This window comes from Flavobacterium sp. RHBU_3, assembly GCF_046613565.1.
Classification (GTDB): domain Bacteria; phylum Bacteroidota; class Bacteroidia; order Flavobacteriales; family Flavobacteriaceae; genus Flavobacterium.
This window is the reverse complement of the sequence record NZ_JBKJHC010000004.1, coordinates 230686-286387: the sequence shown is the minus strand read 5'-3', so window position 1 is coordinate 286387 and position 55702 is coordinate 230686. Positions and strand designations below refer to the sequence as shown.

Below are 55702 nucleotides of genomic sequence, written 5' to 3'. Positions count from 1 at the left end.
GCCAGGGTACCGTTTTCAAAGTATACCTTACGCGGACCGTTCAGTAAGCCCTGCTTATAATATTCTACCTGCATTATAGCCTTGCTTTGGTAATGGTAGTATTTCCACTCGCCTTCCTGCTTGTGGTTTACTTCCTTACCCTCGCTTACCTTATTCCCCTTAGGGTCAAAAAAAGTAGTATAGCAAGACCCGTCTGCGTTAAACACACGCGTAGCCATAAGGTTACTGTCGGCAGTGTCGTCATAAAACTTAAACGTACCTTTTTCTTTTCCGTGTTCAAAGGTACCCTCATAGCGCTTGCGTTTGCTTTCTTCGAAGGTGCCGCTCCATGCGCCGTGGCGTTTGCCAGCCGCATCGTTCTTATTCCCCTCCTGGGCAAAAGCAGCTGCCGTAATAAGCGTAGCCGAAAGTAGTAATGCAAATTTCTTCATTGGTTTGTCTTTCTCTTTTTTATAAAACCTAAAGTAAATCAATTTATTGTAACAGTAAATCCAAAATATATGCCACACTGTGCACAAAAAGGGTTTACAACACAAAAGCACTCCGTAGAGTGCTTTGTGTATTATTTTTTGATTTGTTTTTTCTGTTGTTCCTGAGCCTGCTCCATCATTTCCTGCATTTTCTTCTGGAAACGCCCTTGTGTTTTCGGCTTGCTCTTATTGGCCTGTACCAGTGCGTGTATCTTTTCCTCGTTTACAATGTGGTTCTTAATCACATACATAATACCTATGGTAATAAGGTTAGATATAAAGTAGTACAAACTTAAACCTGCAGGGTTAGTGTTGAAGAATATAAGCATCATTAGCGGAGAAAGATAAATCATTATCTTCATTACCTTGCTCATATCCGGCATACCTTCCTGTTGCGGGGCGCTCATAGCCTGGTCTCCTGTAGTCATTTTCATGTAGAAGAATATGGCTGCTGAAGCAAGTATAGGGAAAAGGCTGATGTGGTCTCCGTAAACCGGTATGGTAAACGGCAGCTTGTACACCACGTCATACGACGAAAGGTCGGTAGCCCAAAGGAAGCTTTTTTGCCTTAGGTCAAAATACGACGGGAAGAACTGGAACAGCGCGTAGAATACCGGAATCTGCATCAGCGCCGGTAAGCAGCCTGCCATAGGGCTTACACCTGCCGAGTTGTACAGCTTCATGGTTTCCTGCTGCTTTTTCATTGGGTCTTTGCTGTACTTTTCGTTTATTTCGGCAATCTCCGGTTTCAGTACCTTCATTTTAGCCTGAGATACGTATGACTTATACGTAACAGGAGACATTACTACCCTTACCAAAATGGTAAGTACAATAATACACAAACCAAATGATGAAATAAAGCTGCTTAGGAACCCAAATACAGGGATAAACACAAAGCGGTTCATCCATCCGAAAAGGCCCCAGCCCAGCGGCATAATCCTGTCCAGGTGTTTGCCTTCGTACTTATCGCTTGTAAGGATATCGTAGTCAGACGGACCGTAGTACATGTTCATGTTATAATTAAGCTCGCCACCTTTAAAGGCAAGAGGCACCTTAGCATCAAATTTCTTGGTGAACACAGTGTCTTTAGCTTCGTCTTTTATAAGCGACTCCGCTTTAAGTTCCGCTTTTTTAAACGGGGTATCTGTAAGCAGTACCGATGTAAACAGGTGTTGTTTAAACGCTATGTAGCTAACATCATCTACAGTTTCTTCATCGCTCTTGCCCTGCCCCATTTTGTCATCTTTACTTTCTTCATAAAGATACACTATGTCGGTATAACGGTTTTCGTAAGTAGCGCTCTTTTCGTTACGGTAGGTTTGCATAGACCACTCCATGTCAAGCGGCTTAGAGGTATCTACCACACGTGAAAGACCTTGCGAACGTACTGAAAAATCCAGCATATACTCATCTGGCTTCAGTACGTAGCGGTACTCAAGAAACTGTGCATCCGATGCTTTAAGTTTTAAAGTAAGCACCTGGTTTTCGCCTTCTTTGGTTACAACCGGTTCAAAATAAAGATCTTTAGTATTCAGTATCCTGTTATCAGTGGTTTTAAACTGAATGTTCAGGGCTGCATTATTATCTTTTATAAGCTCTACAGGCTTACCAGAGTCTTTAGTAAACTTTTCAAAACCTTTCAGTTCCAGCTCTTTTATGTAACCACCTTTGTTAGCTACAGACAGGCTAACCAATTTATTTTCAAGCTTGGTTACTGTATCTTTAGCTGAAGGAAGCCCTGCACTGTATGCAAATGCTCCTAAAGCTCCCTGTAGCTGGGCTACACGGACAGAATCTCCGGGAGTAGCAGCGGCAGTATAAGCGGCATCTGCCTGTTTGGCTTTTTTGTCGGCAACTTTTTGTTGCTGTTCCTGTTTTTCTTTAGCACGAGCTTGTTGTTCTTCCTGTTTTGTGTTGTTGTAAATCATCCACAGCAACAAAACAGTTATAAGGCCGAAACCTACGAGCGTTTTAGTGTCTAACTTTTTTTCTTCCATTATTAAATTTATAATTGATAGCCCAACAGCCGTTACTAAAGCTTACAGGTCTATGCATTCTTTTTTTGAACCGCAGCCTTAACAAAGCTTACAAAAAGCGGATGCGGGTTAGCCACCGTACTCTTATACTCAGGGTGATACTGTACCCCTATAAAGAACGGGTGGTTGTTTAGTTCTATAACTTCTACAAGGCCGGTATCAGGGTTTACCCCCGAAGCCTTAAGGCCTGCACCGGTAAGCTCGTTAAAGTAAGCGCCGTTAAACTCGTAACGGTGACGGTGACGCTCCTTAATTTCCGGTTGTCCGTGGTATATTTCGCTTGCAAGTGTACCCGGTGTAAGAGCACATTTCCATGCACCAAGACGCATAGTACCGCCTTTGTTTATTATGTTTTTCTGCTCTTCCATAATATTAATTACCGGATAAGGCGTATGCTCGTTCATTTCTGTAGAGTTAGCCTCTGTCCAGCCCAGTACATTACGGGCATATTCTATAACCGCCATTTGCATACCCAAACATATACCGAAGAACGGTATACCATTTTCGCGGGCGTAGCGCACGGTTTCTATTTTACCTTCTATACCGCGGCCTCCAAAACCTGGTGCCACAAGTATACCGTCTAACTTACCAAGTTTATCGGCTACATTATCTTTGTCTATATACTCAGAGTGTACACTAATAACGTTTACTTTGGTTTCGTTAGTAGCACCGGCATGTATAAATGCCTCAAGTATTGACTTATATGAATCCTGAAGCTCTACATATTTACCTACAAGGCCAATGTTTACAGTATGCTTAGGATTTTTTAGTTTATAAAGGAACTCATTCCATTGTACCAAATCGGGAGTGTTTAGCTCCGGAAGATCCAGTTTTTTAAGTGCCACTTTATCCAGTCCTTCTTCCAGCATCAGGTTTGGCACATCATAAATAGTAGAAGCATCTATAGACTGTATAACCGCTTCTCTCTTTACGTTACAAAATGCAGCAAGCTTTTGCCTTAAATCAGCCGAAAGCTCGTGCTCTGTACGACACACAAGGATATCTGCCTTAATACCGCTTTCCATAAGGGTTTTTACCGAGTGCTGTGTAGGCTTGGTTTTAAGCTCACCGGCAGCAGCAAGGTAAGGCACCAGGGTAAGGTGTACTACTATACTGTTGTTTTCACCCAGGTCGTATACCAGCTGACGCACAGACTCTATATACGGAAGCGATTCTATATCGCCCACAGTACCGCCTATTTCGGTAATTACAATATCAAATTCGCCGTTGTTGCCCAACAGCTGCATGCGTTCCTTAATCTCGTTAGTGATATGAGGTACTACCTGTACGGTTTTACCTAAAAATTCGCCACGGCGTTCTTTCTCTATTACAGAAAGGTACACCCTGCCTGTAGTAACGTTATTTGCCTGCGATGTAGGTACATTCAGGAAGCGTTCGTAGTGGCCAAGGTCAAGATCGGTTTCGGCGCCGTCGTCTGTTACATAACATTCGCCGTGCTCGTATGGGTTTAGTGTACCCGGGTCTACGTTAATGTAGGGGTCAAACTTCTGGATTGTTGTCCTGTAGCCTCTGGCCTGCAATAGTTTTGCCAGCGAAGCCGCTATGATGCCCTTTCCAAGTGAGCTCGTAACACCTCCGGTAACAAAAATATACTTTGTCTGGTTCATTATAAATTCCTCCTGTTGTGTTGTTGTCGTTGTTGTAAAAAACGTGGCAAAAGTAAGGAAAATTAATTGATTGAGAAAGTAATTAATCAATGTATCAATTAATTAATGTAACTATTTACTACATCGCGCTTTAGTATAAAACAGCAACAATTGTTACATCAGGTAATTGACACATTGCTACACTATCTAAGGTTTAGGGTACTGCTGGCGTATGTTGCGTATCAATGGCTCCAGCCCGTTTAGTTTTAATTCGTATACCTGCTTTAGCTGGTCGCCCAGTTTACCTTTCGGGAAACCCTTACCATGAAACCACACCATGTAATATTCGGGCAGGTCTATAAGATAACGCCCCTCGTATTTACCGAAGGGCATTTTGGCGTGCGCCAGTTCTATGAGTTGTTTCTGCTGGTCTTTACCAAACATTATTACCAGTTAAAAGTAATATCTTTTTCAATATCCGGGTGCAGGCTGTGGTATACCGGGCAGGTCATGGCCGAGCGCTCTAATATGGTACGCGACTTTTCATCGGCATCGCTTTTCAGGGTAAAAACAATTTTTATACCCGAAATACGGCGCGGTTCGGCAGCCATAAACTTGGTTACCTCGGCAGTACTGCCTTCCAGCGCCACACCCATATCGCGGGCCTTTATACCCATAATGGTAAACATGCAGCTTGCAAGGGCATTAGCCACAGTATCTGTAGGTGAAAAAGCCTCGCCTTTGCCATTGTTGTCAAGCGGGGCATCGGATATGATTTCTGAACCCGACTGTAAGTGTATGGATGATGTGCGAAGGTCGCCCAGGTAGGTTACTTTTGATGTCATTTTTGTAGAGTGTATTAAAAAATTTTAGCCACTAATTTCGCAAATTTACACCAATACCGTTAGTGATAATTTGTAAAATTAATGGCTGAAAATAAATTATTGTGCTTCAGTTACGTTAAGCCCTTCGTTGTACTGCATTATGTATACACCATAGTTATAGTTGCCGCCATTTTCGGCAGTGTACACAAACTTGTTTTCCACCTGTTCCGATGCTTTCGCTGTCATTACCACTTTCAGCTCCTCCGGCTGGAAAAGACGGACTATAACATCAAAAGTTATATCAAAACCACGCACGGCATAAGGGGAAGGGTTTACACCATTCTTTTCGCGGTACAGGCGGGCAAAAAGTTGCTCCCGGTCGTTAGGTACATCTCGGGTTATAGACGGGTACAACAGCTTCAGCTTAGCCAGCTTATCCAGGGCTACCTCGTCATTGTCATACTTATCATTTTTATCAGGGACCGCAAGCTGAATGCTGTAATCCTTCTGCATTTCAGTCAGCATTTTTACAACACCTGTTATACTACCTAATGACTCTGTATCCAGTATCACAAAGTTTTGTTTGCCTTTTACTAACAATGCTTTTATACCATCGCCGGTTATGGCACCATCTAATATTTTAAAGTCGGGATAATTAGTTTGTATAAACGTACGCGAGCTCACTTTCTTAGCCGAAACCACAGCCACCACATTCCCACCTTTACTTTTCAGGTAATTATACAATGCAGAGCGCATGGTTTCGTCTGACGGAATTGAATAATACAAATTATCGTGTGCCGTACCGGTTTCCTTAGCCAGCGGCGAAATCACCACAGCATTAGGAAATAATGCAGCAGTACTCTCTACATTCCCCTGGAAAAACGGCCCTATAATAGCATTAGCATCGGCAACACTACCTTTAAGAGACACCACATCCGATGTTTTTGGGGTTTCCTTAGCGTCAAGTATAGCCACATTAAGCGGCAGCCCCAGTGTTTTAGCAGAATCTATAGCCATCATGGCACCTGCATAAAAATCAAGGGTTAGGTTCAGGAACTTATCCGTGCGTAGCAGTTTTGCCTTTACCGTATCGGTTTCCAGCCTGTACATATTAAACGGAAGCAGCAGCGCCAGTTTCTTAGGATCCTGCTGTTTCTTTAGGTTTTTACCCAAATCAGTTATAGACCTGTTTAAAGCGGCAACATTTTGTGCAGGCACTTTTATTACCATCCCCTCCTTAACACCGTCTTTTAGTGCCGGGTTTAATTTTATAAGTTCGTCATCGGTAAGTCCGGTATCTTTAGTTAGGCTATATAACGTTTCTTTAGCCTGCACCGTATAATCTTTATACCTATTATCAGCCACAGGTTTTACAGCATCGGCAACGGCAGGCTTTTTTGCCTCGGCGATAACCGAGTTTTTAGCCAACTTCAGTCTGTAGCCCAGCGGCAGGGTATCTTTTACTTCAGGGTTTAGCTCTTCTATAAGCTGTACCGTCATTCCGTATTTTTTTGCAATACTATACTTGGTATCACCATCGGCAACGGTGTGGTACATATAGGCAGTTTCCTGTTTTTTGGCAATTTGTTTTTCGGCTACCTTAGCCTGGGCTGCTACCCCACTACCCTTTACCGGGACAACAAGTTTTTCGCCCTGCTTAAGCCCTCCCGCTACACGGGTACTGTTAGCCTTTTCAAGCTCAGCCACGCTCACGCCATATTTTTTGGCTACACTGTACATGGTTTCACCCTGCGCTACGGTATGCACAGCATTAGTAACCTTAGTAGGAGATTCTTTTACCTGAGTCCCTGCCGGAAGTGTCTTGGCGGGCGCATTAGGTATCAGCAGATAGGTATCTAACTTAACACCGTTTTTTGCATCGGGGTTAAGACGGAAAATATCGTTAGTGGTAACATTATATTTCTGCGCAATATTTGTAACCGTTTCCCCTTTCGCTACCTTGTGTTTTTTGTAATCCTGCCCAAAGGCTGACGAACAAAATACCGAAAATGAAAAGGCAAACGCTAAAATGTACTTCATTATCTCTTGTTTTTTATGGTTGACATAAGACGAAACAAAGGTACATTATGTAACGGCAGGTTTACGAATTTTATTTTCTAATTTTAAGTTAAAGCAGCATTAGTCTGTAGAAGTAGCCACTGCCTGAGCTGGTTTGGGCTTTTTCTTTTCTTCGGTGTGTACTATTTTATAATTAGGAAGTTTTAGTATTGTATTTTCATGGATACCGTTCACCGCAGCAGGATTTAGCTCATAAATATCATGAGGGGTAATGTGATATTTTTTAGCTATCATTATTATAGTTTCACCCATAGACACCCTGTAAGAAATAATACTGTCTGTAACGGGTTGTTGTTGTTTTTCTGCCTCCTGTGCAAATACTACTGTAGCAAGCGGCAACAGCAATAGTGTTAAAACTGTCCTCTTCATATTCTCCTGCATTCTTGTTTAAAAACAGGAAATTACAAAATAAAACAACTGATAATCAAATATTTAACACTATAATTTTCTTACAGACAATAGTTACAAAACCTTACATATTTTGGGTGTAATAGTTATAATCCTTTAACACAGTATCTACAAAAGCCGTAGAACTGGTACCCACAGCCTTAATACCGGTTACGGCTTCTATTTTATCCTGAAGCTTTTGCATCATGGCAAAATCGGCCTGGCGGTAGCTGGCTTCATAGGTATCTTTTATAATACGCACGTCGTTATCACTAAGCTTTATTACCAGCGGATATACCGGCACATAACTGTCGCTTAATTCCCTTAGAATTGTATGGCTGATATTCACATTATTTTTAAGCGAAATAACCGCAGTGCCCGCAGCAAGGTCGCCCAGGCGGCGGTCTTCTTTATTTATAATCATGGTTATAAGACCTATAATCCCCATAGGCGGCGACACCTCTACCGTACGGAAAATCCAGCGGATAAGATAATCTGAAAAACCGGCCTGGTAGCCGTCTATCTTTATCACTTTAATTTTAAGTATCCTTTTACCCGGACTTTGCCCCTCCATAAAGGTTTCAAACAGCAACGAATATAAAAAAGGCGGCAACCCTATAATAGTGTACACAGCCCACTGCACCCATTGGTCAGTAGAATCCAGTAATCCGCCAAGCGCCGAACTATTTATAATCAGCACTATAATTACAATATAATAAGCCCAAATAATACCTATATCTATAATAGACGCCAGCACCCTTTCGCCAGGACCAGCGGTATTAAAATTTATATTAACATTTTGTGTAGTGGTTATGGAAAGTTGTGCCATATTTTTTCTATTTTTAGCGCTACTATGAGAGAAGTTGCGTTTATAAAACAAAATAAAGAAAAATGGCTCGATTTTGAGCAGGCTATTTCGGGGAAAATTAAAAAAAATCCAGACGACCTTGCCAGCCTGTACATACACCTGGTAAACGACCTGGCGTATGCACAAACCTATTACCCAAAAAGCAAGTCGGTTATTTACCTTAACAACCTTGCGGCACTTACCTACCAAAAGATATACAAAACCAAGCGCGAAGACCGTAACCGGCTGGTGGAGTTCTTTAAAACAGATGTGCCCCTTATAGTATATCAAAACCGCCGCTACGTACTGTATGCCTTTCTATTATTCTTCATATTTGTGTTTATAGGCGTATTTTCTGCCTCGCATGACAGCACTTTTGTACGCCTTATACTGGGCGACCACTATGTAAACATGACACTGGAGAACATAGAAAAAGGTAATCCGGTAGCGGTGTACAAACAAGGAGCCGACTGGGCCGGTGCCGTGGGCATTACCGTAAACAACCTTAAGGTGGGTATTTTAGAGTTTGTAGCCGGTATATTTGCCGGTTTCGGCACAGCATATATATTAATGCAAAACAGTATAATGCTGGGGTCTTTCCAGTATTTCTTCTATGAGCACAACGTGTTTTGGGCCAGCGTACGCGGTATATGGATACACGGAGCCATGGAAATCTTCGGTATGGTTATAGAAGCCGCCGCCGGACTTGTATTTGGGGCTGCCATATTGTTCCCTAAAACTTTTTCGCGCATAGAATCGCTTAAAATAGGTTTTCGCAACGCCTTAAAAATATGGTTCAGCACCATACCGTTTACCATTGCAGCAGGTATACTCGAAGGTTTTGTAACGCGTTATTCGCCCGATATGCCCATTGCCCTTAATATTTTTATAATTTTGTTTACGCTTTCAGTAATTTCATGGTACTATCTTATTTACCCGGCTGTGGTAAACCACAAAATGAAAAAAGCAATACAAGCCATTTAATACACTAACTAACCAAGTGACCCGTTTTTTACTCTACATAGCATTGCTTGGCATACCGGCAGGCAGTTTTGCACAAAATAACAGTGGCGATGTAACCATTACCTCTGAAGATACTGCTGCATCTACCGTAATTGACAACTTTGTGGAAAACGATTACGACGAAGATTACATTCAGGAAGCACCAAAACAAGCCGCAGAACCTTTACCGCCACCGGTATATACCCAACGAAAATTTAAAGATAAGTTTCAGGACAAATACAATGACGATGACGATTTTGACTACAGCGAGAAGCCTGAAGACGAAAGCCTGCTAAAACGTATTTTAAGGGCTATAGCACGCTTTTTTGACAACCTGTTTGGCGGTAGTAAATCAGGCGGAGGCGACGGATTATTTCTGCTATGGTTCTTCAGGATCCTGGCAGTGGGGCTGGTATTAACAGCCGTATACTTTATAGTACGTGCCATACTGAAAAAAGAAGGCGTTTGGATATTTGGGCGTTCTTCTAAAAAAATCAGTCCGCTGAGCGAGGAAGAAGGCCAAAACATCCATGAAATGGATTTTAATGTACTTACCGCTACTGCCGTAGACCAAAACGACTACAGGCTTGCGGTGCGCTATTATTATCTTTGGTTGTTAAAAAGGCTTTCGGCACGTGGTATTATAGACTGGAACTGGGACAAAACCAATACTGATTACTATTACGAAATTAAAGACAATAACCTTAGAGATGACTTTAAGTACCTGTCATACGTATATGACTATTGCTGGTATGGCGAATTTGAAATAGACAGTGAGGCTTTTTCTAAAGCAGAAAAGGCATTTAAGAAAACCCTAAACTCCCTGTAATATGAAGAAGACGCTAATCATCATAATCCCCATATTTGTTGTCATTATACTGTTAATGATTGCAGCAGGTGCTGCAGCTCCTAAAAAACTGGACTGGTCGCCCACGTACAAAACATACGATAAAATACCCCTGGGGCTGTACGTATTTAATGAGGAAAGTAAAAGCCTGTTCAGCAATCACGAGATTACTAAGTTCAGCTCCTCTGCTTACGAATATCTTGATGCCGACTATAACTATGAAAAAAACCAGTACAACAAAACCGGTTCTTACTTAAAAATAGACTACACCAATACCATAGATGCGGAGTCGGCAAACGAGCTGCTTAACTATGCAAATCATGGTAATACGGTAATGCTGTCCATGACTAATTTTCCGGACATCATAACCGATACGCTGCACCTGCAAACCAATTATTTTGAAAAACAGGACACCGTACAGCTATACGTACAAAATAAAAAAATAAGCAAGTATGAATACTCCCTTGCTACCAGCGGAGTGTATTTTGACAGCATACACCCTGTAAAGGACAGCATAACCATACTGGGGTACCAAAAGACCAAAGACACCCTGGTGCCTAATTTTATTGAGGCAAAATTTGGGCAGGGACGCATACTGCTGCATACAGAGCCTGCCGCGTTTTCTAACTACTATATGCTTAAAGACAACAACTATAAGTATGTACAGGACGTAGCCTCTAAAATACCTGTGGGCCAACTGATATGGCAAACCGGCAACGGAGCCGGCGATGATGATCGTGGCGTTTTAAGCTACTTCCTCAGCAAGCCTGCATTCAGGGCATTTTTCTGGTTAGCGCTAATAGCCCTGTTTATATTTATATTCTTTAATGCAAGGCGCAGGCAGCGCGTAGTGCCCATACTGCCACCGGTACCTAATACTACTATTGATTTTACAAAAACCATAGGTAACCTATACTTCCAGGAAAAAAACCACCATACCATTATTGCAAAAAAAATTATTTACTTCCTGGAGCATGTACGTACAGAGTATCTTATAGATACCTATGAGCTGAACGAAGTTTTTATAGAACGCATGCACCAAAAAACCGGGAAACCGGTAGAAGACATAGAGCGCGCGGTATTGCTCATAAAAAAACACCGCAACAACTTTACAAGCACCGAAGCTGACGTAATAGCTATAAATAACGCCATTGAAAAATTAAGGTTATGACAGAATTTGACAACATCAACCACGAAGAAAACCAAACACAACCACAACAACCGCCACAACCGGAAAGTATAACGCCTCCTGCACCGCAGAGCGAATCGATAAGTTTTTATAACAGGATAGACCTAAATGCCCTGCGCAGTGGTATAGACGCCATAAAGCACGAAATAAGTTCGGTTATTGTGGGCCAGCACAAGGTGGTAGACCAGATACTGGTAGCCATACTAAGTAACGGACACGTGCTTATAGAAGGTGTACCGGGTGTAGCCAAAACTATAACAGCTAAGTTGCTTAGTAAAGCACTATCGCTGGACTTTAGCCGTATACAGTTTACGCCCGACCTAATGCCGAGCGACATATTGGGTACATCGGTATTCGATTTATCGAAGTCGGAATTCAACTTTAAGAAAGGCCCTGTATTTTCTAACTTCGTTCTAATAGACGAAATAAACCGTGCTCCTGCCAAAACTCAGGCTGCATTGTTTGAGGTTATGGAAGAACGCCAGATTACCGTAGAGGGCGAAACATATGCCATGCAGCCGCCATTCCTGGTTATAGCCACACAAAACCCTGTGGAGCAGGAAGGTACTTACCGCCTGCCGGAAGCACAGCTGGACAGGTTCCTGTTTAAAGTAAGCATAGGTTACCCTAACCTTAGCGAAGAAATAGTGATACTACAGCGCGAAAACGCACTTAAAGGCAAAGACAAGCTGCAAGACGTGCGTAAGGTGCTTACCCAGCAGGATATACTAAACTATCAGGAAGTGGTAAAACAAATAACTGTAGAGCCACAGCTTTTAGAATACATAGCTAAAATAGTAGCCAATACCCGCGAAAATGCATTCCTGTACCTGGGTGCATCGCCAAGGGCATCTATAGCCATATTAAACGCTTCTAAAGGCTATGCCGCACTTAGGGGTCGTGATTTTGTAACACCTGAAGACGTAAAAGACGCAGCCATACCGGTACTAAGGCACCGTGTAGTAGTAGCTCCTGAACGTGAAATGGAAGGGCTTACCGGCGAACAGATTATTAAACAGATTGTAGACACCGTAGAAATACCGCGCTAATGAAGCAGCTTATAAAGTGGCTTAAGAGCATATACATTAACAACTTTGCCTTTTACCTGTTTATGGGTATACTGGTACTGTTTCTTGTATCCCAATTTTTCCCGTCGCTTTTAAACGTTGCCTGGCTTCTCACCTACATTTTCTTAGGGTTTGTGCTGCTTGATTTCCTGCTTATTTTTGTAAGCAATCACTCTTTTGAGGCCAGCCGCGTTACCCCCGAAAAATTCAGCAACGGCGACGATAACCCCGTAACCGTAAACATACAAAACGGTTACAGTTTCCCGGTAAGGGTAAAGGTGATAGACGAATTGCCGTTCCAGTTTCAGGAACGCAACTTTCAGCTGCACCGTACCGTTCAGGCCGGGCATAGTACGGCGTTTGGGTTTTACCTCCGCCCTACCCAGCGTGGCGAGTACCACTTTGGTAAACTGAACATTTACGTATCAAGCCCGTTACGACTGGTAGCCCGTAGGTTTATTTTTGGCGAAGGCGCTATGGTGCCCACCTACCCCAGCTACCTGCAACTGCGTAAGTACAGCCTTATGGCGTTTAGCAACAACCTGTTTGAATACGGGATAAAAAAAATACGCAGGCTGGGCCATACCATGGAGTTTGAGCAGATAAAGGAATATGTATCGGGAGACGACATACGTACCATAAACTGGAAAGCCACCGCTAAGAAAAACCAGCTGATGGTAAACCAGTACCAGGACGAACGCTCGCAAAGCGTATACATGGCCATAGACAAAGGCAGGGTAATGAAAATGCCTTTTAACGGGCTTAGCCTGCTGGACTATGCCATAAACAGCACACTGGTACTAAGCAACGTTATAACCCGTAAGCAAGACAAAGCCGGTATGCTTACCTTTAGTAAACGGGTAGAAAACTTTGTACCGGCCGGCCGACGTACCGGCCAGATGCAAAAGATACAGGAAAGCCTGTACAACGTAAACACTAACTTTTTTGAAAGTGATTTCGGGAGGTTGTACGCCGAGATAAAAAAGAACATTACCCAGCGCAGCCTTATTGTTTTATACACTAACTTTGAAACACTCGATGGCCTTAAAAGGCAACTACCTTACCTTAAAGGTATAGCGCAGAACCACCTGCTTGTAGTAGTGTTTTTTGAGAACGTGGAACTTGAAAAGCTTATTCATAAAAACGCAGACAACATCAGGGAGATTTATGACAAGGTTATTGCCGAAAAATTTGCCTTTGAAAAACGCCTTATTGTAAACGAGCTGCGTAAGTACGGTATCTATTCTGTGCTTACCAAACCGGAAAACCTTACCATAGACAGCATTAACAAATACCTTGAAATAAAAGCACGGGGTATACTATAAAAACAGGCCATGAAAAAATTAGGAACCGCTGCCATAGACCGTATTAATATACTGCTGATGCTGGTAGCACTGGTTCCAGCTTTTTTATGGCCGTTCCAAACGTTTTTGTTTGTGTATGCCTTTTTAGGACCGCTGCATTACCTTACCGAGATTAACTGGCTGCACAAAAAAGGGTATTTACCACTGCTAAATACGACTATCTGTATATTATAGGCGGCTGTATACTCATAACAGTTTTGCTGTTGTTTCAGCTTCCTTTTAGGGAATATATACCCATTATTACCTGTAGCATCTTTGCCTCAGCACTGGGGTTTGTACTGTTTAAGGATCCTAAACGCAAGGGCGTATTTACATTAGGAGCTACAGCCGTGGGTGTATTGCTATTTATGCTGTTCCCTGATTATTTCCGTGTTGTGTTTTCTATACTTATGCCTACCCTTGTACACGTGTTTATATTTACCGGTTTGTTTATACTGGTAGGTGCACTAAAATCGGGCAGCAAAACCGGAATGGCATCGCTTATAGTATTTACTAGCTGTGCACTTGTGGCGCTTTTGGCAGGCAAACAGTTTAATATAGAAACCGTAACCCGAAAAATACACTACAGCTATTCGGGCTTTCTAAGGATGAATGAAGTATTACTTTCGCTGTACAATGCATTCGACCCAACTATAGTTACCTCTTCACAATCGCCCGAAGGTTACCACCCGGCAGAGTTGCCCATATTTTTTTCGGATGCCGGCATACGCGCTATGCGCTTTATAGCCTTTGCGTATACATACCACTACCTTAACTGGTTTAGCAAAACATCGGTAATACAATGGCACAATACCAAGACTATAAACCTTGTAGCCATAATGATTATTTGGGTAGCATCGGTAGTACTATATATCATTGACTATAATATCGGGCTTAAATGGCTATTTGCCCTTAGCCTTGGCCACGTACTGCTGGAATTCCCACTAAACCACCGCAGTTTTATAGAGGTAAAACAACGGTTGTTTGCTAAATTTTCGGGTTAGAGCACAACTACTTCCAATGTTGCAACACTTATAAAAAGTATTTAAAAATTTCAGGTACCTTTGCGTTTAGTAAAATAAGCACATGAAACAGATTACCAGCGCGCAAAACCCCTATATAAAACAGCTTGTACAACTACAGGAAAAAGCCAAGGCCCGCAGGCAAAGCGGCACTTTTATTATAGAAGGCCAGCGCGAACTGGAACTGGCACGCAAAGGCGGTTACGAACTGGAAACCGTACTATTTGTACCTGAAATGCTTAGCGAAACAGAAGTTAGCGCCATAGCCGGAACTAATCCTGATTATATACAGATAAGCCGTGAGGTTTACCAAAAACTGGCCTACCGCGATACTACCGAAGGGGTAATTGCCGTAGCCAAAACAAAAAGCCTGGTTCTTGCTGACCTTCAGCTGAAGGAAAACCCGCTGGTGCTCGTTTGCGAAGCTACCGAAAAGCCTGGCAACCTGGGTGCTATGCTGCGCACTGCCGATGCAGCCAGGCTTGATGCGGTGATTATAGCCAACCCTAAAACCGACCTGTATAACCCTAATATTGTTCGCAGCAGTGTAGGCTGCCTGTTTACTAACCAGATAGCCACCGGTACTACCGACGAGGTTATAGCATTCCTTAAGCAGAAAAACATTAGTATTTACAGTGCCACATTACAGGATTCGGCATTGTACCACCAGCAGGATTATACTACCGGAAGCGCCCTTGTTGTAGGCACCGAAGCTACAGGGCTTACCCAGGCCTGGCGCGACGAATCTACCCGAAATATAATTATACCCATGCAAGGCGAAATTGACTCCATGAATGTATCAGTTGCCGCCGCAATCCTTATATTTGAAGCCAAACGTCAACGTGATTTTAAACTTTAGGCAATGAAGCTGAAAATACTGCTAATACTATTACTACCTATTTTTGCGGGGGCACAAAACAACGAGCTGTTTTCATGGCAAACCGGAAAGGTGAGCAATAAAATACCCATGCACCTTACATTGGCAGAATTTGAAAAAGTATACAAAAAAGCCGATAGCATTACCACTGCCCTACCCGAACAGTTGTGCAACAATGAAACCGATAAAAACGGACAAATGCTGTACTACAAAGGTGCTCGCTACCTGCTGGTAAACGGTACGCTGAGTTTTAGGGAGCTTGATTTTTCGCCACGGAAAAATATGTACTTTCAGCAGAAAGACGATTGGTTTGATCATACTACAACACTAAAAAGTTTTGGTAAAACCTACCCCGATGCCGCCGCTCTTGTAGATACGGAAGATGACGGCACCGATGAACCCTGGGAAATAATTAGCCTGCTTCCTGAGGAAAAAGACATAAACTGCCTGTGGATGTTTTACTTTAAAAAAGGGAAACTCCGTAAAATAAAATGTGAATTTAGCTGTAAGTAATGCCCGGTGCCAAAACCTACCATAACCCCATAAACGGTGAATATACCACCATACTGCAAAGCGCAACCGATACGGGCGGCGCACTTACCCACTTTGAGGTAAGCTTAACTCCCGGTGGCGGCAACCCGCTGCACTATCACAAGGGTTTTACCGAAGAGTTTATAGCCGTTAAAGGCAAACTGGGCCTGCAACTTGGTAAAAAGAAACAGTACCTCAGTCCGGGAGAAACGGCACTTGTAAAACCAAACGAACACCACCGCTTTTTTAACGATACCGCCGAAACCATAGTCTTCAGGGTAAAGCTTACGCCGGCACAACCTGATTTCGAGAATTTTTTAATGGCCATGTTCGGGCTGGTAAACGACAGGCGCACCGTAACCAAAAACCAGGTGCCTAAAAACATTTGGCACATAGCCGTAATGTACCACTGGGGCGATACCCACTTTAGCCACCCTGCGGCAAAGTTTATAGCACCACTGTTTGGCTTGTTTTATAAACGCGCGGTAAAGAAAGGCGTTGAGCAGCATTTACTTGAAAAATACTGCCGTTAGGTAATCACAAATTAAATTGATAAATTTGCATTTTTCAATAGTATATGAAGGCAAAGGATATAGAACGGATTTCGAAAGCGCTGGGCGACCCACATCGTCTGCGCATTATGCAGGAGGTAAAAAAGAATGGCTGGATGCCGTGTGCACACCTGTGCGACATGATAGAGTTGGCACAGCCGTCGGTATCGCATCATATTAAACAACTTACCGATGCCGGTTTGTTAATCGCTGAAAAAGAAGGACGAAACATTCGCTACACCATTGACACTGATGTTTTTGGAGGCTACATCAACTTCCTAAATTCATTGGTAGAAAAATAATATATAGAAAAATTTAAATGTATTAATTTATTTAGTAATATTGCATCGGTAAAGCCAACATACATGGGCAGTTTTTTCTGCTCTTTTTTTGGTTTAAAAACATTGAAATATTTAAATAAATTAATTTAAAGTCATGAGTTTAAAATTAGAAGGTAAAGTAGCCATAGTAACAGGTGCCAGCAAAGGTATAGGTGCCGGAATAGCCAAAAGCCTGGCAGCAGCCGGTGCAGCAGTAACCGTAAACTATGCCGGAGATAAAGCCGGTGCAGACAAAGCCGTAGCGCAAATAGCAGCCGATGGTGGCCGTGCCATAGCCGTACAAGGCAGTGTAAGCAATGATGCCGATGTACAAAAACTGTTTGATGAAACCGTAAAAGCCTTTGGCCGTGTGGATATACTGGTAAACAACGCCGGTATCTACGCATGGAGCACCCTTGATGAAATTACACGCGAAGACTACGACCGCCAGTTTACAACAAACGTTTATGGCCCTATCCTGGTATCTCAGCATGCGTTAAAGCATTTCCCTGAAACCGGAGGTAGCATTATTAACATCAGTTCGGTTGTAGGAACAAACCCTCCCGCTGGTTCTACGATATATTCGGCTACAAAGGGCGCGCTTGATACCGTTTCAAAAGCGTTAGCAAAAGAACTTGCTCCAAAAAATATCCGTGTAAATGTTATTGCACCCGGACTTACGGAAACAGAGGGCACACAATCTTCAGGTTTTTCGGGCAGTGATTTCGAAAAAAGTATTGTTGCCATAACACCGCTGGGTCGTGTGGGCCAGCCCGACGATATAGCCCGCGCCGTTACTTTTTTGGCAAGTGACGACGCTGCCTGGGTTACCGGCGAGGTAATCAGGGTAGCTGGCGGACTAATATAATTGTTTGTTTTTAGTTTTCTCTCAGTGTCTGCAAGCCCTGCCATTTTTGGCAGGGCTTTTTGTTTAGTGTCGTCACCCCTGCTCCTAAACAAGGAATAACCATATAACCTTTAAATAAACGAATACACAAATCACCTTGCTTTTAATGTAGGAAATCCGTATATTTAAGGCAGATGACGAGAATTATGACTGAGATTGATATAGAACAGGAAAACAAGGCAATAGCAAAAGAATACAAAGAACTTTTGCGCATTAGTTATCAAACGCTTACCGAAGAAGACAAGAAACTTATCCGTAAAGCATTTGACGTAGCTGTAGATGCGCACAAGGATCAACGCCGCAAATCGGGGGAGGCATACATTTTCCACCCTATTGCCGTGGCAAAGATTGTTGCATCTGAAATTGGCCTTGGAGCCACATCCATTGCTGCAGCACTGATGCACGATGTTGTAGAAGATACTGATGTAACGGTAGAGGACATTAAGAACATGTTCAACCCGAAAATTGCAAAAATTGTAGAAGGACTTACCAAAATAGCCCAGGTAAAGACCGACCAGGAAATGTCGCTGCAGGCAGAAAACTTCCGTAAGATGCTGCTTACCCTTAACGACGACGTAAGGGTAATACTGATAAAGCTTGCCGACCGTCTGCACAATATGCAAACCATGGACAGCATGGCCGACTACAAGCAGGCAAAAATAGCCAGTGAAACGCTGTACATATACGCTCCGCTGGCGCACCGCCTGGGATTGTATAATATAAAAACGCAACTGGAAGACCTGGGCCTTAAGTACACCGAACCTGCTGTTTACAATGATATTGTAAGCAAAATGAAGGAGAGCAAGGAAGAACAGGATGCTTACATAAAATCGATAAGCGATGTGCTTAAAAAATCGCTGGATGCAGAAGCCATAGAGTACACCATAAAAGGCAGGCCGAAATCAGTATATTCCATCCGCCGTAAGATGCTTGCCCAGGGGGTAACATTTGACGAGGTGTACGATAAGTTTGCCCTGCGCATCATTTACAAATCTAACCAGCACGACGAGAAATTCCTTGCCTGGAAAATATATTCTATAGTAACCGACCATTACCGCCCAAGCCCCAGCAGGCTGCGCGACTGGATTTCATCGCCTAAAAGTACCGGTTATGAAGCCCTGCATATTACCGTTATGGGGCCAAAAGGCCGCTGGGTAGAAATACAGGTTCGCAGCGAGCGTATGGACGAAGTAGCCGAAAAAGGGTACGCAGCCCACTACAAATACAAGCAAGGCGCCACCACCGAAGAACACGGATTGGAAACCTGGCTGAACCTGCTGAAGGAAGCCCTAGAAAACACATCGGGGAATGCTGTGGATTTTGTAGAGGATTTTAAACTAAACCTTTACGCCAAAGAAATATACGTGTTTACGCCTAAGGGAGAAATTAAGTCGCTGCCTAAGGGTGCCACTTCGCTGGATTTTGCGTTTAGTATACACTCTGAAGTGGGTATACGTACCCGTGGTACACGTGTAAACGGTAAACTGGTGCCGCTAAACCACGTGCTGAACAGCGGCGACCAGGTAGAAGTAATTACCTCCCAAAACCAGAAACCCAACTCGCACTGGCTGGACTACGTAACCACAGCTCGTGCCAAGAACAAAATTAAAAACGTATTAAACGAAGACACCAAAAAAATAGCCGAAGACGGTAAAGAACTCCTTACCCGTAAAATGAGGCACCTGAAAATTACGCTTAATGAAGCTACGGTAAACGAACTGGTAAGCTACTTTAAGCTAAAAACCAGTCTGGATTTGTTTTACCGCGTGGGTATAGGCAGTATAGACAACCAGCAGCTTAAGGACTATGCAGCCCTGAAGAGCAATACGTTTATGAACTTCTTTAAGGGCAAAATACGCAAGTCGCCAACGGTAGCCCCTGAGCAAATACAGCGTGAGGAACTCAGCAAAAACTATGACCTGCTGGTATTTGGTAAAAACGATGATAAACTGGATTATAAGCTGGCCAACTGCTGTAATCCTATCCCCGGCGATGATGTTTTTGGGTTTGTAACCATTAACGAAGGGATTAAGGTACACAAACGCGATTGCCCTAACGCCATAAGGCTACAAAGCAACTATGCGTACCGTATTATCCCGGCTAAGTGGATAGACAGCAGCCAGGAAGAATTTAAGGCTACCCTAAAAATTACGGGAATGGACAGCCTGGGCCTTACCAATGAGCTTACTAAGGTGATTAGTAACAACATGCACGTAAACATACAAAGCATATCACTTAGTGGAAACGCGGGTGTGTTTAACGGGCAGGTTACGGTTGTGGTGCAAAACAATACCATCCTTAAAAAGCTGATAGACAACATTAAGAAGATAGACGGCATAGATAAGGTGACGCGGATTTATAATAATTAGCAATCTTACGAAGCATAAAATCCGGAACTAATATAGTTCCGGATTTTTTTATGATTTATAAGAGATTTATCGTCAGGATATAATTACTTTGTGAACTCTCTAGCTTTCCGAAGGAAAGCCTTTGTGAACTCTCAAACATAATTCATTTTACCTTGTAAACCTTGTGAAAAAACTTTGTGACCGTTGTGGTGAAAAAATTAATTTTTGCATTACACACCCCTACCCCCTCTCAAGAGGGGAATAGCTTCACTCAAACCTAAAACACTGAAAGTAAACAACAAACCAATCTTCAGTCAATTAAACGACTGCCTGAACTCCTGTGGGGAAAGGTTTGTTTTAGCTTTAAACAGCTTACTGAACGACTGCGGATGTTCAAAACCAAGGCGATAGGCTATTTCGCTAACGCTTAGGGTAGTTGCCGAGAGTTCCTGTTTGGCTTTTTCAATCAGTTTTTCATGAATATGCTGCTGGGTACTTAGCCCTGTAACCGATTTTAGTACGCCGCTGAGATAATTGGGCGACACATGAAGTGCATCGGCTATGTATTGCACCGTAGGCAAGCCTTTATCAGCGAGATTATCGGCATTGAAATAATTTTCCAAGACCGATTCAAGCCCATCCAGCAACTGATGGTTGTTTACCTTACGGGTAATGAACTGCCGCTGGTAAAAACGCTCGCCATACGCCAAAAGCAGTTCTATCTGCGCTATGACAATGTTTTGCGTAAAGGTATCTATATTGGCACGGCACTCATTTTTAATGTTGTCAATGATGCCGCTTAGTACCTGCTCCTCGTTTTCAGACAGCCATAGTGCTTCCTTTACCGCATACCCGAAATAATCGTATTGTTTAATGCTTTTGGCAAGCGGCGTATTCCACAAAAAATCAGGGTGAATGAGCAGCATCCAGCCTTTGTGGTGCACGGGGGGTGCATCAGGATTGTACTCCACGCCAAATACCTGGTTTGGCGCCATAAAAAACATTACGCCATCATCAAAATCATACTGTTGCTGCCCGTACTTCATTTTCATACCCGGATTTCGCTTTACCGAAATACTGTAAAAATCGAGTATCCAGCTCTTAAGATTGTTTTCTGGGGCGTGTTTTATTTCGTCATAATTCACCACACTTACCAGCGGGTGGTTTGGCCCCGGCAAGCCCCTGAGCTTATGAAAATCGCTAATAGTTTTTATGCGCAACGGTGTTTCCATACGTACAAGGTAAGGCTATTATTGGTGATATACAAACGCAAAGTCTTTGGCAAAATCGGCCAACTTAACCTTCCCCAAAATGGGCTTATTAGCATTGTAATCGTTGTACAATCCTTCCCTGCGCCCTGCATTCATATCGGCAAACCCTTTAGCTGCCTGTGCGGTAAGACCTGCTTTTATCAAATTTTCTTCAAAAGCTGCATCAGGTATTTCCACCCATTTAATATCCGGCACCCCTATGGCATCACCCAGTATTTTAGCCACTTCTTTACCGGTAAGTTCCTCACTGGCTATATAACGCACAGTACGTCCATCAAACGGTAGTTCCATTTCCTCGGCAATGGTAGCAGCGATATCTAACGGAGAAACCCAAGGCTCTTTTATATCGCCACTGTAATTCTGGTAAATACTGCCGGAAGCCTTAATGGTAGGGATAAACGCAAACGTATTGTAATAAAATCCTACCGGGCGCATAAACTTAATGGCCACACTTTCGGGAAGCTCGTTCAGTAAGTTTTCTATATGATGGTGGGCTGCCAGCATACCGTTGCCCGTATCGGTATGCCCGCCAATACTACTCAGGTGGATGATTTGCCTTACACCTGACTGGGCAACCGCCTTCTTAAAGCTGCGTCCGATATTCACCCAAGCCTCAAGAATGTCGATACCTGGATTGGTAAAATTTAATGGTGGTTCCATAAGATATACTATGTCGGCACCCATAAAAGTTTGAGCTAAAAATTCGGTGTCTTCAACAGCGCCAACAGCAGGCGTAGCACCTACGGCTTCAATCTCCCCTGCCCTTTCGGCCTTGCTACTGATAACGGTTACGGCGTGCCCTTTTTCAATTAACTCCTGTACGAGCGGTTTGCTGATGCGGCCCAATGAGCCTGTAATAACTATGTTCATTTTTTTAGTGATTTTGTGTACTGCAAAGTTCGGCAGGAACCAAAACCTGCACGTAGCCAAATCTACGGTTGTTGTAGCCATTTTTTTTAGATTCTGGTTTTAGCCACGAATTACACTAATTCTCACAAATATTTAAGGGGTTTAGATAGCTGTCATTCAACATAAACAAAGAATTAGTATAATTTGTGTAATTCGTGGCTTACTAAGCATTACTACAATGGCACAAAACATTTTCAGGTACCAAAAAATTAGATTATCTTTGCATGTATTTTGCGTAAATAAATATGGAAAACAATAAAAACCAGGAGATTGTAAAAAATGTCTTCACAAAATTCCTTGAAGACAAAGGCCACAGGAAAACACCTGAACGCTACGCTATACTCCAGGAAATATATAACAGCGGGGAGCATTTTGATATAGAGTCGCTTTACATCAAAATGAAGAACAAAAACTACCGCGTAAGCCGCGCCACGCTGTACAATACCATAGAACTGCTGCTGGAATGCGGCCTGGTAAGGCGCCACCAGTTTGGCCAAAACCAAAGTCACTACGAGAAATCGTACTTTGACAAGCAGCACGACCACATTATTATGACCGATACGGGTGAAGTAATAGAGTTTTGCGACCCAAGGATACAAAGCATAAAAAAAACAATAGAAGAAATATTCGGCATAGAGATACACAACCATTCGTTGTACCTTTACGGCCACAAGAAACAGCCCGCACCGGAAAACCCGTAAGCGGCTGCACAACAGCAAACGCAAGCCAACCCTGCATAAGGATTGGTTTTTGTTTTTTAAACGAAAGACACAATTAGGATATACTAACGAAATAAACAACAAACTAAGAATAGGAATGACCGTAGATTTATTGCTCGGATTACAGTGGGGCGACGAAGGCAAAGGAAAAATTGTTGACGTACTAACCTCAGGATATGACATAATAGCCCGTTTTCAGGGAGGGCCAAATGCAGGCCATACATTAGAGTTTGACGGTATTAAACACGTACTAAGAACCATACCTTCAGGTATTTTCCACCAAAACTCAGTAAACATTATCGGCAACGGTGTGGTTATGGACCCTGTGGTGTTCCAGAAAGAGCTTGAAGGCCTTGAAAAATTCAACATTGACATTAAATCACGCCTGCTTATTTCGCGCAAGGCACACCTTATATTGCCTACGCACCGCCTGCTGGATGCAGCAAGCGAAGCCAGCAAAGGTAAAGCAAAAATAGGCTCTACCCTTAAAGGTATTGGCCCTACATATATGGACAAAACCGGCCGTAACGGTATCCGTGTGGGCGATATAGAACTTGATGATTTTAAAGAGCGTTACCGCCACCTTGCTGAAAAGCACGAGGCCATGATAGCATTCTACAATGTAGAGCTGGAGTATGACCTTGCTGAGCTTGAAGCAGAATTCTTTGCAGCGGTAGAGGTGCTTAAAACCCTTACGTTTATAGACAGCGAAGAATACCTGAACAGCGCCATGAAAGCCGGGAAATCTATCCTTGCTGAGGGTGCACAGGGTTCACTACTGGATATCGACTTTGGTACCTACCCGTTTGTAACGTCATCTAACACTACTGCTGCCGGTGCCTGTACAGGCCTTGGTATAGCACCAAATAAAGTAAAAGAGGTATTCGGTATATTTAAGGCGTACACTACCCGTGTAGGTAGCGGCCCGTTCCCTACTGAATTGTTTGACGAAGACGGTGCTACTATGGCACGCGTGGGTAACGAGTTTGGATCGGTTACAGGCCGTGCAAGGCGTTGTGGCTGGCTGGATCTTGTAGCGCTTAAATATGCGGTACAGGTTAACGGTGTTACTGAACTTTATATGATGAAAGGTGACGTACTTAGCGGTTTTGAAACGCTTAAAGTATGTACTGCTTACAAATACAAAGGTGAGGTTACCAAGCATTTCCCGTACAACATAGAGCCTGAAAACGTAGAGCCTGTGTATGTAGAGAAAAAAGGCTGGGCTGCCGACCTAACCGGCATGAGTACTTATGAAGAGCTTCCTGCTGAGTTTAAAGAGTACATTGCCTTTATAGAAGCAGAACTTGAAGTGCCTATTAAAGTAGTTTCTGTAGGCCCTGACAGGACACAGACCATACGTAAATAATATATTTTACATAAAAGCAAAACCCGGGAAATGATTCCCGGGTTTTATATTTTTATACACCCACCAAATGTTTAGTTAGCAAATTCGGCTTTGTGTTCAATACGGTGTTGTTGTTTCTCCTTTAAGAGCTGTTTTAGCGGCTCCAGTTGTTTGGTATCAAGGTTTGCTTTTTGCAGCACCTCGGCTATGGTCATTACATTGCTTGGCGTCATGTCGTTGCCGGTTACCCTTACCACCCCGAAACCTGTTTCAGGGCTTTGAGCATACAGCACAAACTCCTCTATGTGCTCTCCCTCACCTTTTGTGTTTATAGAAGCACCAAAACCATCGTGGTTAATCTTAATCAGCTCATCATAATGATCTGTTTTAAGAATACCTTTCACTTTGGTGGTTTCAGTATTAAATTCGCCTGCATTTTTCTGTTTAGGATTAAACACAAGCACATTAATGCTTTTTACCGAATTGATTGCCTTCTTCTGGTCTTCAGAAATATTCAGGCTATCAGTTTTTATAAAGCTTGGAGACAGGTCTACAGCAATAAAATCAGGCGACTCGCTTTTTTCTACAAAATACTTTTGTACGGTAGGCTCGCCACTACACGAGGTAAGCAATGCCAGCGCTGCGGCAGCTGCCAACACAAAAAACCGAATCATGATTTTTGTTTTTTAGCAGCCTTGTTCAGCTCAGCACCACCCGGCAGGTTCATTTTATCCGTTAGTACCGATATATCATCCAAGTCAAAAGTACCCGTAAGCGACATCAGCACCGTTTCGTCTTTACCGCCGCCGTCTATAAACATAAGCAGTTCTTTTACCTGCTGGCCTGCATTTTGCTTTACGTATATTTTTATAGACCTTCCGCCTTCGTTTATACGCATTAGCTCATCAAGCGCAGTAGATTTAAGATAGCTGTCTACTGTTGCCTTCATATCAGCTGCATATTTAGGAGAGCTTGTGGTAAAAACCTTAAGGTTATCCAGTTTTTTAACCAGGTTAAGGTACCGCTGCGCATCCTTATCTTTCGGATCCATTTTTACTCCGGACATGAGTTCGAACATCTTCTTATTCACGATAACCGAAGTAACACCGGCCTTGTCTTCAAACTTTGAGAACAGGGAGTTTTGTGCCATCATAACAGAAGGCAAAAAGGCCAGCAACAGGGCAATAAACAGTTTTTTCATTGTTGTGTATCTAAATAAATTATGCTTTAAAAACCTTACTGAATATCTTTCAGCTTTTTAAGGTCGATAGCACCGGTAAAGGTAATTACCACTACTTCTTCCTCACTTTCTACAAACAGCAGGGCTTCTTTTAGCTTAGCCTGCCCTTCCTGTACGTATACTTTTACCTTACTACCATCGCTGTTAACGCTTATTACCTGCTCCAGCACACTGTCTTTAAGGTATGAGGTAACTGCGTTTCGCAATGCTTTTTTATATTTTTTTTCTGATGTGGTAAATATCTTAAGATTATCCAGCTTATTTACTACATCCAGGTATTTTTGTGCTTTTTCATTACCGGCCTCGGCGTTTCCTGCCAGTTCAAAAAATTTACTGTTAATACAAACCGAACCGATACCCTCTACGTTCTGGAACTTATCAAAAGCGCTGGTTTGAGAAAAACCAAGCAACGGCAGGGCTGCAAGTACTGATGTGATGATGAACTTTTTCATGATGATTGATGATGAATTATTGTTTATAAATGATTATTGTTTAAATACTGATTTACGTGTTTTTTCGTACTCACCTATATACTGCACACTTTCTACACCCTTATTTACATGTACAGAAAGCATACCAAGCGCCTTTTGCGTTTCGCGAAATGCCACCTCCGGGTCATTATAAGTACCCAAATCCTGTTGTATTGGTGCAGATTGATTTACTGCGCTATAAAAAGTAACCAATCCTGCTAACAACACTACGCTTGCCGCCACCGAAAACCACTTGTAATACACCGCCTTATTTTGTTTAAGTGGTAGTGTACGGGTAAAGGTTTCAGTAGATTGCTGCGCCCTGTAGTACCCAAACATGGGGCGGTAATGCTCTAACTGCGGCGCCACTCTATTAGAAGCGAAATATTCTTTAAGCTGCTGTTCCTCGGCAAGGGAAGTTTCGGCGTTAAAATATTTCTCTAAAAGGGTTTCAATTGTTCTTAATTCCATAGTTGTGTGTTTTTAGCAATTCCTCGCGCAGTGTTTTTCGTGCTCTTGAGAGCGCTACCCGCACCGCGGTTTCATTCATGTCCATTATTTTTGCTATATCTTCAAACTCATATTGCTCTATATCGCGCATTTGTACTATAAGGCGTTGCTGTTCGGGCAGCTGTTTCATTATCTTTTCTGCCCATTCCCAGCTGTCGCGGTCTTCAGCCTGCTGTTGCAGCCCCGCCTCACGGTCGGCGTACACATTGTGCACTACCCGCAATTCCGATGCCTGTTTACTTTTTAGGCGGTCCAGGCAATAGTTTTTAGCCATGGTCATGGCCAGTGCCTCTACACTGTTATAACTGTCCAGCCGGGCGCGGTTGTTCCATAATTTTACTAACACCTCCTGGGTAGCATCTTCTGCTTCCTCTACACTTACAAGCAGCCTGCGGGCAAGCCTAAAGACCTTGTCTTTAAACGGGGCAATGACCTTTATAAATGCTGCCTGGTCCATATATCGTGGCTGTTAAACTATCGGTTTATAAAAGGAAGACGAGTTGCTGTAAATTTTGTTACACAGAAATTTAAATTTATTTAAATTTACGTTTTAAATTAAAAATTTGCTCAATGAAAAAGATTGGCCTTATAGTGTTTTCACTGGTTTTGGGTATGTTTATTTTCCAAAGCTGTGAAGACCAGGACGACACCGCTGTACCGGTAAACGATTTTATATGGAAAGGACTAAATGCCTACTACCTGTGGCAGCAAAATGTACCCGACCTGGCCGACAATCGTTTTGCAAACCAGGGAGAATTAAACGATTACCTGAAGGGTTACAGCAGCCCGGAGCAGCTATTTAACCACCTGATATATAAAACCGATGCTTCGGGTAACGAAATAGACCGCTGGAGCCGTATTTTTCCCGACTTTACCGTACTGGAAAACGCACTGCAAGGCATTAGCAAAAGCAATGGTGTAGAATTTGGCCTTTTTTATGCCGATGCCAGTGAAACTACTGTTATAGGTTATGTGCGCTACATACTACCGGGCACCGATGCTGCCAATAAAAATATACACCGCGGTGATGTATTTTATGCCGTAAACGGCAATATACTTACCGGAGACAACTACAGCCAACTGTTAAACCAGGATAACTATACCTTAAACATGGCCACTGTAAACAGTGACGGCAGCGTAACCCCCAATGATATTGACGTATTTCTTACAAAGAGCCAATACAGTGAAGACCCTGTTTATATAGCCGATACTTATACAACAGGCAGCCACACCATAGGATACCTTATGTACAACGGCTTTTACAGCGACTATGATGCCGAACTGAATACAGCATTCTCTGAGTTTGCCAGCGCCGGAGTAACCGACCTGGTACTGGACCTAAGGTACAACGGTGGCGGCTCTATACGCACTGCAACCTACCTGGCTAGTATGATTACCGGGCAGTTTAACGGGCAACTTTTTGCAAAACAGCAATGGAACAGTAAATTACAAAGCATTTATGAAAGCAACAACCCATCTGCGCTTACAAACCTTTTTTCAAACACCCTGAGCGACGGCAGCAGCATAAACAGCCTTAACCTAAGCAAGGTATACATTATTACCACAGGCTCTACAGCATCGGCCAGCGAGCTTGTTATTAACTGCCTTAAACCGTATATAGATGTGGTGCAAATAGGCACTACAACCATAGGTAAAAACGTAGGATCTATTACTTTGTACGACTCTCCTGATTTTACTTCAAAAAACAGGAACGGCAGCCACCGTTATGCCATGCAGCCTATTGTTCTTAAAATCCTCAACAAAAATAACTTTGGCGAATACAGCAGCGGCATAACACCTACTTACGAGGTTCATGAAAACCTGAGCAGCATGGGTACACTGGGCGATCCTACAGAGCCATTATACAGCTATGCCATAGACAAAATTACAAACGGAGGAAAACCGGCACATATAAGCGAGTTTAAGCCTTATAAATTATTTAAAGATAGCAGGAACCTAAAACTATTAGGTAACGAAATGTACACCAAAGGCTCACTGCCTGCTTCGCATTAAGATATTGAAAAACAAATAATAATGCCCGAGTTATCAATGATAACGCGGGCATTATTATTTTATAAAGTACCGGGAAAGCACATTCTAACTTAGAGCCTGTTTAAATTTATATTGGGAGAATTGTTATCATGTATTTTTGTGCGAAACAAGGCGGATTTTACAGGCATAATGGAGTGATTCTGTCGAAAAAATCCAACGCTGTTGTAGCCGAAAAGACACATAACCAAAATTGTGAGATAAATTTAAACAGGCTCTTACAACCCGAACAGAAAAGGATAGTACAAACATTTTCTTACCTTTAATTACACAAAACACCTAGAAGCTTACAATACAAGAATGATTCACTACACACCCTAAAAAAGCAAGAGACTGTGTTTGAACAAGAATAGATTACAAAGTAATGCGTACACCACTACATCGAACAGCGATAGCAGACAAGAAAACATATATCCTTACAATTACATTAAAAGCATCAGACAACAGTATCCATAAAAAAATAAAGAAGGCTTGCCATCGGCAAGCCTTCTTCTTATATAGTATATTACTATTTATTATTTGATAACCAGTTTCACCCTACGTACTGTTTGACGGGCAGCGCTAGAATCTTTGTTTACAGAGTTATCTACACCTTTACCTTCTATAGTAAGACGGCTTGTATCGATACCTGCATCAGTAAATATTTTCTTAACGTTGTTAGCCCTTCTTTCAGATAACTCCTGGTTGTACTTAGCATCACCAATTTCGTCAGCAAAGCCCCAGATAGAAGCTGATTTCTCAGGATTATCTTTCAGGTAAGTGATAAGGAAGGTAATAGCACCTGTAGAAGCACTTGTAGGCATATCTTTGTTGAAATCAAAGTAAATGTTTACATAACCATCATTGATTAGGTCAACAATTTCTGCAGCACCTGCTCCACTTCCGGCACCTTTGCTTTCCATTTCAGCAAGAGCACTGTCTATATAATCAGGCACACCGTTTTTGTTAAGGTCAATGTTTCTACCTTTAGGATCTACAAGAGCCCCAGAAGGAGTATTTGGCTCAACATCAAGATAATCCGGCACACCGTCTTTATCTACGTCGTTCATTAGCTCTTCAAGCTCAGACACGCGGTTTTCAAGTTCGTTAATAACATCATCGTTATTAAACACATACCAGTCTGCGTGTTCTTTATGACTACCAAGAGCAATATTAATACCTACACTGGCATTGTAAAGTGTACCATCAAAACCAGGTTTGTTATTAGTGTTAGGATGTCCATCCCAAGCAAGTTGCATAGAGAAAGCGTTAAGCATGGTGAAGTCTCCATAAATAGAAACCCTGTTTGAAAGCTTTAACTGCCCGGTCATACCCATAAGGAAGTTACCGGTTTTATCTCCTTTATCTATTTCATCTCCTGTTAAAACACCTACTCCTACACCCATGTGGCCCATAACATTAAGCCTTTTGGTCCACTCTTCAAACTCAAGTAAACGACCTACGTTTACAATACCTTGAAGGCTGGTAGAGTAATATTTTGTTTGGAAACCTATAGATACATCATCACCCTTTAAGCGATCCATAGCAACATCTAATTTAGCACCAAACTTGGTGTTAAACATATACCTCGCACCTAAACCAAGGTGATAAAGGCTATAACCGTCTACGTGATACCCGCTGTTAAGTGGGTTAGATACCTTGTTAATACCACCGCCAAACTCTACAGTCCACTTATTGTAGTCTTTTGCAGGCTTTGCGGAAGTGTCAGCTTCCTGCGCGTTTATGCCTTGTGAAAGGCAAAGCAGTAATAGGGGGAGTACAGCTTTCTTCATAAAAAATTGTTTTGTTTATCAGTACGTTTAAATTTTCCTGTAAAAATAATAAAATAAAAATACGAAATAATGCATTATATTTATATAAAAAACAAATCCTTAATAGAAAATGCTTTCTACGACAAACCCATTTACACTGAAAAATATCGCTGATTATCAATACTTTAGCAAAGAAAAAATTGAGACGGCAATACAAAAATCCAGTGATGCCTTTGAAAAATGGAGCGAAATTTCCGTATCCGAAAGGCTAAACTTTATCAAAAGTTTAATAAATACTTTAACAAAAAATAAGCAATTGCTCGCCGAAACCGCTGTAGCAGAAATGGGTAAACCATTAAAGCAAGCCCTCGCTGAGTTACACAAATGTAAACTATTATGTGAATTTTACCTACAAAATTCTGATTTTTTTTTAACAGGAAGAAAAATAAACACCGATGGATGTGAAAGTTATACAAAATACGAACCCCTGGGGGTAGTACTCGGCATCATGCCCTGGAACTTTCCCTACTGGCAGGTATTTCGTTTTGTAATACCCACTATTATTGCCGGAAACACCGTTTTATTAAAGCATTCCAGCAATGTAGCCGGCTGCAGTATACTACTGGAAAAGCTTTTTACTGAAGCAGGTTTTCCTGAAAACGTATACCAAAACCTGCTTATACCGGGCAGCGATGTAAAAAAAGTTATTGAAAACAAAACAGTTAAAGCCATATCGCTTACCGGAAGTGAAAAAGCAGGCGCATCGGCGGCATCGGCGGCGGCTAACCAGATTAAGAAAGCCGTGCTGGAACTGGGAGGCAGTAATGCATTGATTGTTTTAAACGACGCCGACCTGGAAAAAACCATACCGGAAGCTGTTATAGCGCGCTTTCAGAATACCGGGCAAAGTTGTATTGCGGCAAAACGTTTTTTAGTACAGCGTGGCGTATACGACACCTTCATGGAAGGTTTTACCGCCCAGGTAGCAGCCCTGAAGAGTGGCGACCCTATGAACGAAAACACCTATATAGGCCCAATGGCACGTGTAGACCTGGCCGAAGAAGTAGAAAAACAGGTAAACGATTCGGTAGCTATGGGTGCCAAAATTGTTTTGGGCGGCAAGCGAAACAATGCTTTTTATGAACCAACCATACTTACTAATGTAACCCCCGATATGCCGGTGTTTAGTCAGGAGGTATTTGGCCCCGCCGTACCGGTAATTCCATTTGACACTTTTGAAGAAGCTGTAGCATTAAGTAACCAAAGTGATTTCGGGTTGGGTGTATCTATTTTCACCAGTGACATAGAAGCCATAAAAGAGAAAGTCCACCGATTCCAGGAGGGCGCTGTGTTTATAAACGCATTAGTAAAAAGCGACCCTGCCCTGCCCTTTGGCGGTATAAAACGCTCCGGTTACGGGCGTGAGCTTTCTATGGAAGGGATACACGAATTTGTAAACGTAAAAACGGTATACATTAAGTAGAATCTTTCTTACACATAACAAAAATGGCTGCCTTAAAAAGCAGCCATTCTATATTTATAATTAAGGATAAATTAGTCCACACGAGTAATTTTTGCACCAAGGGCACGAAGCCTCTCGTCTATACGCTCGTAGCCACGGTCTATCTGGTCACTGTTTTGTATGGTACTGGTACCTTTCGCCGAAAGCGCCGCTATAAGCATAGAGATACCGGCACGGATATCCGGCGACGACATAAGTATACCTTTTAGTTGCGATTTAAAGTCAAGGCCTATTACAGTAGCCCTGTGCGGATCGCAAAGTATAATCTGCGCACCCATATCTATAAGGCGGTCTACAAAGAACAGGCGACTTTCAAACATCTTTTGGTGGATAAGCACACTACCGCGTGCCTGAGTAGCCACCACAAGCACTATACTCAAAAGGTCTGGCGTAAAGCCCGGCCACGGAGCATCGGCTATGGTAAGGATAGATCCGTCTATATAACTTTGTATTTCGTATCCGTCTTTGTGTGCAGGAATATAAATATCATCACCACGACGCTCCAGGGTAATACCTAGCTTACGGAACACATTAGGAATTACACCCAGGTTTTCCCAGCTCACATCTTTAATGGTAATTTCACTACGCGTCATAGCAGCAAGACCAATCCAGCTACCTATTTCTATCATATCAGGCAGTATGCGGTGCTCGCATCCACCCAGTGTTTCTACGCCTTCTATGGTAAGCAGGTTACTACCCACTCCTGTAATTTTTGCACCCATTCGGTTCAGCATGTTACACAGCTGTTGCAGGTACGGTTCGCAGGCAGCATTGTATATGGTAGTAGTACCTTCAGCCAATACAGCAGCCATAACTATGTTTGCAGTACCGGTTACCGATGCTTCGTCAAGCAGCATATAGGCACCTTTAAGCCTGTCAGCTTCTACACCGTAAAATGACTCTTCTTCGTTGTAACGGAACTTAGCACCAAGGTTGATAAAGCCTTCAAAGTGCGTATCAAGCCTGCGGCGCCCTATTTTGTCGCCACCAGGCTTAGGTATATACCCTTTTCCGAAACGTGCTAAAAGTGGCCCCACGATCATGATTGAGCCACGAAGTCCGGCACCTTCTTTCTTAAACGCATCGCTTTCCAGGTATGCAAGGTTTACCTCATCGGCCTGAAAAGTATATGAGCCGTGTGCCAGCTTTTGTATTTTAACGCCCAGGTTACTAAGCAGTGTAATCAGCTTGTTAACATCTATAATGTCGGGGATGTTAGTAATGGTTACTTTTTCGGAGGTAAGCAGTACAGTGTTTAGTACCTGTAACGCTTCATTTTTGGCTCCCTGAGGAACTACTTCCCCTTTTAGCGGTGCACCACCTTCAATTTTAAATGTTCCCATGCAAACGTGTAAAAATTAAGATTTACGGTTATTGTTGTTTTTAATATTGCCCCTTTGCATTTTCTGGCGGGCATTATTGTTATTGTTGTTGTTTGTATTACTGTACGCCTTATTACTCATCTTTTTATTAACCTTCATAAGATCAGTAGAAGCCGAAAGCTCTTCATCTGTAGCAGTAAGATTTATCCTTCCGCCCGAAAGCTCGTACAGGTGTTCAAAAATCACGTCGTCCTTCACGGTATCTTTATTCCAGCTCAGGAACGACTTTTTCATATGATTTGCAATTACAATAATCAGCGCATCTTTAAGCGGGCCATCGTCCCACTTGTTAGCTACATCAATCATGTATTTTATGTTGTTTCCATAAAACCTGTACTTAGGAAAGTTTTGCGGATACGCCAGCCTGTCGGGCTTTTGCGCCAGTACTTCACGGCTTGGTATAGGATAAGGCGAATCTACGTCGATTTTAAAATCAGACATTATGAATAGTTGATCCCACAGCTTATGCTGAAAATCAGGCACATCGCGAAGGTGAGGATTTAGCGTACCCATAACACCAATGATGTATTTGGCAGCCTTGTTGCGTTCGTCTCTATCCTCAAGTGCAGTAGCCTGCTCTATAAGCTTTTGCAGGTGGCGCCCGTATTCCGGTATTATAAGATGCTCACGCAGTGAGTTGTACTCCAGGTACCCTACGGCTTCATCAGCTTTATACATAATACTGTGTTTTTTTTGTTATAAGGAAATAATACCCTCTATAGTAGAAAGTTCCTTGTATTTTGCCACTATGGCTTCAGGCCCCTGCATTTTTACGTTTATAGATACACTGGTATATTTTCCTGTTTTAGATTTTGTGGTTTCTATAACAGCGCCCAGGTTGTTAAACGCATTTTCTACAGCCAGGACTTTACTATCGTCTGTAGGTACTATAAACTTAAAAAGATATAATGCAGGCCAGTCAGCAGATCCGGCAAGTTCTTCGGTTAGCCTTCTGTAAAATTCTTCAGTCTTGTTATCCATCCTTCATTAAAAATAAACGCAAATATACATTTTTCCGCCCTACTTAACCAGTAGTTACACATAATATATTTACGGGCTGCGCAACCTTTTTTATTGTAGCGTATCTTATATATACAATTAGGTTATATATGTTTCATACTAAGCCTCCCGGTATAATACTCGGGCGGCTTTTTTATACCCTGTTTATACCAAAGGTAATTGCTGCCACACAAACTACAATGGCTACAATATAACTAAACAGTACAAAACGGTAAAGCCAGCCTTTTTTACTAAATAAACGGATTACCATATATAATGAAGTACCTATAACCGAATTGAGCAATATCCATAAAAGCAGCAGTTTGCAAATTTGCCCAAAATTATGTTCCAGTACATTATTAACAAACAGGCCAAGCAGTGTACTAAAAACAGCTAACCATAAAAAATACATCCCTAACAGGGTGTGATAAGCCAGGTGTTTTGCGTCAATTTGTTTCATTTTTTTCGGGGATTTAGTGTAAAAACGCCGTTTTTACACTTTTATTGAGCACGAAGTATGTTAAATTTAACAAATTTTTAAAAAAAATAACTCGAAACGTAATCTATAATTTGGCTAAAACCCGAAAAAATGAAGAAAAAAAACCAAAAATAATTTATTATTTAAATTAATTCATCTAATTAGCTAATATTGATTATTTTATATTGATTTTTTTAACTTTATATACTAAAATTTATTATTTTTAAAATCTAGTTTATACTCTGCCCCCAATAGAATATAAACCCCGTAAAATGATTATTAATTTTTTACTAATGCGTGATTATGAAGTTGAGAGAACTGAAGCAGTGGCTCAACCAGCTTAGTGATGCCGAGCTGGAAAAAGAATTATTGTACAATTCCATGGATTATGGTATATCCGGAAAAGTAGGAGAAATTAACCGCTCAGATGACAATCTGTACTATGTAGGAGACGACCCCGTACTACTGCACACAAGCAAAGATTTGATGAAACGTGGTTTTTCTAAAAACCAGATTAGCGACATGGACGTAGAAATACCCAAAGATTGTTACTATATAGAGCTAAGTAACGAGTACAGCATACTGGAACGTTTTATGCGATAATACAGTCTTTGATTAACAAATTCTTTTGTCATCTGAAGGGGATAAATTGATAACTTAGCACAGTTAACAAACCCTTTCAGATGACAAAATCTATTTTAACCATTACCCTAAACCCTACTGTAGACAAAAGCACCAGCGTAGAAAACATAAAACCCGAAAAAAAGCTGCGTTGTGAAACCCCAAAATACGAGCCCGGAGGCGGAGGTATAAACGTATCGCGCGGACTTGTAAGACTTGGAATAAACTCTACAGCGCTTTTTACATCGGGCGGACGCACCGGTAAACTACTTGAAGAACTGCTTACAAAAGAAAATGTACCTACCCTACCGGTTAGCGTACAAGCCGAAACCCGCGAAAATTTTATTGTGGTAGATACCTCGCACAACGAGCAGTACCGTTTCGGGATGCCCGGTGAAGATATTACCGAAGCCGAAGCCGATACCATATTTAAAACCATAACCTCCCTTTCCCCTACCCCTGATATTACTGTTATTAGCGGCAGCCTGCCACCGGGCATAGATGCATCATATATAGGTAAACTGGTAAAAATCCTTAAGGAAAAAGGATCGCTTATTGTAGCCGATACGAGTGGCGATGCCCTTGCCGAGGTGCTTAAAGAAGGCGTATACCTGCTAAAACCAAACCTGGGCGAACTGGGTGCTTTTACCGGCAAAGAAGAACTGGACAACGACAGCGCCGACGAAGCCGCCAAGCAACTGGTAGACGAAGGAAAAGCCGAAATTGTAGTGGTATCTCTGGGGCCACAGGGAGCCTACCTGGTAAGCAAAGACGAATGCATACATGTCCCCGCACCATCGGTTAAAAAACTTAGTACTGTAGGCGCCGGAGACAGCATGGTAGCCGGTATGGTTAGCGTACTGGCACGTGGTGGCAGCCTTACCGAAATGGCACGTATGGGTGTGGCTTGCGGATCGGCGGCTACTATGGCTCAGGGAACCGGATTGTTTAGTAAAGAAAATGCAGAAAAGTTATACAACTGGCTATCAAAGTAGTGGTAAAGTCATAAAGTCTAAAGTTGAAGGTTATAAAGTCGAAAGCTCCAATAATCTAAAAGTCTAATTATCCAAAAATCAAAACCATGCAGTACGATTATGCAAAATCAGTGTACGATGAACTGAAGAACTTTGAAGGGAAGGCCACCTTTGAGGGCAGCGATGTGGTGATAGAGTACTTTGTATTAATGCCAAAACCCGAACTTGAGGATTTTTCGTTGCCGGGTTTCCTGGATGAATACAAGGCCAACAGCAGTTTTGAGATTGAAGGCCCGCATGATATTGCGTACACCATTATAGGCATTAGCACGCATCCGCGGGAGTACACAGACGATGCCGATTATCTTGCCAGGCTTATTGTGGGGTAGCTCAAATTTTAATATTTTATTGGCAATTTGTTACCATATTTTTTAAGGTTTTACATCCATCTTTGTAAAAAGAAAAAACCACTAAAACCTTACAGTATGAAAAAGAACATTGACTTAGCCACGATTAAAAACTTTATTACCGCTAACGCCTTAAGCCAAGATGTAATGCTGATGCTGCACCCGAAAAACTTTGACAAGCTGATACTTACAGGCGGAAAAAAAATAAAATCGCTTTGTATACAAGGCATTAACATTATAGCCGACAACAGCAACGAGGTAAGCGAAGGCGAAATAGATATACTTGAGGTAAAATTCAGCTAATAAACAATTTATATACCTTTATACTGAAACAGCGCCGTATACAATTAGTGTACGGCGCTGTTTTTATTATGTTTAAGGTTTCAGGTTACTTACGCTCTATGTCGCGCAGGTTTTCCATTTTCTTCATTTCAAGGAAACCTTTAATATCTTCAAAGTGTTCTTTAACACGTTTGTTGCCAAATTCGAATACCTTAGTAGCCAGCCCATCCAGGAAATCCCTGTCGTGCGATACCAGTACCAGTGTACCGTCAAACGCTTTAAGGGCTTCTTTAATAATGTCCTTGGTTTTCATGTCAAGGTGGTTAGTAGGCTCATCCAGTATAAGCAGGTTTACCGGCTCTAAAAGCAGCTTTACCATAGCAAGCCTTGTACGCTCGCCTCCCGAAAGTACTTTTACCTTCTTGGTAGTATCATCACCACTAAACATGAATGCGCCCAGTATGGTTTTTATTTGCGTACGGATGTCGCCCTCGGCAATACGGTCTATGGTATCAAACACGGTAAGTTCGCCGTCAAGCAAAGCCGCCTGGTTTTGCGCAAAGTAACCTATCTTTACATTGTGCCCTAATTCCAGCGTACCGCCATCGTGGCCTATCTCCTTCATTATGGCTTTAATCATGGTTGATTTACCCTCACCATTCTTACCCACAAAGGCTACTTTTTGTCCACGCTCTATAACCATAGATGCATCTTTAAACACCACATGGTCGTCATACGCCTTATCAAGTTCTTTTACAATTACAGGATATTGCCCGGAACGCGGTGCCGGCGGGAATTTAAGCCTAAGTGCCGATGTATCCAGTTCGTCAACCTCAACAAGAACCAGTTTCTCCAGCATACGCACACGCGACTGTACCTGCTCGGTCTTAGAAAAAGTCCCCCTGAAACGCTCTATAAACGCCTGGTTTTCTGCTATGAATTTTTGCTGTTCTTCGTAAGCCTTCTGCTGGTGGGCACGGCGGTCTTTGCGCAGCTCTAAGTAATGCGAGTACTTGGCCTTATAATCGTATATACGGCCCATAGTAACTTCTATGGTACGGGTAGTAATATTGTCTACAAACGCACGGTCGTGGCTAATAACCATTACCGCCTTTGCGCTGTTTACAAGGAAATCCTCCAGCCACTGTATACTTTCTATATCAAGGTGGTTTGTAGGCTCATCCAGCAGTATAAGGTCGGGCTTCTGTAAAAGAATCTTGGCAAGCTCTATACGCATACGCCATCCCCCGCTAAACTCTGATGTAGGCTTGTTGAAATCCTCACGCAGGAAACCAATACCTGTAAGTGCCTTTTCTACCTCGGCCTCGTAATTCACTTCCTCAATAGAATAGAATTTTTCGCTCAGTTCCGATACCTTTTCTATCAGCTTATAATAGTCGTCCGATTCATAATCAGTACGCACGGTAAGTTCTTCATTCAGCGCATCTATTTCGGCCTTCATTTTAAAAATGCCTTCAAATGCCTTGCTTGCCTCCTCAAATACCGTAGCGTTATCTTCGGTAAGCAGGTGCTGTGGCAGGTACGCAATCACAGTACCTTTAGGCGCCGATATAGCACCCGATGTAGGCTTGTTTGCCCCGGCTATAATTTTTAGCAGGGTACTTTTTCCCGCACCGTTTTTACCCATAAGGGCTATTTTGTCATTTTCATTTATGGAAAAAGAAACATCGCTAAACAGCGTGGTACCGCCAAACTGTACCGAAAGGGCATCTACAGTAATCATTTACAGCAAAATTTTAAGCCGCAAAGATAATAATAGCCAATAGATGAAGGGAGTTTATTTTGAATTTTAAATGATAAATTTTGAATGGCCTCAGCCATTAACAAATAGCGGTTTTACTTGCTTATGCCGCTAAATTTGGGTATATTTGAGTATAATTTTTTGATATGAAACCCTGGATTAAAACCGGAATATTTTGGACACTATGGATGTTTACAGTAATGACATTTGTATTCCCGTACTTGGTAAAGCTACTATTAGGCGATGAAGATGCTTTTGACCATTTTGGAGTAAGGGTGCTTATAAATGCCGTAGTATTCAGTATTACCGGCCTGTATATAGGGTACAGGAGCCAGAAGAAAAAAGCAAGAAAACAAGTTGATGGATAACTTTAAGAAATACAAACTGGCTATGGCCGCTTGGTTCGGGTTTATGTACATAACCATTACGTTTATATTCCCGCTGATGGGCTGGAGCCAAAACAAAATAAGCGCTACTACCGCTATAATAAACCTACTGGTATGGGTAGCCGCTTATTTTATACTTATAAAAATTCAGAAAAAAAGGTTTAACCAAAATAATACTAAAGGCGATGAAAAAGTGGATTAGATCCGGCCTGGTATGGGGAGGCATACTGTATGTAATAACCATGATTGTCTTCCCGCTGATAGACCACGAGAATTTTGATTTCGAAAAACTACTCCTTGGCCTGCCACTGTGGGCACTGGTAGGTGTAGTTATAGGCTATCTTTTTGAAAAGAAAAAGAAGCACACCCAAAAGAAACGCAAACCGGCACAGGGTTAAACACTACTGCAGCACTTTTTGTAGCGAATCCAGGAATACCGGGTTAGCATTTAGTGCATTATGCAATGCTCCCTCTATGGGTATAAGATGGCACTTAGGGCATACTTTTTTTAACTGCTCCGAATGGTGGAAGGCTATAAGCTGGTCGTTAGTACCATGAAAAAGATACACCGGCGCTTTTACCCTTGTAATGTATTTATAGGTTTCAAAACGGTATCGCTTTATAAAATCAGGCAGTATGGGTAGTATTTCATCGCACAGCTGCGAAAGTGAATAGTACGGTGCCTGTAACACCAGCGCCTTAACCGGGCGTGTGGCTGCCAGCTGAGTAGCAGGGCCTGTGCCTATAGAATAGCCATTTACCACTACATTAGTATACCCGTACTTTTTAACTATAGCGTCGAATGTTGTGGTTACATCATCCATAACCTGCGCTTCCGATGTGTTGCTGCCTTCGCTTTTTCCGTACCCGCGGTAATCGAAAATAAACACATCATAATCAGCCGGGAAATTATACATAATATCGTATATCCATGTATACGCATTACCGGCATTGCCGTGCAGGTAAAAAATAAGCCCCTTGCTTTGCGGACGGTGCACCAGTAAACCATGAAGATTAGTACCGTCTGCTCCTTCTACAACTTCCTCGGTTACCTTAACCGGAAAAGACACGGCCTGCTTTGGTAATTCCTCTGGGCGAAACAACAGCTTTTCCTGAAAGAAATATAAAAAAACCAGTAAAACAATATACAGCCCTGTAAGGGTGAGTAAAATACGGATTAAATATTTTTTCATTTTAATGTAATGTTTTCAGAAAATGGAAAATCTCAGTTCCCCATTAAATATCCTTCATCTTTCATTATTTCAACTGCCTTCTTTGTTGCTTCTGTACCATCCGATAGTGAGCCCGGCAACATAATAAGACGTTTTCTTGTTTTACCATTGGTTGCAGTATATTGGATTACGAAATATGAACGGGTAAGTCGCTTTTTTTCTTGATTGAATTTCACATTCTTAATACTACTACGCTTAATAACCGATATACCACTGTTATTAAAATTCTTTATGACTAATATTAATAACAAAATTGCTATAAAACCGGACGCAACGGCATTGAAATACTGCTTATCAAGATAAGCTGTTACAGACTGAAAGATAAGATATACGCTTAAAAAAAGGTAATAATACACAAATTTACTCCTTTTATCCGGATTCGGATTTTGTTCTGCTTTAACATAATCGCCAGCTTTAGAAAGTACAATCCTATCGGGAAAAACATGGCAAAAGCCAAGCTTGGTTTTAAATGTTTGGGGTTGGTTTTCCACTATATAAAACTATAAAAATTACTTCTTAATCATCAGCCATACGCTTTCCTGCCCGTTGTACACAAAGCGCTCTACCTGTTTCAGTCCGCATTTTTCCAGTACCCGTAACGATGCCCCGTTTGACGGAAATGCAAAAGCGTTAACCTCATCGGCTTGCAGTACATTAAACGCATACTCCAGAAAAAACAGAGTGGCTTCAGTAGCGTAGCCCTTACCCCAATGCTGTGGCATGAGCCTGTAGCCAATGTCGTAAAACTGCTCTCGCCCGTTTACGTCTTCCTGTAGCTTAAGCCCTACCCAACCTATAAACTCATCAGTATCTTTTGTAAAGGCCGCCATTCGTCCTATGCCGTTAGCCACATACTGGCTGCGTACATAGGCTATAACATCGCGGCTTTGCTGAATATCAGTCACCACCGGGTCATACAAATACGTATGCACCTCAGATAGCGAATCCAAGGCAAACATCAGCACGTCATCTTCAGGCTGAAATTCACGGTAATACAGGCGGGTTGATTGGAGGTTCATACAGTTTACTCAAAAATACCTGCTATATCAAAGTCAAGTTGAGGGAATAGCGGGCTTTTAATTTTATCATCTTCAGTAAGCGGACGCTGGCCCGAATATTTACCATCGATAAGACTGTAAATAAATACCGATTTTTCGGCAGGTTCTACAATCCAGTATTCCAGCACACCGGCTTCTTCATACAAGTCAAATTTAATACCCAGTTCTTTTTTGGAATTTCCCGGTGAAAGTATTTCTATAACAAGATCAGGTGCGCCAATGCAACCGCGCTCCTCTAATTTATCTTCATCGCAAATAACACATAAATCGGGCTGCACAACAGTATACACATCCTTATCCGGTGTACTTTTCTTTCTATTAAGCAATCGAACGTCAAATGGAGACAAATATAGCTGACACTTACCTTTTGCAAAATTTTTTGCCAAATCTATATGGAGCTTGCCAACAATTTTTTGGTGTGTCCTGCCTGGTGCGGGACTCATTTTAAATATTTTGCCCTTAAGCAATTCAAGCCTGTCCTGAAACTTCCAGGTTAGGTAATCGGCATACGAATAGGTTTTATCCATATCCAGCTGACTGATGTCTGTAATAGGAGGCATAAAATGAGTTTTTGTAAAGATATAAAATTTTGGTTTTAGGCAGCTTAATCCTCGTACTCCTCGTCAAATTCCTCCTCGTCTTCTCCTGTTTCCAGGAAAAGCGGTTCTACCATAAGGCGGTCGGCAAGCAGTTCTACCCTTTCAGAAATAACATCGGTAAAAAACAGGCGTTGGGTTTTGCCAATACTGTTGCTCAGGCGGGCAAGTTTTGGCTCCAGCCTGTTGCGCAGCATTTCCTCAGTATCGTCTACTACAAGTATTTTCAGCTGGTTTACATCAAACCCTGCACTGCCAAACATTTCGTTAAGGCGTATGGGCGTACCTATAAGCACATCAATACCTACCGAAATCTGGTTCTTGTCCTCATCAAGGTTGGTTTTGTCGTGAACGCCATACACGCGCAGGTCGGTGTACTTACCGTATATGCGGAACAGCTCCATCATTTCCAGCATCTTTTCCTTATCCCTAACAATTATAAGGGCACGCGGGGCTATCATGTCCTGCGGGGCTTTATCCAGCTTCTGAATAACACTGATAACAATAGTAGTGGTTTTGCCCTCTCCAGTGGCAGCGCCCAGTACACAATCTACACCGCTTTTTACGGTACCCCAACTGCCGTCCTGTAGTTCGTTAGCTTCGGTAAGCCCGGCTTCTTCAAGGGCTTTTTGCAAATGAGGGAGTATTTTTTTTAGTTTCACGTTCCTGAATTATGAATTACGAATGCCCCATTGTATTGCTACATTGAGGCATTGTTATATTAAAAAATTAAGTTTATTTACTTGCGAAAAGCTTCACATCGGTCTCAGAAATCTCTGCTCCGCCCAGTATTATAAGGCGTTCTACCACATTGCGAAGCTCGCGTATGTTACCCGTCCAGTCGTACTCCTGTAACAGCTTTATGGCTGCAGCAGAAAATGCCTTTTGGGCACTACCCTGCTCTTCGGCTATCTTGGCGGTAAAATGGTTAACAAGCAGCGGAATATCATCCCTACGATCATTCAGTGCCGGAACTTTAACCAGTATCACGGCTAGGCGGTGGTACAAGTCTTCACGGAAACGGCCTTCGGCAATTTCTTTTTTCAGGTCCTTGTTGGTTGCCGCCACTACACGTACATCTACTTTAATGTCTTTTTCGGCACCAACACGCTGAATCATGTTTTCCTGTAACGCACGCAGTACCTTAGCCTGCGCAGGAAGGCTCATATCTCCTATCTCATCCAGGAAAATGGTTCCTTTATCGGCTGCCTCAAATTTACCCGCGCGGTCTTTTACTGCACTGGTAAAAGCACCCTTAACGTGGCCAAACAGTTCGCTTTCTATCAGCTCACCCGGTATGGCAGCACAGTTAACCTCTATAAACGGCGCACCGGCACGTTCGCTCTTTTCATGCAGCTGGTGTGCCACAAGCTCCTTACCCGTACCGTTTGGTCCGGTTATAAGTACACGGGCATCCGTCGGAGCTACCTTGTCTATAATGTCTTTTATATGCTGAATGGCCTCACTGCCACCAATCATCTCATAATTTTTGCTGACTTTCTTTTTCAGCATTTTGTTTTCCACCACCAGGCTCTTACGGTCCAGTGCATTGCGCACGGTGGTAAGCAGGCGGTTCAGGTCGGGTGGTTTCGATATATAATCAAAAGCCCCAAGGCGCATGGTATTAATCGCTGTTTCTATATCGCCGTGCCCGCTTATCATTACAAACGGAACCTCGGGCTTTATCTTTTTGGCGGCTTCAAGCACCTCCACGCCGTCCATTTTCGGCATTTTAATGTCGCACACTACCAGGTCGTAATCCTCGGCTTTTATCTTATCTAAACCCGCTGCACCGTCTTCGGCTTCGTCTACGGTATAGGTATCGCTTTCCTCACGCAGTATTTTACCCAACACACGGCGGATGGCAGCTTCGTCTTCTATGATTAGTATTTTTGGCATCTTTTAATTTCAGATTTTAGATTGTAGATTTCAGAAAAAGACTTGCAGATGACGGATAATAGATGATAGACGAAAAACCTAACAACTAACAACCGTCAACCAACAACTATCCCTTGTACTTCATCCACTTAAATATTTCTTTATACGTAGGTTTTTTGCCATACATAAGTATACCTATACGGTACACCTTTGCGGCGAACCACACCACTCCAAAAAACGTACCGAAAAGTATGGCCATAGACAGTATAATTTGCCAAACCGGTACGCCAAACGGTATACGCATCATCATTACTATAGGCGATGTAAGCGGTATCATGCTAAATACCGTAGCTACGGTGCCATTAGGGTCGCTTATTACGGTAAAGAAGCCTACATATACCCCAAGCATCAACGGAAGGATGATAGGCAATACAAACTGCTGTGTGTCGGTTTCACTGTCTACTGCGGCACCTATGGCTGCGTACAGCGAGCTATATAAAAAGTACCCGCCTATAAAGTATACCAAAAAGCATACAAACATGGTTCCCATAGGCAGCTTACCCAGTTCCATAAGGTAAATCTGTGCATCTGACGTAGACACCTGCGCGGCCTGTGCCTGCGCCATACCGGCTGCTCCTCCTATAGGCACATGGAAAATACTGCCCAGCACTGTAAATAATATTGTACCTAAAACCGCCCAGATTAAAAACTGCAGTACGCCCGCAAGCGATGTACCTACAATTTTACCCATCATAAGCTGGAATGGCTTTACCGACGAAATGATGATTTCTATAATACGGTTGGTCTTTTCTTCAATAACACTGCGCATAACCATGTTGCCGTAAATAATTACAAACATCATGATAAGATACCCGGCCAGACCGCCAAAGCCTACTTTTATGTAGCTGGCTTCTTTATTGGTTTCTTCTCCCGAAAATTTGCTAAGATGCACTGTAGTTTTAGCCTGTGCATCCTCTATTTTCTTTGAGTCGAAATGCAGGGATTGCAGGTTAGCTGTGGTAACCTTTTTATTGATAATGGTTTCAAGTGTATCTACAAAAGCCATATTAGGGCTGTCTGTAGAAAGAAACTCCACCTTAGTTTGCAACTGCTGTGTACTATCAAGCACCGGCACGTATACCAGCCCGTTGTAATCTTTTGCAGCTTCTTCTTTTGCCTTTGAAACCGGAAGGGTGCTCAGGTCGGTATATACATACTTCTTATCGCTTTTCAGGTCGCCTTTCAGCCTGCCCTGTACATCGTGTATGGCTACTTTTACAACCTCGTCCTTGTTAAGATTAGAAAGATATGCTATAAGCACCGCCATACCCACAAACAACAGCGGACTAAGGAAAGTCATTACAATAAACGACTTGTTTCGCACCTTGGCGTTAAATTCCCTTTTTATAATTAATGATAAGCTCATCTGTTATTTCTTTTGGCTAACGGTTTGGATAAAAATGTCGTTTACACTCGGTATCTTTTCTACAAAGTAGGTTACCTCGCCGTGTTGCAGCAGGTACTGCATCAGGTCGCGCGGGGTTTGCCCGGCAGGCAAAGCCACTTCCAGCTTCAGCTCGTCGTCAAGGGTTTTAAAGTTGGCCTGCTTTGTAGTGTATTTGGTACTGATGTCCGCCAGAAGCCCCTGGAAGTTTTGCGGCGCAATACCCACCTCATACGTATTGGTGCGGTACTGCCTTTTTACTTCCTGTAGCTGGCCTTCTATAAGTTTGTTACTTTTATGGATAAGGGCTATGTGGTCGCACATGTCTTCCACGCTTTCCATGCGGTGGGTAGAAAAAATAACCGTAGTACCCTTATCGCGCAGCTCCATAATCTCATCTTTGATAAGATTAGCGTTTACCGGGTCGAAACCACTAAACGGTTCGTCCAGTATCAGCAACTTGGGGCGGTGCAGTACCGTAACCACAAACTGTATCTTCTGGGCCATACCCTTACTCAGCTCCTGTATCTTTTTGTTCCACCAGCCCTGTATTTCCAACTTTTCAAACCAGTATTGCAGTTGCTCCTTCGCTTCTTTTTTGCTCAGGCCTTTCAGCTGCGCAAGGTAAAGCGCCTGCTCGCCCACGGTCATGGTTTTGTACAGGCCGCGTTCTTCGGGCATGTAGCCTATGTGCGATATGTGCGACGGGTTTAGTTTTTCGCCATCAAGGTATACTTCGCCTCCATCGGGCATGGTTATTTGGTTTATAATGCGTATCAGTGAGGTTTTTCCGGCGCCGTTAGGGCCCAGTAGTCCGTAAATACTGCCTTTAGGTACGGTAAGCGACACGCTGTTTAGCGCAGTGTAATCACCGTATTGTTTTACAACATTCCTTACTTCGAGTATTGAATCCATGTTTTTTGTTTGGTTTGTAAAAATACTGTATTTATTTCAGATTGTAGATTTCAGATTTCAGATTTAGCTTCAACACAGGCAGATTTACTATCCCTTTGTCACTCGACGCCTTTGCGCGAAATTTTACCACAAGGTACACAACGTTTTTTTCACTAAGTCCACAATGATTGCTATATCAATAACGATATTAAAGTTCACAAAGCTTTGTGTCCTCCCGCCTACGGCGGATTGACCTTACGTTGTGTTTCTCCGTGAAAAAAACGTTGTGTCCCTTGTGTGAATTATAATTTTTAAGAAATATTTGAAGGTTAACCTAAATTCTGAAATTCGCAAAAAATAAAAAACCCACCCTCTATTTGCATAAAGGATGGGAAAAATTGCTATGAAAAAGAAAAATTCACTAGTTGTTTAGTGAAGTTCAAATATATATTTTTTTTCTTAAATTATGAAAACATATCCTTAACTTTTTCGAAAAAAGATTTCTCACTCTTTTCGGGCTTTGGCGAAAAATTTTCGTCTCCCAGCGCCTTTTCAAAGAATTGTTTTTGCTCTTTGTTAAGACTTTTCGGCGTCCAAACGTTAACGTGGATTAGTAAATCGCCGTTTCCGTAACTGTTCAGGCTTGGTAATCCTTTACCCTTAAGGCGCAGTATTTTACCGCTCTGAATTCCTTCTTCAAGCTTAATACGCACCTTTCCGTTTACGGCATCTATGTCCTTGCTGGTGCCTAAAACCGCCTCCGGATAGCTTATGTATAAATCCAGGTGCAGGTTTTCGCCTTCACGTTTCAGGGTTTCGTGTTCTACTTCCTCTATAGCCACAATAAGGTCGCCCGGAATGCTGTTGCTGCCCGGGGCATCGTTACCCTTACCGGCTACTTTCAGCTGCATGCCGTCTGCCACACCAGCAGGTATTTTTATAGATACGGTTTCGTCTTCCATTATCATACCGTGCGCATCGGCTCCGGCAGGTTTTCCGTCAAGAATTTGCCCGCTTCCGCCACAGTGGTTACACGTTGTAGCCGTTTGCATACGGCCCAGTATGGTATTGGTAATTTTTACTACCTGCCCGCTACCGTTACAGGTAGGACACGTACGATACGTAACACCCTTGGCCTGAACCTTGCGTTTTACCTTTATTTTTTTCTCTACGCCATTGGCTATTTCATCAAGGGTAAGCTTTACCTTAATGCGCAGGTTGCTGCCCTTAACGCGGCGCTGGCCGCCACCGCCGCCAAATCCACCGAAACCGCCAAATCCGCCGCCACCAAAGGCACTGCCAAAGATGTCGCCAAACTGGCTAAAAATGTCGTCCATGTTCATATGGCCGCCACCGCCACCAAAACCTCCCTGATCAAAGGCTGCGTGGCCGTACTGGTCATAACGGGCTTTTTTATCGGCGTCGCTTAGTATTTCATAAGCCTCAGCTGCTTCCTTAAATTTTTCTTCAGCAGCCTTATCACCCGGGTTTTTATCAGGGTGAAACTCAATGGCTTTTTTACGGTAGGCTTTTTTAATCTGCTCGGCAGATGCGCTTTTATCTATGCCCAGTATTTCGTAATAATCTTTTTTCATTTTGCCTTACACGTAATTAATTACCTAACACTACTTTAGGGAAACGGATTATTTTATCACCCAGTTTGTATCCTTTTTCTACTACATCTACAATCTTGCCTTTAAGCTCTTCGCTTGGTGCAGGAATTTGTGTAATAGCCTCGGCAAAATCAGCGTCAAATGCGTCTCCTGCTTTTATATCTACCTGCTCTAAGCCTTTAGACACAAGGGTATCTTTCAGTTTATTATGTATCAGCTCTACACCTTTCAGCAGGTTTTCGTCGCCGCTTTTTCCTATCTGAACCATAGCGCGGTCAAAATCGTCAAGTATAGGCAGCATGGCCTGAAGCACTTCCTGGTTTGCAGTTTTAAACAAATCTATACGCTCTTTAGAGGTACGTTTTTTATAGTTTTCAAACTCAGCAAAAAGGCGCAGGAACTTGTCTTTTTCAGCAGCAAGGTCTTCCCTTAGTTTATCTTCTTCCGAAAGCCCCTCAGCCGAAGGTATACCTTGTTCTGTTTCGGCAGCAGCCTGCTCTGTTTCATTTACAATTTCTTCCTGTTTCAGTTCTTTTTCGGCATTTTCTGCTTGCTCGCGGCTCATATTTTTAAATATTTTCTTAAACATTAATTATCAAGTGTTGTCGCTAAAGCGAGTTGCAAAAGTATTGCCAATTTTTGTAAAATGCCAATTTGTCATTTACATGTTTAAGAGCAGAGCCGGAATTACACGAATTGGCACTAATTTTATTTAAAGAATAGGGAAAGTCGGCACTGTTGATTTTGAAAACGAATAAAATAAAAATGCCGGAACTCTCCGGCAGGTCTATTATCTTTCGTCTATTATCTTGAGAAGGTCTTCCGACTATTTTAAAAGCTCTTTAGCTATTGCTTTTTCCACTGACAGAAACTTAAACTGGTAACCGGCATCTATAATTTTACGGGCGCTAACGTTTTGGCTGTCATATAGCAGGGAACTCATTTCACCCAGTACAAGACTCATTAAAAAACGGGGCGGATTTGGCATAATAAAAGGCTTATCCAGTACGCCGGCAATAACCTTAACCATTTCATTTTGTGTTACCGGATGCGGTGCCACGGCGTTGTACACACCTTCCAGCCCGTGCTTAAGCACATGCACATATATACCCACCAAATCAGTAATATGAATCCACGATTGTATTTGTTTCCCGGATCCGAAAGCCGTACCCAAACCAAACCTGGCAGGGGCAGACAGCTCTTTTAAAACGCCTCCTTTTCCGCTAAGTACTAAGCCGGTACGTACTTTGGCTACTTTAACTCCCAACTCCTGTATACTATCTGCGGCAGCTTCCCATTTCTGCACTACGGTATCCAGAAAAGAACCATCGCGCTCAGGGCTGTCTTCGGTATATACAGTGGTAAGGCTACTGGGATAAATACCCGTAGCACTGGCCGATATAAACTGGTGCACATCATTTGCGGTACTTTTAAGCAGCTTGTACAGCACTGTAATACCATTTATACGGCTGTTTACAATTTCCTGTTTGTAAGAGGAAGTCCAGCGTTTACTAATGCCCGCACCGGCAAGGTGGATTATAGTACCTACATTATACAAACAATCAGGGTCTATTTCACCTTTATCGGGGTTCCAGTAATATCCATGGTAGTTTTCTTCCTCTTGTATTTTATTTTTAGATGTGGTAAGATAGTTAATGCTGTAGCCGTTTTTTAGCAGAAAAGACACAAGCTCCTTACCCACAAGGCCCGTGGCCCCGGTAATTAAAACCCTCATACCTTACTTGATTTACTACAAAAATACGTCAGCACTGGCTATGCTTCGTTAAAAAGCACCGGGGTTTAACGTATCTTTAAGAAAATAATTCATTTAATAACTAAAGATACTCATTTTGAACCTTTTTAACACAAAAGAAAATCAAAAAATAACTCTCAAAGTATATCCATAGCATAAAAAAAACGGCCTTTGGGCCGTTTCATATATTTCAGAACATTGATAATAAACTACTTATCCTTATCTTCTTTTTTAGCAAGCACAGCACTGTCTGCAAATTTCTTCAGGGTAATAATAAGCTTATCCGGGTTACCAAAAACCTCTGTAACTGTTTTCCCAGATGCGCTCATAATAAGGTTCTCAGCTACCATAACACTGCTTTTACTGTAACTCTCAGTGGTAAGTTCCATTTTCTTAGCGCTAAAGCGTTTACCGGTAAACTCGCTCATATTATCCTGCCTTATTACGGCATTGTCTACATCGCCTTCTATAGCAGCAGTGGTTTTCTGGTACATATCCATCTTAAAATCCTTGCACGATATAAGCGCCTTCAGGGTAGCGTCTTTTGCCAGGTCTACCGTAGCATTTTCTGATTTAAGGTTTATCTCAGCTTTAGTTTTATCGTTCATACTAAGCCCTAAGCTTTTACTTTTTATGTTTAGGTACAGCTTAGAAAAGTCAATGCTTTTTATCTTCAGGCTGTCTGCTTGCAGGTCGGTTAGGGCATACAGTATGGTTTCGTGCTTGGTAACAATGGTCTTAACCTTTGGGGTGTAGTTAATACGCACAGCTATTTTTTTTGCAGCAGTAATTTCCTTACTGGTATAAATACGGAGCGTAGTGCCATTAACCTCTGTCATAATGGCTTCCTGCAGGTTGTCATCGGCTTCTACTTCTATTGCTTTGGCAGCGCCGGTAACAAGGTAGGCTTCAATATTGTCTTCAATTTCTACGTTTTCAAACGGCTGAAGATCTTTTTGTACTACGGTAACGTTCTTAGAACCTTTAATTTTTTCACGCTTTTGTGCAAACGAAGGCAATGTAAGGGCCAGTAAGGCAATCAGGGCAAGCTTCTTCATGTAGTAATCTTATGTTGTTTTTATGGTCTAAAGCAAATATAACAAAAAAGCCGGTTAAAGGCAGAAATACCCTTTATCCTATAACGTCGAGTTTTGCAAAACGAAGCAGCAGTTTTTTAATCCCCCCTACCTCAAAGTGGATTTCGGCTTTACGATCGGCGCCCACACCTTCCAGGTTAAGCACTTTACCTTTTCCAAAACGTTCGTGCAATACCACATTGCCGGTTTGCAGCTTACTATCGGGCATGGCAGGGCCACTCGATGTCGACGGACCACTACCCCCCATAGGTTTCAGGCGGCGTATGGGCATATCATGTTTCGGTTCATCGCCCGTAACCCATTTGGGCGGGGTACCGTTTACCGGCTTACTCTGGCGTAGTTTCGATTTGTCTACATCGCCAAAAATATCGGCATTAATCATCGGTTTGTAGCGGTAGTTTGTTTCTACCGGGGTAAGGTACTCCAGGAATTTCGGGTTTATTTCTTCTATAAAGCGGCTCGGCTCGCTGTCTACCAGCTTACCCCAACGATAGCGGCTCTGTGCGTAGGTAAGGTACGCCTGATGCTCGGCACGGGTAAGCGCCACATAAAACAGGCGGCGTTCTTCCTCCAGCTCACTGCGGGTATTCTGGCTCATGGCACTCGGAAAAAGGTCTTCCTCCATACCTACAATAAACACGTGCGGAAACTCAAGCCCCTTAGCAAGGTGAATGGTCATTAGTGCTACACGGTCGTCGTCGCCGGTATCTTTATCAAGGTCGGTAGCCAGTGCCACATCTTCCAGGAATTCAGATAACGCACCACGCGCACCGTCTACTTCCTTTTGTCCTTCAATAAAGTCGCGCATACCGTTTAGTAGCTCCTCTATGTTTTCTATACGGGCTATACCTTCGGGTGTGGCATCCTTTTTAAGTTCCTGTACAAGCCCGGTCTTTTTGGTTACCAAATCGGCAAGGTAAAAAGCATCCTGGGTTTCATTGGCTATCTGGAAGCTCTTGATCATCGTTACAAAATCCTGCAGCTTGGCTTTTGTGCCGCTGTTCAGCCTCAGGTCTATGCGGTCCAGGTTTTCCATTACCTCATATATAGAACGCCCGTAATGGTTAGCCGCCACGGTAAGCTTGTCTATGGTAGTGTCGCCTATACCCCTCGCCGGGTAGTTAATAACACGCACCAGCGCTTCCTCGTCCTTAGGGTTTATTACCAGGCGCAGGTAGGCCAGCACGTCCTTGATTTCCTTGCGCTGGTAAAACGAAAGTCCGCCATATATACGGTACGGAATATCGCGCTTGCGCAAAGCATCTTCTATGGCACGGCTCTGGGCATTAGTACGGTACAGCACCGCAAAGTTGTTATTCTTCAGCTGCTTTTGCATCTGCTGCTCAAAAATGGTACTGGCTATAAAACGGCCTTCCTCGGCATCGGTAAGACTACGGTGTACCTTAATCAGCGGGCCGTCGTCGTTTGCCGTCCATACCACTTTATCCAGTTTTACCTTGTTGTGGTCTATAATGGCGTTAGCCGCCTCAACAATGTTTCGGGTAGAGCGGTAGTTTTGTTCCAGGCGGTACATTTGCACCCCGTCATAATCCTTCTGGAAGTTGAGGATGTTGTTAATGTTTGCCCCACGAAAAGCGTAGATACTCTGGGCATCGTCGCCCACCACACAAATGTTTTGGTACTTATCACTCAGAGCTCGTACTATAAGGTACTGGCTGTGGTTTGTATCCTGGTACTCATCTACCAGTATGTATTTAAAACGCTCCTGGTACTTGGCAAGTACTTCCGGAAAACGGTTCAGTAATTCATTGGTACGCAGCAGCAGGTCGTCAAAGTCCATGGCACCCGACTTAAAACAACGGTCTACATAATGCTGGTAAATTTCGCCCAGGCGGGGCTTCTTGCTCATGGCATCGGCCTCTTGTAGCTCCGGGTTATTAAAGTACGCTTTTACCGTAATAAGGCTGTTTTTGTAAGACGATATACGCCCCAGCACCTGCTTTGGCTTATACACGTCTTTATCAAGCTGAAGTTCTTTAATGATGGATGAAATAAGGCGTACGCTGTCCTGGCTGTCATAAATGGTAAAGTTTGACGGAAAGCCCAGCTTGTCGGCTTCCATCCTTAATATTTTTGCAAATACCGAGTGGAAGGTACCCATCCACAGGTTTTTAGCTTCGCCTTTACCCACAATATGGGAAATACGCTCCTTCATTTCCTTAGCAGCCTTATTAGTAAAGGTAAGCGCAAGTATGTTAAAGGCATCTACATTCTGGCTCATCAGGTAGGCTATGCGCAGCGTAAGCACACGGGTTTTACCCGATCCTGCACCTGCTATAACAATCATGGGGCCGTCTTTTTGCAGGGTGGGTGCCTGCTGTGCTTCATTAAGTCCGCTTATATATTTATGAATATCCATTCCTTCTTCCTTCTTTAACGCACAAAAATAACGAATTTCAACGGTAATTTTTGCTAAAAAAAATGCCTCTGCACTGCCCTGCAAAAAGTTATTTCGCTAATTTCGCCTTTCACAAAACAGAGCCACATCAGGCTCTGTAAATTACAACCGTATAACATTAGCTATGAACGTTAATAAATTTTTAGAACTGCTTTTTACAGCAATTCCTGCCGTAGTGGTGGGTGTAGTAGCCTATTATCTTTTTCAGTCGTTTTTCCAGAATGAAGACCGCCGCCGCCGCTATGCACTGCACAGAGATGCACAAAAACACGCCCTGCCGCTAAGACTTCAGGCATACGAAAGGCTTACGCTGCTGCTGGAACGTATAGACCCTACCCGCCTGCTGATACGCCTTACGCCGCAAAGCAACGATAAAACCGAATACGAAAACTATATTATAGCCCAGATAGAGCTGGAGTACGAGCACAACCTTACCCAGCAGGTATACGTATCTGCCGAGTGCTGGAATGTGATTACTACCGCTAAGAACGCCACGATACAAACCATACGCAAAACCAATATGAGTCCGCGTATAGACAGTGCCAATAAACTGCGCGAAGAGCTGCTGAGCGACCTTTTTGATAAGCAAAGCCCAAGCAGCATAGCCCTGGCCCACCTGAAGCTGGAAGTGGCGGAGCTGTGGAATGAGTAATTTTAAGCCCTTTCAACAGACTGGTTTTCAATAATTTTATTATTTTTATTGAAAAATCAGCCAAAATATGAAAGATGACAGGATTACCGACCCTTTTTATTTGTTAGTACAACAGGAAATAAACCGGATAGACCGTAAAGAAAATATATTTAAATGGTTCTATTATATTTTCAGAACTACACAAGTTTTGTTAACCGGTACTATAACAGTTATAGCTGCTAATAAAGAGACCCTGTTTTGTTGCAGTTTTAACGTTTCCATCACCTTGCTGGGAGCTATTGTTACAGCGCTTACTGCCCTTGAAACATTATTTTTATTAGGCTTTAAAAAGAATACTTATAAAGAATTACTTTTTGAGCTTAGAGAAATAAGAGCAGAACTGATTTTTATAATTTATACATCAGGACAATCAATAGATATTGCAAGGATTTCGGCAGGAGATATTAGGCCAATTTTTGAAAAATATAAACAAGCCAAAGGGTTACTCAGGGGGTTGAATGACCGTGCCACAGCAGACCTAAATAAAAATCAGAACAATACCCCTAATAATAATGATGGTGTTAACAACGCCAAACAAGATGACGATACCACAGGACAAAATCCTACTCCGCAACCCTAAAAAGGACTCAAAAAATTAATTTAAATAATCATCAATCAATATGGAAAAAACATTTTTTGCAGTAAAACTGATTCCGCCAAGGCCGGATTTCCCGATGACCATGACGGATGAAGAAAAAGCCATTATGGGCGCCCATGCTGCCTACTGGAAACAACACCAGGACGCAGGGCTGGTACAGGTATACGGACCTGTTTTTGACCCAAAAGGCCCTTACGGTTTTGGTATACTTGCTGCCGAAAGTGAAGACGAAGTAAAAGCCTTTATTAAAGACGACCCTTCGCTTGCTTTTAATACTGTAGAATTTTATCCTATGATGGCAATCTTTAAATAGCACGCATAAAAGAAATCCCCGAAAGCTTACTTTCGGGGATTTCTTTTATAAGGATTACGCTGTTATTCTAATGCGTAACTGATGTTTACATTAGCGGTAATAGCTATTTCGCCGGGAGCCAGGGTTTCCCTGGTAGACTCGGCATCTGCCATATAGCCTTTTAAGGCAGTGGCGCGCATTACAGGATAATATGTTTGGCTGTTATCGGTCACCATAAGTGCTTTACCCAGTTTTTGTCCTAATGCCTTAGTGTAGTCCTCTGCTTTTTTACGGGCATCGGCTACGGCCTTTACACGGGCTTCGCTTTTGTACTGTTCTTCCTTACTGGTTTTAAAGGTAACACCATTAATGGTATTGGCACCGGCATCGGTAACCCCCATTATTATAGCATCATACTTACTCAGGTCGCGCAGGTGGATGTTTATGGTTTGAGAAGCTACAAAGTTGTATTTCTTTTTGTCGTAATCGTAGGTACGTTGCAGGCTTACGCGTTCAGTCTGGTAATCTTTAGCATCCAGCTTCTGGCCTTTCAGGTACTTAAGTATGGCATCTATGGCGGCATCGTTTGCTTTCTTTACGGTAGCAGCATCGGCACCGGTATTGGTTACCCCTATGCTTATTTCGGCCTCATCCGGAATTACGGTTACTTTTCCTTCGCCTGCCACGTTTATCTGTGGCGGTGTGTTTTGTTGTATCTGTGCCGTAGCAAAGGTAGATACGGCTACAAACAGGGCTAATAATGTCTTTTTCATGGTTAATTTTGTTTTTATGTTATCTTATCT

62 protein-coding genes (1 of these 62 cut by a window edge) are annotated in these 55702 nt (G+C 42.6%); 27 read left to right on the top strand and 35 right to left on the bottom strand.

Annotated features, from left to right (window positions below; all coding sequences use genetic code 11):
• From ACLI1A_RS07635 to ACLI1A_RS07600, 8 genes are all read right to left on the bottom strand, one after another.
• On the bottom strand, nucleotides 1-431 hold the 5' portion of the coding sequence (locus tag ACLI1A_RS07635; RefSeq protein WP_411407776.1) for a toxin-antitoxin system YwqK family antitoxin. The gene continues 274 nt to the left of window position 1, outside the view; 431 of the gene's 705 nt are visible here — the first part of the coding sequence; it begins with the start codon at nucleotides 429-431; the stop codon falls past the left edge of the window.
• A gap of 131 nt (nucleotides 432-562) precedes the next feature.
• On the bottom strand, nucleotides 563-2467 hold the full coding sequence (gene yidC / locus ACLI1A_RS07630) for a membrane protein insertase YidC (protein WP_411407774.1): 1905 nt from the start codon (nucleotides 2465-2467) through the stop codon (nucleotides 563-565).
• Between the two features lie 50 nt (nucleotides 2468-2517).
• Entirely contained in the window at nucleotides 2518-4134 is a 1617-nt protein-coding gene (locus ACLI1A_RS07625) for a CTP synthase (RefSeq protein WP_411407772.1), read from the bottom strand.
• Nucleotides 4135-4320: 186 nt separating this feature from the next.
• Nucleotides 4321-4557, bottom strand: coding sequence for a DUF3820 family protein (locus ACLI1A_RS07620; RefSeq protein ID WP_411407770.1), 237 nt, complete (start codon nucleotides 4555-4557; stop codon nucleotides 4321-4323).
• A 2-nt stretch (nucleotides 4558-4559) separates the two neighbouring features.
• Nucleotides 4560-4958, bottom strand: coding sequence for an OsmC family protein (locus ACLI1A_RS07615; protein WP_411407768.1), 399 nt, complete (start codon nucleotides 4956-4958; stop codon nucleotides 4560-4562).
• A gap of 96 nt (nucleotides 4959-5054) precedes the next feature.
• Nucleotides 5055-6977 carry a LysM peptidoglycan-binding domain-containing protein gene (locus tag ACLI1A_RS07610; RefSeq protein WP_411407766.1) on the bottom strand — a complete coding sequence of 641 codons (1923 nt, stop codon included), beginning with the start codon at nucleotides 6975-6977 and terminating at the stop codon, nucleotides 5055-5057.
• Between the two features lie 99 nt (nucleotides 6978-7076).
• Complete coding sequence (locus ACLI1A_RS07605; RefSeq protein ID WP_411407764.1) at nucleotides 7077-7385, bottom strand: LysM peptidoglycan-binding domain-containing protein; 309 nt, start codon at nucleotides 7383-7385, stop codon at nucleotides 7077-7079.
• Nucleotides 7386-7488: 103 nt separating this feature from the next.
• Nucleotides 7489-8232, bottom strand: a complete 744-nt coding sequence (locus ACLI1A_RS07600; protein ID WP_411407762.1) for an RDD family protein — start codon at nucleotides 8230-8232, stop codon at nucleotides 7489-7491.
• Between the two features lie 24 nt (nucleotides 8233-8256).
• Here ACLI1A_RS07600 and ACLI1A_RS07595 point away from each other — a divergent pair, with 24 nt between their 5' ends.
• From ACLI1A_RS07595 to ACLI1A_RS07535, 13 genes are all read left to right on the top strand, one after another.
• Nucleotides 8257-9234: a stage II sporulation protein M gene (locus ACLI1A_RS07595; protein WP_411407760.1), complete on the top strand. Its 978-nt coding sequence runs from the start codon at nucleotides 8257-8259 to the stop codon at nucleotides 9232-9234.
• 16 nt (nucleotides 9235-9250) lie between these two features.
• Nucleotides 9251-10081, top strand: coding sequence for a DUF4129 domain-containing protein (locus ACLI1A_RS07590; protein ID WP_411407758.1), 831 nt, complete (start codon nucleotides 9251-9253; stop codon nucleotides 10079-10081).
• 1 nt (nucleotide 10082) lies between these two features.
• Nucleotides 10083-11270: a DUF4350 domain-containing protein gene (locus tag ACLI1A_RS07585; protein ID WP_411407756.1), complete on the top strand. Its 1188-nt coding sequence runs from the start codon at nucleotides 10083-10085 to the stop codon at nucleotides 11268-11270.
• A complete protein-coding gene (locus tag ACLI1A_RS07580) occupies nucleotides 11267-12337 on the top strand; it encodes an AAA family ATPase (protein WP_411407754.1) in 1071 nt (356 codons plus the stop codon). The genes ACLI1A_RS07585 and ACLI1A_RS07580 overlap by 4 nt, the downstream gene beginning before the upstream one ends.
• A complete protein-coding gene (locus ACLI1A_RS07575; protein WP_411407752.1) occupies nucleotides 12337-13680 on the top strand; it encodes a DUF58 domain-containing protein in 1344 nt (447 codons plus the stop codon). Before ACLI1A_RS07580 ends, ACLI1A_RS07575 begins: the two co-directional genes overlap by 1 nt.
• 9 nt (nucleotides 13681-13689) lie before the next feature.
• Nucleotides 13690-13893: a hypothetical protein gene (locus ACLI1A_RS07570; RefSeq protein WP_411407750.1), complete on the top strand. Its 204-nt coding sequence runs from the start codon at nucleotides 13690-13692 to the stop codon at nucleotides 13891-13893.
• 29 nt (nucleotides 13894-13922) lie between these two features.
• Complete coding sequence (locus tag ACLI1A_RS07565; RefSeq protein ID WP_411407748.1) at nucleotides 13923-14702, top strand: hypothetical protein; 780 nt, start codon at nucleotides 13923-13925, stop codon at nucleotides 14700-14702.
• Nucleotides 14703-14784: 82 nt separating this feature from the next.
• Complete coding sequence (locus tag ACLI1A_RS07560; protein WP_411407746.1) at nucleotides 14785-15579, top strand: TrmH family RNA methyltransferase; 795 nt, start codon at nucleotides 14785-14787, stop codon at nucleotides 15577-15579.
• A 3-nt stretch (nucleotides 15580-15582) separates the two neighbouring features.
• Nucleotides 15583-16110: a hypothetical protein gene (locus ACLI1A_RS07555; RefSeq protein WP_411407744.1), complete on the top strand. Its 528-nt coding sequence runs from the start codon at nucleotides 15583-15585 to the stop codon at nucleotides 16108-16110.
• Complete coding sequence (locus tag ACLI1A_RS07550; protein WP_411407742.1) at nucleotides 16110-16661, top strand: cupin domain-containing protein; 552 nt, start codon at nucleotides 16110-16112, stop codon at nucleotides 16659-16661. Before ACLI1A_RS07555 ends, ACLI1A_RS07550 begins: the two co-directional genes overlap by 1 nt.
• 44 nt (nucleotides 16662-16705) lie before the next feature.
• Complete coding sequence (locus ACLI1A_RS07545) at nucleotides 16706-16981, top strand: ArsR/SmtB family transcription factor (protein WP_411407740.1); 276 nt, start codon at nucleotides 16706-16708, stop codon at nucleotides 16979-16981.
• 133 nt (nucleotides 16982-17114) lie between these two features.
• Nucleotides 17115-17867 carry an SDR family NAD(P)-dependent oxidoreductase gene (locus tag ACLI1A_RS07540; RefSeq protein ID WP_411407738.1) on the top strand — a complete coding sequence of 251 codons (753 nt, stop codon included), beginning with the start codon at nucleotides 17115-17117 and terminating at the stop codon, nucleotides 17865-17867.
• Nucleotides 17868-18052: 185 nt separating this feature from the next.
• Complete coding sequence (locus ACLI1A_RS07535) at nucleotides 18053-20275, top strand: RelA/SpoT family protein (RefSeq protein WP_411408034.1); 2223 nt, start codon at nucleotides 18053-18055, stop codon at nucleotides 20273-20275.
• 293 nt (nucleotides 20276-20568) lie between these two features.
• Here the strand turns inward: ACLI1A_RS07535 and ACLI1A_RS07530 are convergent, their stop codons facing one another.
• Nucleotides 20569-21486 carry a helix-turn-helix domain-containing protein gene (locus ACLI1A_RS07530; RefSeq protein WP_411407736.1) on the bottom strand — a complete coding sequence of 306 codons (918 nt, stop codon included), beginning with the start codon at nucleotides 21484-21486 and terminating at the stop codon, nucleotides 20569-20571.
• A gap of 18 nt (nucleotides 21487-21504) precedes the next feature.
• Entirely contained in the window at nucleotides 21505-22476 is a 972-nt protein-coding gene (locus ACLI1A_RS07525; RefSeq protein ID WP_411407734.1) for an NmrA family NAD(P)-binding protein, read from the bottom strand.
• A gap of 203 nt (nucleotides 22477-22679) precedes the next feature.
• Between ACLI1A_RS07525 and ACLI1A_RS07520 the strand changes: the two genes are divergently transcribed.
• Both ACLI1A_RS07520 and ACLI1A_RS07515 read left to right on the top strand, forming a co-directional pair.
• On the top strand, nucleotides 22680-23135 hold the full coding sequence (locus tag ACLI1A_RS07520) for a Fur family transcriptional regulator (RefSeq protein WP_411407732.1): 456 nt from the start codon (nucleotides 22680-22682) through the stop codon (nucleotides 23133-23135).
• Between the two features lie 115 nt (nucleotides 23136-23250).
• Nucleotides 23251-24522: an adenylosuccinate synthase gene (locus tag ACLI1A_RS07515; RefSeq protein WP_411407730.1), complete on the top strand. Its 1272-nt coding sequence runs from the start codon at nucleotides 23251-23253 to the stop codon at nucleotides 24520-24522.
• A 71-nt stretch (nucleotides 24523-24593) separates the two neighbouring features.
• On the opposite strand, the gene ACLI1A_RS07510 is transcribed toward ACLI1A_RS07515, so the two are convergent.
• Genes ACLI1A_RS07510 through ACLI1A_RS07490 form a run of 5 tightly spaced genes read right to left on the bottom strand, consistent with a single transcriptional unit; the run spans nucleotide 24594 to nucleotide 27178 of the window.
• Complete coding sequence (locus tag ACLI1A_RS07510) at nucleotides 24594-25175, bottom strand: DUF4252 domain-containing protein (protein ID WP_411407728.1); 582 nt, start codon at nucleotides 25173-25175, stop codon at nucleotides 24594-24596.
• Nucleotides 25172-25702 carry a DUF4252 domain-containing protein gene (locus ACLI1A_RS07505; RefSeq protein ID WP_411407726.1) on the bottom strand — a complete coding sequence of 177 codons (531 nt, stop codon included), beginning with the start codon at nucleotides 25700-25702 and terminating at the stop codon, nucleotides 25172-25174. Before ACLI1A_RS07505 ends, ACLI1A_RS07510 begins: the two co-directional genes overlap by 4 nt.
• A 35-nt stretch (nucleotides 25703-25737) precedes the next feature.
• Nucleotides 25738-26193 carry a DUF4252 domain-containing protein gene (locus tag ACLI1A_RS07500; RefSeq protein WP_411407724.1) on the bottom strand — a complete coding sequence of 152 codons (456 nt, stop codon included), beginning with the start codon at nucleotides 26191-26193 and terminating at the stop codon, nucleotides 25738-25740.
• Between the two features lie 33 nt (nucleotides 26194-26226).
• Nucleotides 26227-26682 (bottom strand): hypothetical protein, encoded by a 456-nt coding sequence (locus ACLI1A_RS07495; RefSeq protein ID WP_411407722.1) that lies wholly within the window; start codon nucleotides 26680-26682, stop codon nucleotides 26227-26229.
• Complete coding sequence (locus ACLI1A_RS07490) at nucleotides 26663-27178, bottom strand: RNA polymerase sigma factor (RefSeq protein ID WP_411407720.1); 516 nt, start codon at nucleotides 27176-27178, stop codon at nucleotides 26663-26665. Before ACLI1A_RS07490 ends, ACLI1A_RS07495 begins: the two co-directional genes overlap by 20 nt.
• 113 nt (nucleotides 27179-27291) lie before the next feature.
• Between ACLI1A_RS07490 and ACLI1A_RS07485 the strand changes: the two genes are divergently transcribed.
• The gene (locus tag ACLI1A_RS07485; protein WP_411407718.1) at nucleotides 27292-28734 is read left to right on the top strand and encodes a S41 family peptidase; all 1443 of its coding nucleotides are present in this window, start codon (nucleotides 27292-27294) and stop codon (nucleotides 28732-28734) included.
• Nucleotides 28735-29285: 551 nt separating this feature from the next.
• Here ACLI1A_RS07485 and ACLI1A_RS07480 read toward each other — a convergent pair.
• The gene (locus ACLI1A_RS07480; RefSeq protein WP_411407716.1) at nucleotides 29286-30542 is read right to left on the bottom strand and encodes an OmpA family protein; all 1257 of its coding nucleotides are present in this window, start codon (nucleotides 30540-30542) and stop codon (nucleotides 29286-29288) included.
• Nucleotides 30543-30651: 109 nt separating this feature from the next.
• Between ACLI1A_RS07480 and ACLI1A_RS07475 the strand changes: the two genes are divergently transcribed.
• Complete coding sequence (locus tag ACLI1A_RS07475; RefSeq protein ID WP_411407714.1) at nucleotides 30652-32004, top strand: NAD-dependent succinate-semialdehyde dehydrogenase; 1353 nt, start codon at nucleotides 30652-30654, stop codon at nucleotides 32002-32004.
• Between the two features lie 71 nt (nucleotides 32005-32075).
• Here the strand turns inward: ACLI1A_RS07475 and murA are convergent, their stop codons facing one another.
• The 4 genes from murA to ACLI1A_RS07455 form a co-directional block, all read right to left on the bottom strand.
• The gene (murA, locus tag ACLI1A_RS07470; RefSeq protein ID WP_411407712.1) at nucleotides 32076-33386 is read right to left on the bottom strand and encodes a UDP-N-acetylglucosamine 1-carboxyvinyltransferase; all 1311 of its coding nucleotides are present in this window, start codon (nucleotides 33384-33386) and stop codon (nucleotides 32076-32078) included.
• Nucleotides 33387-33401: 15 nt separating this feature from the next.
• Nucleotides 33402-34103: a DUF4290 domain-containing protein gene (locus ACLI1A_RS07465; protein WP_411407710.1), complete on the bottom strand. Its 702-nt coding sequence runs from the start codon at nucleotides 34101-34103 to the stop codon at nucleotides 33402-33404.
• Nucleotides 34104-34121: 18 nt separating this feature from the next.
• Complete coding sequence (locus ACLI1A_RS07460) at nucleotides 34122-34406, bottom strand: DUF493 family protein (protein WP_411407708.1); 285 nt, start codon at nucleotides 34404-34406, stop codon at nucleotides 34122-34124.
• A gap of 172 nt (nucleotides 34407-34578) precedes the next feature.
• On the bottom strand, nucleotides 34579-34884 hold the full coding sequence (locus ACLI1A_RS07455; RefSeq protein ID WP_411407706.1) for a hypothetical protein: 306 nt from the start codon (nucleotides 34882-34884) through the stop codon (nucleotides 34579-34581).
• Nucleotides 34885-35205: 321 nt separating this feature from the next.
• Here ACLI1A_RS07455 and ACLI1A_RS07450 point away from each other — a divergent pair, with 321 nt between their 5' ends.
• The 4 genes from ACLI1A_RS07450 (at nucleotide 35206) to ACLI1A_RS07435 (ending at nucleotide 37207) form a co-directional block, all read left to right on the top strand.
• Nucleotides 35206-35505 carry a hypothetical protein gene (locus tag ACLI1A_RS07450; RefSeq protein ID WP_411407704.1) on the top strand — a complete coding sequence of 100 codons (300 nt, stop codon included), beginning with the start codon at nucleotides 35206-35208 and terminating at the stop codon, nucleotides 35503-35505.
• A gap of 80 nt (nucleotides 35506-35585) precedes the next feature.
• Complete coding sequence (locus ACLI1A_RS07445) at nucleotides 35586-36518, top strand: 1-phosphofructokinase family hexose kinase (protein ID WP_411407702.1); 933 nt, start codon at nucleotides 35586-35588, stop codon at nucleotides 36516-36518.
• An 86-nt stretch (nucleotides 36519-36604) separates the two neighbouring features.
• Nucleotides 36605-36886, top strand: coding sequence for a hypothetical protein (locus ACLI1A_RS07440; RefSeq protein ID WP_411407700.1), 282 nt, complete (start codon nucleotides 36605-36607; stop codon nucleotides 36884-36886).
• Between the two features lie 96 nt (nucleotides 36887-36982).
• The gene (locus ACLI1A_RS07435) at nucleotides 36983-37207 is read left to right on the top strand and encodes a hypothetical protein (protein WP_411407698.1); all 225 of its coding nucleotides are present in this window, start codon (nucleotides 36983-36985) and stop codon (nucleotides 37205-37207) included.
• A gap of 85 nt (nucleotides 37208-37292) precedes the next feature.
• Here the strand turns inward: ACLI1A_RS07435 and ACLI1A_RS07430 are convergent, their stop codons facing one another.
• Nucleotides 37293-38930, bottom strand: a complete 1638-nt coding sequence (locus ACLI1A_RS07430; protein WP_411407696.1) for an ABC-F family ATP-binding cassette domain-containing protein — start codon at nucleotides 38928-38930, stop codon at nucleotides 37293-37295.
• Nucleotides 38931-39094: 164 nt separating this feature from the next.
• On the opposite strand from ACLI1A_RS07430, the gene ACLI1A_RS07425 reads away from it, so the two are divergent.
• From ACLI1A_RS07425 to ACLI1A_RS07415, 3 genes are read left to right on the top strand one after another with little or no spacing between them, the layout of a single operon-like run.
• Complete coding sequence (locus tag ACLI1A_RS07425; RefSeq protein WP_411407694.1) at nucleotides 39095-39316, top strand: hypothetical protein; 222 nt, start codon at nucleotides 39095-39097, stop codon at nucleotides 39314-39316.
• Entirely contained in the window at nucleotides 39309-39536 is a 228-nt protein-coding gene (locus tag ACLI1A_RS07420; protein ID WP_411407692.1) for a hypothetical protein, read from the top strand. The genes ACLI1A_RS07425 and ACLI1A_RS07420 overlap by 8 nt, the downstream gene beginning before the upstream one ends.
• Entirely contained in the window at nucleotides 39520-39732 is a 213-nt protein-coding gene (locus tag ACLI1A_RS07415; RefSeq protein ID WP_411407690.1) for a hypothetical protein, read from the top strand. The genes ACLI1A_RS07420 and ACLI1A_RS07415 overlap by 17 nt, the downstream gene beginning before the upstream one ends.
• A 3-nt stretch (nucleotides 39733-39735) precedes the next feature.
• Here the strand turns inward: ACLI1A_RS07415 and ACLI1A_RS07410 are convergent, their stop codons facing one another.
• The 13 genes from ACLI1A_RS07410 to ACLI1A_RS07350 form a co-directional block, all read right to left on the bottom strand.
• Nucleotides 39736-40527, bottom strand: coding sequence for an alpha/beta hydrolase (locus ACLI1A_RS07410; protein WP_411407688.1), 792 nt, complete (start codon nucleotides 40525-40527; stop codon nucleotides 39736-39738).
• A gap of 32 nt (nucleotides 40528-40559) precedes the next feature.
• Complete coding sequence (locus tag ACLI1A_RS07405) at nucleotides 40560-41057, bottom strand: hypothetical protein (RefSeq protein ID WP_411407686.1); 498 nt, start codon at nucleotides 41055-41057, stop codon at nucleotides 40560-40562.
• Nucleotides 41058-41075: 18 nt separating this feature from the next.
• Entirely contained in the window at nucleotides 41076-41585 is a 510-nt protein-coding gene (locus ACLI1A_RS07400) for a GNAT family N-acetyltransferase (RefSeq protein WP_411407684.1), read from the bottom strand.
• Between the two features lie 5 nt (nucleotides 41586-41590).
• Nucleotides 41591-42184: a Uma2 family endonuclease gene (locus tag ACLI1A_RS07395; RefSeq protein ID WP_411407682.1), complete on the bottom strand. Its 594-nt coding sequence runs from the start codon at nucleotides 42182-42184 to the stop codon at nucleotides 41591-41593.
• Between the two features lie 44 nt (nucleotides 42185-42228).
• Complete coding sequence (locus tag ACLI1A_RS07390) at nucleotides 42229-42882, bottom strand: DEAD/DEAH box helicase (protein WP_411407680.1); 654 nt, start codon at nucleotides 42880-42882, stop codon at nucleotides 42229-42231.
• 73 nt (nucleotides 42883-42955) lie between these two features.
• Nucleotides 42956-44119 carry a sigma-54-dependent transcriptional regulator gene (locus ACLI1A_RS07385; protein ID WP_411407678.1) on the bottom strand — a complete coding sequence of 388 codons (1164 nt, stop codon included), beginning with the start codon at nucleotides 44117-44119 and terminating at the stop codon, nucleotides 42956-42958.
• A 106-nt stretch (nucleotides 44120-44225) separates the two neighbouring features.
• Nucleotides 44226-45524: an ABC transporter permease gene (locus ACLI1A_RS07380; protein WP_411407676.1), complete on the bottom strand. Its 1299-nt coding sequence runs from the start codon at nucleotides 45522-45524 to the stop codon at nucleotides 44226-44228.
• Between the two features lie 3 nt (nucleotides 45525-45527).
• Nucleotides 45528-46457 carry an ABC transporter ATP-binding protein gene (locus ACLI1A_RS07375; RefSeq protein ID WP_411407674.1) on the bottom strand — a complete coding sequence of 310 codons (930 nt, stop codon included), beginning with the start codon at nucleotides 46455-46457 and terminating at the stop codon, nucleotides 45528-45530.
• Between the two features lie 443 nt (nucleotides 46458-46900).
• Complete coding sequence (dnaJ, locus tag ACLI1A_RS07370; protein WP_411407672.1) at nucleotides 46901-48031, bottom strand: molecular chaperone DnaJ; 1131 nt, start codon at nucleotides 48029-48031, stop codon at nucleotides 46901-46903.
• Between the two features lie 16 nt (nucleotides 48032-48047).
• A complete protein-coding gene (locus ACLI1A_RS07365; protein WP_411407670.1) occupies nucleotides 48048-48638 on the bottom strand; it encodes a nucleotide exchange factor GrpE in 591 nt (196 codons plus the stop codon).
• A gap of 237 nt (nucleotides 48639-48875) precedes the next feature.
• Nucleotides 48876-49784, bottom strand: coding sequence for a TIGR01777 family oxidoreductase (locus ACLI1A_RS07360; protein WP_411407668.1), 909 nt, complete (start codon nucleotides 49782-49784; stop codon nucleotides 48876-48878).
• Nucleotides 49785-50011: 227 nt separating this feature from the next.
• Nucleotides 50012-50860 (bottom strand): GIN domain-containing protein, encoded by an 849-nt coding sequence (locus ACLI1A_RS07355; RefSeq protein WP_411407666.1) that lies wholly within the window; start codon nucleotides 50858-50860, stop codon nucleotides 50012-50014.
• Between the two features lie 73 nt (nucleotides 50861-50933).
• Nucleotides 50934-53279, bottom strand: coding sequence for an ATP-dependent helicase (locus ACLI1A_RS07350; protein WP_411407664.1), 2346 nt, complete (start codon nucleotides 53277-53279; stop codon nucleotides 50934-50936).
• A gap of 163 nt (nucleotides 53280-53442) precedes the next feature.
• Between ACLI1A_RS07350 and ACLI1A_RS07345 the strand changes: the two genes are divergently transcribed.
• The 3 genes from ACLI1A_RS07345 (at nucleotide 53443) to ACLI1A_RS07335 (ending at nucleotide 54920) form a co-directional block, all read left to right on the top strand.
• Nucleotides 53443-53970 (top strand): hypothetical protein, encoded by a 528-nt coding sequence (locus tag ACLI1A_RS07345; RefSeq protein WP_411407662.1) that lies wholly within the window; start codon nucleotides 53443-53445, stop codon nucleotides 53968-53970.
• A 67-nt stretch (nucleotides 53971-54037) separates the two neighbouring features.
• Complete coding sequence (locus ACLI1A_RS07340; protein ID WP_411407660.1) at nucleotides 54038-54589, top strand: hypothetical protein; 552 nt, start codon at nucleotides 54038-54040, stop codon at nucleotides 54587-54589.
• A 40-nt stretch (nucleotides 54590-54629) separates the two neighbouring features.
• The gene (locus ACLI1A_RS07335) at nucleotides 54630-54920 is read left to right on the top strand and encodes a YciI family protein (RefSeq protein ID WP_411407658.1); all 291 of its coding nucleotides are present in this window, start codon (nucleotides 54630-54632) and stop codon (nucleotides 54918-54920) included.
• A gap of 62 nt (nucleotides 54921-54982) precedes the next feature.
• On the opposite strand, the gene ACLI1A_RS07330 is transcribed toward ACLI1A_RS07335, so the two are convergent.
• On the bottom strand, nucleotides 54983-55672 hold the full coding sequence (locus ACLI1A_RS07330; RefSeq protein WP_411407656.1) for an SIMPL domain-containing protein: 690 nt from the start codon (nucleotides 55670-55672) through the stop codon (nucleotides 54983-54985).
• Between the last annotated feature and the right edge of the window lie 30 nt (nucleotides 55673-55702).

Excerpts from the sequence above, each read along its gene's own strand:
- yidC (WP_411407774.1), bottom strand. The coding sequence starts at position 2,467 with ATGGAAGAAAAAAAGTTAGACACTAAAACGCTCGTAGGTTTCGGCCTT.
- ACLI1A_RS07625 (WP_411407772.1), bottom strand. The coding sequence starts at position 4,134 with ATGAACCAGACAAAGTATATTTTTGTTACCGGAGGTGTTACGAGCTCA.
- ACLI1A_RS07620 (WP_411407770.1), bottom strand. The coding sequence starts at position 4,557 with ATGTTTGGTAAAGACCAGCAGAAACAACTCATAGAACTGGCGCACGCC.
- ACLI1A_RS07615 (WP_411407768.1), bottom strand. The coding sequence starts at position 4,958 with ATGACATCAAAAGTAACCTACCTGGGCGACCTTCGCACATCATCCATA.
- ACLI1A_RS07610 (WP_411407766.1), bottom strand. The coding sequence starts at position 6,977 with ATGAAGTACATTTTAGCGTTTGCCTTTTCATTTTCGGTATTTTGTTCG.
- ACLI1A_RS07605 (WP_411407764.1), bottom strand. The coding sequence starts at position 7,385 with ATGAAGAGGACAGTTTTAACACTATTGCTGTTGCCGCTTGCTACAGTA.
- ACLI1A_RS07600 (WP_411407762.1), bottom strand. The coding sequence starts at position 8,232 with ATGGCACAACTTTCCATAACCACTACACAAAATGTTAATATAAATTTT.
- ACLI1A_RS07595 (WP_411407760.1), top strand. The coding sequence starts at position 8,257 with ATGAGAGAAGTTGCGTTTATAAAACAAAATAAAGAAAAATGGCTCGAT.
- ACLI1A_RS07585 (WP_411407756.1), top strand. The coding sequence starts at position 10,083 with ATGAAGAAGACGCTAATCATCATAATCCCCATATTTGTTGTCATTATA.
- ACLI1A_RS07580 (WP_411407754.1), top strand. The coding sequence starts at position 11,267 with ATGACAGAATTTGACAACATCAACCACGAAGAAAACCAAACACAACCA.
- ACLI1A_RS07575 (WP_411407752.1), top strand. The coding sequence starts at position 12,337 with ATGAAGCAGCTTATAAAGTGGCTTAAGAGCATATACATTAACAACTTT.
- ACLI1A_RS07570 (WP_411407750.1), top strand. The coding sequence starts at position 13,690 with ATGAAAAAATTAGGAACCGCTGCCATAGACCGTATTAATATACTGCTG.
- ACLI1A_RS07560 (WP_411407746.1), top strand. The coding sequence starts at position 14,785 with ATGAAACAGATTACCAGCGCGCAAAACCCCTATATAAAACAGCTTGTA.
- ACLI1A_RS07555 (WP_411407744.1), top strand. The coding sequence starts at position 15,583 with ATGAAGCTGAAAATACTGCTAATACTATTACTACCTATTTTTGCGGGG.
- ACLI1A_RS07550 (WP_411407742.1), top strand. The coding sequence starts at position 16,110 with ATGCCCGGTGCCAAAACCTACCATAACCCCATAAACGGTGAATATACC.
- ACLI1A_RS07545 (WP_411407740.1), top strand. The coding sequence starts at position 16,706 with ATGAAGGCAAAGGATATAGAACGGATTTCGAAAGCGCTGGGCGACCCA.
- ACLI1A_RS07540 (WP_411407738.1), top strand. The coding sequence starts at position 17,115 with ATGAGTTTAAAATTAGAAGGTAAAGTAGCCATAGTAACAGGTGCCAGC.
- ACLI1A_RS07535 (WP_411408034.1), top strand. The coding sequence starts at position 18,053 with ATGACTGAGATTGATATAGAACAGGAAAACAAGGCAATAGCAAAAGAA.
- ACLI1A_RS07530 (WP_411407736.1), bottom strand. The coding sequence starts at position 21,486 with ATGGAAACACCGTTGCGCATAAAAACTATTAGCGATTTTCATAAGCTC.
- ACLI1A_RS07525 (WP_411407734.1), bottom strand. The coding sequence starts at position 22,476 with ATGGCTACAACAACCGTAGATTTGGCTACGTGCAGGTTTTGGTTCCTG.
- ACLI1A_RS07520 (WP_411407732.1), top strand. The coding sequence starts at position 22,680 with ATGGAAAACAATAAAAACCAGGAGATTGTAAAAAATGTCTTCACAAAA.
- ACLI1A_RS07515 (WP_411407730.1), top strand. The coding sequence starts at position 23,251 with ATGACCGTAGATTTATTGCTCGGATTACAGTGGGGCGACGAAGGCAAA.
- ACLI1A_RS07510 (WP_411407728.1), bottom strand. The coding sequence starts at position 25,175 with ATGATTCGGTTTTTTGTGTTGGCAGCTGCCGCAGCGCTGGCATTGCTT.
- ACLI1A_RS07505 (WP_411407726.1), bottom strand. The coding sequence starts at position 25,702 with ATGAAAAAACTGTTTATTGCCCTGTTGCTGGCCTTTTTGCCTTCTGTT.
- ACLI1A_RS07500 (WP_411407724.1), bottom strand. The coding sequence starts at position 26,193 with ATGAAAAAGTTCATCATCACATCAGTACTTGCAGCCCTGCCGTTGCTT.
- ACLI1A_RS07495 (WP_411407722.1), bottom strand. The coding sequence starts at position 26,682 with ATGGAATTAAGAACAATTGAAACCCTTTTAGAGAAATATTTTAACGCC.
- ACLI1A_RS07490 (WP_411407720.1), bottom strand. The coding sequence starts at position 27,178 with ATGGACCAGGCAGCATTTATAAAGGTCATTGCCCCGTTTAAAGACAAG.
- ACLI1A_RS07485 (WP_411407718.1), top strand. The coding sequence starts at position 27,292 with ATGAAAAAGATTGGCCTTATAGTGTTTTCACTGGTTTTGGGTATGTTT.
- ACLI1A_RS07480 (WP_411407716.1), bottom strand. The coding sequence starts at position 30,542 with ATGAAGAAAGCTGTACTCCCCCTATTACTGCTTTGCCTTTCACAAGGC.
- ACLI1A_RS07475 (WP_411407714.1), top strand. The coding sequence starts at position 30,652 with ATGCTTTCTACGACAAACCCATTTACACTGAAAAATATCGCTGATTAT.
- murA (WP_411407712.1), bottom strand. The coding sequence starts at position 33,386 with ATGGGAACATTTAAAATTGAAGGTGGTGCACCGCTAAAAGGGGAAGTA.
- ACLI1A_RS07465 (WP_411407710.1), bottom strand. The coding sequence starts at position 34,103 with ATGTATAAAGCTGATGAAGCCGTAGGGTACCTGGAGTACAACTCACTG.
- ACLI1A_RS07460 (WP_411407708.1), bottom strand. The coding sequence starts at position 34,406 with ATGGATAACAAGACTGAAGAATTTTACAGAAGGCTAACCGAAGAACTT.
- ACLI1A_RS07455 (WP_411407706.1), bottom strand. The coding sequence starts at position 34,884 with ATGAAACAAATTGACGCAAAACACCTGGCTTATCACACCCTGTTAGGG.
- ACLI1A_RS07450 (WP_411407704.1), top strand. The coding sequence starts at position 35,206 with ATGAAGTTGAGAGAACTGAAGCAGTGGCTCAACCAGCTTAGTGATGCC.
- ACLI1A_RS07445 (WP_411407702.1), top strand. The coding sequence starts at position 35,586 with ATGACAAAATCTATTTTAACCATTACCCTAAACCCTACTGTAGACAAA.
- ACLI1A_RS07440 (WP_411407700.1), top strand. The coding sequence starts at position 36,605 with ATGCAGTACGATTATGCAAAATCAGTGTACGATGAACTGAAGAACTTT.
- ACLI1A_RS07435 (WP_411407698.1), top strand. The coding sequence starts at position 36,983 with ATGAAAAAGAACATTGACTTAGCCACGATTAAAAACTTTATTACCGCT.
- ACLI1A_RS07430 (WP_411407696.1), bottom strand. The coding sequence starts at position 38,930 with ATGATTACTGTAGATGCCCTTTCGGTACAGTTTGGCGGTACCACGCTG.
- ACLI1A_RS07425 (WP_411407694.1), top strand. The coding sequence starts at position 39,095 with ATGAAACCCTGGATTAAAACCGGAATATTTTGGACACTATGGATGTTT.
- ACLI1A_RS07420 (WP_411407692.1), top strand. The coding sequence starts at position 39,309 with ATGGATAACTTTAAGAAATACAAACTGGCTATGGCCGCTTGGTTCGGG.
- ACLI1A_RS07415 (WP_411407690.1), top strand. The coding sequence starts at position 39,520 with ATGAAAAAGTGGATTAGATCCGGCCTGGTATGGGGAGGCATACTGTAT.
- ACLI1A_RS07410 (WP_411407688.1), bottom strand. The coding sequence starts at position 40,527 with ATGAAAAAATATTTAATCCGTATTTTACTCACCCTTACAGGGCTGTAT.
- ACLI1A_RS07400 (WP_411407684.1), bottom strand. The coding sequence starts at position 41,585 with ATGAACCTCCAATCAACCCGCCTGTATTACCGTGAATTTCAGCCTGAA.
- ACLI1A_RS07395 (WP_411407682.1), bottom strand. The coding sequence starts at position 42,184 with ATGCCTCCTATTACAGACATCAGTCAGCTGGATATGGATAAAACCTAT.
- ACLI1A_RS07385 (WP_411407678.1), bottom strand. The coding sequence starts at position 44,119 with ATGCCAAAAATACTAATCATAGAAGACGAAGCTGCCATCCGCCGTGTG.
- ACLI1A_RS07380 (WP_411407676.1), bottom strand. The coding sequence starts at position 45,524 with ATGAGCTTATCATTAATTATAAAAAGGGAATTTAACGCCAAGGTGCGA.
- ACLI1A_RS07375 (WP_411407674.1), bottom strand. The coding sequence starts at position 46,457 with ATGGATTCAATACTCGAAGTAAGGAATGTTGTAAAACAATACGGTGAT.
- dnaJ (WP_411407672.1), bottom strand. The coding sequence starts at position 48,031 with ATGAAAAAAGATTATTACGAAATACTGGGCATAGATAAAAGCGCATCT.
- ACLI1A_RS07365 (WP_411407670.1), bottom strand. The coding sequence starts at position 48,638 with ATGTTTAAGAAAATATTTAAAAATATGAGCCGCGAGCAAGCAGAAAAT.
- ACLI1A_RS07360 (WP_411407668.1), bottom strand. The coding sequence starts at position 49,784 with ATGAGGGTTTTAATTACCGGGGCCACGGGCCTTGTGGGTAAGGAGCTT.
- ACLI1A_RS07355 (WP_411407666.1), bottom strand. The coding sequence starts at position 50,860 with ATGAAGAAGCTTGCCCTGATTGCCTTACTGGCCCTTACATTGCCTTCG.
- ACLI1A_RS07350 (WP_411407664.1), bottom strand. The coding sequence starts at position 53,279 with ATGGATATTCATAAATATATAAGCGGACTTAATGAAGCACAGCAGGCA.
- ACLI1A_RS07345 (WP_411407662.1), top strand. The coding sequence starts at position 53,443 with ATGAACGTTAATAAATTTTTAGAACTGCTTTTTACAGCAATTCCTGCC.
- ACLI1A_RS07340 (WP_411407660.1), top strand. The coding sequence starts at position 54,038 with ATGAAAGATGACAGGATTACCGACCCTTTTTATTTGTTAGTACAACAG.
- ACLI1A_RS07335 (WP_411407658.1), top strand. The coding sequence starts at position 54,630 with ATGGAAAAAACATTTTTTGCAGTAAAACTGATTCCGCCAAGGCCGGAT.
- ACLI1A_RS07330 (WP_411407656.1), bottom strand. The coding sequence starts at position 55,672 with ATGAAAAAGACATTATTAGCCCTGTTTGTAGCCGTATCTACCTTTGCT.